General features: G+C 58.1%; 62 protein-coding genes and 1 pseudogene (1 of these 63 only partly in view). 28 read left to right on the top strand and 35 right to left on the bottom strand.

What is annotated here, in order from left to right; genetic code table 11:
• Positions 1-49: the end of a hypothetical protein gene (locus tag SLH47_RS17190; protein WP_320241107.1), read on the top strand. 113 nt of this gene lie to the left of the window's left edge; 49 of the gene's 162 nt are visible here — the last part of the coding sequence; its start codon lies off the left edge, out of view; the stop codon is at positions 47-49.
• A 170-nt stretch (positions 50-219) separates the two neighbouring features.
• On the opposite strand, the gene SLH47_RS17185 is transcribed toward SLH47_RS17190, so the two are convergent.
• Entirely contained in the window at positions 220-1146 is a 927-nt protein-coding gene (locus tag SLH47_RS17185; protein ID WP_320241106.1) for a hypothetical protein, read from the bottom strand.
• Between the two features lie 417 nt (positions 1147-1563).
• Positions 1564-2739 (bottom strand): elongation factor Tu, encoded by a 1176-nt coding sequence (gene tuf, locus SLH47_RS17180; protein WP_320241105.1) that lies wholly within the window; start codon positions 2737-2739, stop codon positions 1564-1566.
• Between the two features lie 188 nt (positions 2740-2927).
• Between tuf and SLH47_RS17175 the strand changes: the two genes are divergently transcribed.
• Positions 2928-3299, top strand: a complete 372-nt coding sequence (locus SLH47_RS17175) for a VOC family protein (protein ID WP_320241103.1) — start codon at positions 2928-2930, stop codon at positions 3297-3299.
• Here the strand turns inward: SLH47_RS17175 and SLH47_RS17170 are convergent.
• The gene (locus SLH47_RS17170; protein ID WP_320241102.1) at positions 3296-4234 is read right to left on the bottom strand and encodes a LysR family transcriptional regulator; all 939 of its coding nucleotides are present in this window, start codon (positions 4232-4234) and stop codon (positions 3296-3298) included. The two genes, SLH47_RS17175 and SLH47_RS17170, sit on opposite strands and share 4 nt — an antisense overlap.
• Positions 4235-4277: 43 nt before the next feature.
• Between SLH47_RS17170 and SLH47_RS17165 the strand changes: the two genes are divergently transcribed.
• Positions 4278-5267: an NAD(P)-dependent alcohol dehydrogenase gene (locus SLH47_RS17165; protein ID WP_320241101.1), complete on the top strand. Its 990-nt coding sequence runs from the start codon at positions 4278-4280 to the stop codon at positions 5265-5267.
• 65 nt (positions 5268-5332) lie between these two features.
• Here SLH47_RS17165 and SLH47_RS17160 read toward each other — a convergent pair whose 3' ends face one another.
• A complete protein-coding gene (locus SLH47_RS17160; RefSeq protein WP_320241099.1) occupies positions 5333-7669 on the bottom strand; it encodes a DNA topoisomerase IV subunit A in 2337 nt (778 codons plus the stop codon).
• A 131-nt stretch (positions 7670-7800) separates the two neighbouring features.
• Here SLH47_RS17160 and SLH47_RS17155 point away from each other — a divergent pair, with 131 nt between their 5' ends.
• The 4 genes from SLH47_RS17155 to SLH47_RS17140 are packed head-to-tail and all read left to right on the top strand — an operon-like array spanning position 7801 to position 9996.
• Complete coding sequence (locus tag SLH47_RS17155; RefSeq protein ID WP_320241097.1) at positions 7801-8283, top strand: SH3 domain-containing protein; 483 nt, start codon at positions 7801-7803, stop codon at positions 8281-8283.
• A 41-nt stretch (positions 8284-8324) separates the two neighbouring features.
• Complete coding sequence (locus tag SLH47_RS17150; protein ID WP_320241095.1) at positions 8325-9152, top strand: SDR family NAD(P)-dependent oxidoreductase; 828 nt, start codon at positions 8325-8327, stop codon at positions 9150-9152.
• Between the two features lie 60 nt (positions 9153-9212).
• On the top strand, positions 9213-9419 hold the full coding sequence (locus SLH47_RS17145; RefSeq protein WP_320241093.1) for a twin transmembrane helix small protein: 207 nt from the start codon (positions 9213-9215) through the stop codon (positions 9417-9419).
• A gap of 4 nt (positions 9420-9423) precedes the next feature.
• Positions 9424-9996 carry a cob(I)yrinic acid a,c-diamide adenosyltransferase gene (locus SLH47_RS17140; protein WP_320241090.1) on the top strand — a complete coding sequence of 191 codons (573 nt, stop codon included), beginning with the start codon at positions 9424-9426 and terminating at the stop codon, positions 9994-9996.
• A gap of 74 nt (positions 9997-10070) precedes the next feature.
• Here the strand turns inward: SLH47_RS17140 and SLH47_RS17135 are convergent, their stop codons facing one another.
• Positions 10071-10670, bottom strand: coding sequence for a DUF4453 domain-containing protein (locus SLH47_RS17135; protein WP_320241088.1), 600 nt, complete (start codon positions 10668-10670; stop codon positions 10071-10073).
• Positions 10671-11043: 373 nt separating this feature from the next.
• On the opposite strand from SLH47_RS17135, the gene SLH47_RS17130 reads away from it, so the two are divergent.
• A complete protein-coding gene (locus SLH47_RS17130; protein ID WP_320241086.1) occupies positions 11044-11802 on the top strand; it encodes an electron transfer flavoprotein subunit beta/FixA family protein in 759 nt (252 codons plus the stop codon).
• Positions 11802-12731, top strand: coding sequence for an electron transfer flavoprotein subunit alpha/FixB family protein (locus SLH47_RS17125; protein WP_320241084.1), 930 nt, complete (start codon positions 11802-11804; stop codon positions 12729-12731). Before SLH47_RS17130 ends, SLH47_RS17125 begins: the two co-directional genes overlap by 1 nt.
• A gap of 273 nt (positions 12732-13004) precedes the next feature.
• Here SLH47_RS17125 and SLH47_RS17120 read toward each other — a convergent pair whose 3' ends face one another.
• The 3 genes from SLH47_RS17120 to SLH47_RS17110 all read right to left on the bottom strand — a co-directional run bounded on the left by SLH47_RS17120 (position 13005) and on the right by SLH47_RS17110 (position 15750).
• On the bottom strand, positions 13005-13922 hold the full coding sequence (locus tag SLH47_RS17120; RefSeq protein ID WP_320241082.1) for a hypothetical protein: 918 nt from the start codon (positions 13920-13922) through the stop codon (positions 13005-13007).
• Positions 13923-14402: 480 nt separating this feature from the next.
• A complete protein-coding gene (locus SLH47_RS17115) occupies positions 14403-14837 on the bottom strand; it encodes a hypothetical protein (RefSeq protein WP_320241080.1) in 435 nt (144 codons plus the stop codon).
• Positions 14838-14904: 67 nt separating this feature from the next.
• Entirely contained in the window at positions 14905-15750 is an 846-nt protein-coding gene (locus SLH47_RS17110; RefSeq protein ID WP_320241077.1) for a DUF6473 family protein, read from the bottom strand.
• 158 nt (positions 15751-15908) lie between these two features.
• On the opposite strand from SLH47_RS17110, the gene SLH47_RS17105 reads away from it, so the two are divergent.
• Positions 15909-16784, top strand: coding sequence for a 3-hydroxybutyryl-CoA dehydrogenase (locus SLH47_RS17105; protein ID WP_320241076.1), 876 nt, complete (start codon positions 15909-15911; stop codon positions 16782-16784).
• Here SLH47_RS17105 and SLH47_RS17100 read toward each other — a convergent pair.
• On the bottom strand, positions 16781-17386 hold the full coding sequence (locus tag SLH47_RS17100) for a LysE/ArgO family amino acid transporter (RefSeq protein WP_320241074.1): 606 nt from the start codon (positions 17384-17386) through the stop codon (positions 16781-16783). The genes SLH47_RS17105 and SLH47_RS17100 overlap by 4 nt on opposite strands.
• 90 nt (positions 17387-17476) lie before the next feature.
• Between SLH47_RS17100 and SLH47_RS17095 the strand changes: the two genes are divergently transcribed.
• Entirely contained in the window at positions 17477-18352 is an 876-nt protein-coding gene (locus SLH47_RS17095) for a LysR family transcriptional regulator ArgP (protein ID WP_320241072.1), read from the top strand.
• Here SLH47_RS17095 and SLH47_RS17090 read toward each other — a convergent pair.
• Genes SLH47_RS17090 through SLH47_RS17060 form a run of 7 tightly spaced genes read right to left on the bottom strand, consistent with a single transcriptional unit; the run spans position 18349 to position 23702 of the window.
• Entirely contained in the window at positions 18349-19227 is an 879-nt protein-coding gene (locus SLH47_RS17090; protein WP_320241070.1) for a lysophospholipid acyltransferase family protein, read from the bottom strand. The two genes, SLH47_RS17095 and SLH47_RS17090, sit on opposite strands and share 4 nt — an antisense overlap.
• A 32-nt stretch (positions 19228-19259) precedes the next feature.
• On the bottom strand, positions 19260-19529 hold the full coding sequence (locus SLH47_RS17085; protein ID WP_320241068.1) for an HPr family phosphocarrier protein: 270 nt from the start codon (positions 19527-19529) through the stop codon (positions 19260-19262).
• Positions 19526-19921: a PTS fructose transporter subunit IIA gene (locus SLH47_RS17080; protein ID WP_320241066.1), complete on the bottom strand. Its 396-nt coding sequence runs from the start codon at positions 19919-19921 to the stop codon at positions 19526-19528. The genes SLH47_RS17085 and SLH47_RS17080 overlap by 4 nt, the downstream gene beginning before the upstream one ends.
• Entirely contained in the window at positions 19918-20823 is a 906-nt protein-coding gene (rapZ, locus tag SLH47_RS17075) for an RNase adapter RapZ (protein ID WP_320241064.1), read from the bottom strand. Before rapZ ends, SLH47_RS17080 begins: the two co-directional genes overlap by 4 nt.
• Positions 20823-21254, bottom strand: a complete 432-nt coding sequence (locus tag SLH47_RS17070; protein ID WP_320241062.1) for an HPr kinase/phosphatase C-terminal domain-containing protein — start codon at positions 21252-21254, stop codon at positions 20823-20825. Before SLH47_RS17070 ends, rapZ begins: the two co-directional genes overlap by 1 nt.
• Positions 21255-22997 carry a sensor histidine kinase gene (locus tag SLH47_RS17065; RefSeq protein WP_320241060.1) on the bottom strand — a complete coding sequence of 581 codons (1743 nt, stop codon included), beginning with the start codon at positions 22995-22997 and terminating at the stop codon, positions 21255-21257.
• Between the two features lie 3 nt (positions 22998-23000).
• Positions 23001-23702, bottom strand: coding sequence for a response regulator transcription factor (locus SLH47_RS17060; RefSeq protein ID WP_320241058.1), 702 nt, complete (start codon positions 23700-23702; stop codon positions 23001-23003).
• Between the two features lie 298 nt (positions 23703-24000).
• Between SLH47_RS17060 and SLH47_RS17055 the strand changes: the two genes are divergently transcribed.
• Positions 24001-25599, top strand: coding sequence for a phosphoenolpyruvate carboxykinase (locus SLH47_RS17055; RefSeq protein WP_320241056.1), 1599 nt, complete (start codon positions 24001-24003; stop codon positions 25597-25599).
• Between the two features lie 9 nt (positions 25600-25608).
• A complete protein-coding gene (locus SLH47_RS17050) occupies positions 25609-26160 on the top strand; it encodes a DUF3859 domain-containing protein (protein ID WP_320241055.1) in 552 nt (183 codons plus the stop codon).
• Here SLH47_RS17050 and SLH47_RS17045 read toward each other — a convergent pair.
• On the bottom strand, positions 26157-26927 hold the full coding sequence (locus tag SLH47_RS17045; protein WP_320241054.1) for a sulfite exporter TauE/SafE family protein: 771 nt from the start codon (positions 26925-26927) through the stop codon (positions 26157-26159). The two genes, SLH47_RS17050 and SLH47_RS17045, sit on opposite strands and share 4 nt — an antisense overlap.
• Before the next feature lie 146 nt (positions 26928-27073).
• On the opposite strand from SLH47_RS17045, the gene SLH47_RS17040 reads away from it, so the two are divergent.
• Positions 27074-28759: an acyl-CoA dehydrogenase family protein gene (locus tag SLH47_RS17040; protein WP_320241053.1), complete on the top strand. Its 1686-nt coding sequence runs from the start codon at positions 27074-27076 to the stop codon at positions 28757-28759.
• Between the two features lie 197 nt (positions 28760-28956).
• On the opposite strand, the gene recO is transcribed toward SLH47_RS17040, so the two are convergent.
• The 12 genes from recO to SLH47_RS16980 all read right to left on the bottom strand — a co-directional run bounded on the left by recO (position 28957) and on the right by SLH47_RS16980 (position 38237).
• Entirely contained in the window at positions 28957-29682 is a 726-nt protein-coding gene (gene recO, locus SLH47_RS17035) for a DNA repair protein RecO (RefSeq protein WP_320241052.1), read from the bottom strand.
• Positions 29683-29942: 260 nt separating this feature from the next.
• Positions 29943-30269: a DUF1491 family protein gene (locus SLH47_RS17030; protein ID WP_320241050.1), complete on the bottom strand. Its 327-nt coding sequence runs from the start codon at positions 30267-30269 to the stop codon at positions 29943-29945.
• Entirely contained in the window at positions 30266-31183 is a 918-nt protein-coding gene (gene era / locus SLH47_RS17025; RefSeq protein WP_320241048.1) for a GTPase Era, read from the bottom strand. The genes SLH47_RS17030 and era overlap by 4 nt, the downstream gene beginning before the upstream one ends.
• Complete coding sequence (gene rnc, locus SLH47_RS17020) at positions 31180-31860, bottom strand: ribonuclease III (protein WP_320241046.1); 681 nt, start codon at positions 31858-31860, stop codon at positions 31180-31182. The genes era and rnc overlap by 4 nt, the downstream gene beginning before the upstream one ends.
• Positions 31857-32708: a signal peptidase I gene (gene lepB, locus SLH47_RS17015; RefSeq protein WP_320241044.1), complete on the bottom strand. Its 852-nt coding sequence runs from the start codon at positions 32706-32708 to the stop codon at positions 31857-31859. Before lepB ends, rnc begins: the two co-directional genes overlap by 4 nt.
• A gap of 53 nt (positions 32709-32761) precedes the next feature.
• Positions 32762-33163, bottom strand: a complete 402-nt coding sequence (gene acpS / locus SLH47_RS17010; protein ID WP_320241043.1) for a holo-ACP synthase — start codon at positions 33161-33163, stop codon at positions 32762-32764.
• A complete protein-coding gene (locus SLH47_RS17005) occupies positions 33160-33474 on the bottom strand; it encodes a Dabb family protein (RefSeq protein WP_320241040.1) in 315 nt (104 codons plus the stop codon). Before SLH47_RS17005 ends, acpS begins: the two co-directional genes overlap by 4 nt.
• Positions 33475-33526: 52 nt before the next feature.
• Positions 33527-34276 (bottom strand): pyridoxine 5'-phosphate synthase, encoded by a 750-nt coding sequence (locus SLH47_RS17000; RefSeq protein WP_413785654.1) that lies wholly within the window; start codon positions 34274-34276, stop codon positions 33527-33529.
• A gap of 22 nt (positions 34277-34298) precedes the next feature.
• Complete coding sequence (locus SLH47_RS16995; RefSeq protein WP_320241035.1) at positions 34299-34985, bottom strand: DUF2062 domain-containing protein; 687 nt, start codon at positions 34983-34985, stop codon at positions 34299-34301.
• A gap of 24 nt (positions 34986-35009) precedes the next feature.
• Complete coding sequence (locus SLH47_RS16990) at positions 35010-37142, bottom strand: bifunctional (p)ppGpp synthetase/guanosine-3',5'-bis(diphosphate) 3'-pyrophosphohydrolase (protein ID WP_320241034.1); 2133 nt, start codon at positions 37140-37142, stop codon at positions 35010-35012.
• Between the two features lie 39 nt (positions 37143-37181).
• Positions 37182-37535, bottom strand: a complete 354-nt coding sequence (gene rpoZ / locus SLH47_RS16985) for a DNA-directed RNA polymerase subunit omega (RefSeq protein WP_320241031.1) — start codon at positions 37533-37535, stop codon at positions 37182-37184.
• A gap of 84 nt (positions 37536-37619) precedes the next feature.
• A complete protein-coding gene (locus SLH47_RS16980; RefSeq protein WP_320241026.1) occupies positions 37620-38237 on the bottom strand; it encodes a TetR/AcrR family transcriptional regulator in 618 nt (205 codons plus the stop codon).
• Between the two features lie 69 nt (positions 38238-38306).
• On the opposite strand from SLH47_RS16980, the gene SLH47_RS16975 reads away from it, so the two are divergent.
• The gene (locus SLH47_RS16975) at positions 38307-38735 is read left to right on the top strand and encodes a cupin domain-containing protein (RefSeq protein ID WP_320241025.1); all 429 of its coding nucleotides are present in this window, start codon (positions 38307-38309) and stop codon (positions 38733-38735) included.
• A gap of 32 nt (positions 38736-38767) precedes the next feature.
• Here the strand turns inward: SLH47_RS16975 and folK are convergent, their stop codons facing one another.
• Positions 38768-39322 (bottom strand): 2-amino-4-hydroxy-6-hydroxymethyldihydropteridine diphosphokinase, encoded by a 555-nt coding sequence (gene folK / locus SLH47_RS16970; protein WP_320241479.1) that lies wholly within the window; start codon positions 39320-39322, stop codon positions 38768-38770.
• 128 nt (positions 39323-39450) lie between these two features.
• Between folK and SLH47_RS16965 the strand changes: the two genes are divergently transcribed.
• From SLH47_RS16965 to SLH47_RS16920, 10 genes are all read left to right on the top strand, one after another.
• Complete coding sequence (locus SLH47_RS16965; RefSeq protein WP_320241023.1) at positions 39451-40023, top strand: NYN domain-containing protein; 573 nt, start codon at positions 39451-39453, stop codon at positions 40021-40023.
• A 105-nt stretch (positions 40024-40128) separates the two neighbouring features.
• Positions 40129-41079, top strand: a complete 951-nt coding sequence (ispH, locus tag SLH47_RS16960) for a 4-hydroxy-3-methylbut-2-enyl diphosphate reductase (protein WP_320241022.1) — start codon at positions 40129-40131, stop codon at positions 41077-41079.
• Complete coding sequence (locus tag SLH47_RS16955) at positions 41076-41465, top strand: RidA family protein (protein ID WP_320241020.1); 390 nt, start codon at positions 41076-41078, stop codon at positions 41463-41465. The genes ispH and SLH47_RS16955 overlap by 4 nt, the downstream gene beginning before the upstream one ends.
• A 110-nt stretch (positions 41466-41575) precedes the next feature.
• Positions 41576-42190, top strand: a complete 615-nt coding sequence (locus SLH47_RS16950) for a LysE family translocator (protein ID WP_320241018.1) — start codon at positions 41576-41578, stop codon at positions 42188-42190.
• On the top strand, positions 42187-42639 hold the full coding sequence (locus SLH47_RS16945) for a YdeI/OmpD-associated family protein (protein WP_320241017.1): 453 nt from the start codon (positions 42187-42189) through the stop codon (positions 42637-42639). The genes SLH47_RS16950 and SLH47_RS16945 overlap by 4 nt, the downstream gene beginning before the upstream one ends.
• Positions 42636-43085, top strand: coding sequence for a DUF3429 domain-containing protein (locus tag SLH47_RS16940; protein ID WP_320241016.1), 450 nt, complete (start codon positions 42636-42638; stop codon positions 43083-43085). Before SLH47_RS16945 ends, SLH47_RS16940 begins: the two co-directional genes overlap by 4 nt.
• Positions 43086-43682 (top strand): class I SAM-dependent DNA methyltransferase, encoded by a 597-nt coding sequence (locus tag SLH47_RS16935; protein ID WP_320241015.1) that lies wholly within the window; start codon positions 43086-43088, stop codon positions 43680-43682.
• Entirely contained in the window at positions 43675-44115 is a 441-nt protein-coding gene (gene rnhA / locus SLH47_RS16930; RefSeq protein ID WP_320241013.1) for a ribonuclease HI, read from the top strand. Before SLH47_RS16935 ends, rnhA begins: the two co-directional genes overlap by 8 nt.
• Positions 44112-44807 (top strand): alpha/beta fold hydrolase, encoded by a 696-nt coding sequence (locus tag SLH47_RS16925; protein WP_320241011.1) that lies wholly within the window; start codon positions 44112-44114, stop codon positions 44805-44807. Before rnhA ends, SLH47_RS16925 begins: the two co-directional genes overlap by 4 nt.
• Complete coding sequence (locus tag SLH47_RS16920) at positions 44792-45499, top strand: RraA family protein (protein WP_320241009.1); 708 nt, start codon at positions 44792-44794, stop codon at positions 45497-45499. Before SLH47_RS16925 ends, SLH47_RS16920 begins: the two co-directional genes overlap by 16 nt.
• Positions 45500-45557: 58 nt before the next feature.
• Here SLH47_RS16920 and SLH47_RS16915 read toward each other — a convergent pair whose 3' ends face one another.
• The 3 genes from SLH47_RS16915 to SLH47_RS16905 form a co-directional block, all read right to left on the bottom strand.
• A complete protein-coding gene (locus SLH47_RS16915) occupies positions 45558-46025 on the bottom strand; it encodes an NUDIX hydrolase (protein ID WP_320241008.1) in 468 nt (155 codons plus the stop codon).
• Complete coding sequence (locus SLH47_RS16910; protein WP_320241478.1) at positions 46018-47001, bottom strand: NAD(P)H-quinone oxidoreductase; 984 nt, start codon at positions 46999-47001, stop codon at positions 46018-46020. The genes SLH47_RS16915 and SLH47_RS16910 overlap by 8 nt, the downstream gene beginning before the upstream one ends.
• Positions 47002-47098: 97 nt before the next feature.
• Positions 47099-47785: a COQ9 family protein gene (locus SLH47_RS16905; protein WP_320241007.1), complete on the bottom strand. Its 687-nt coding sequence runs from the start codon at positions 47783-47785 to the stop codon at positions 47099-47101.
• Positions 47786-47891: 106 nt separating this feature from the next.
• Between SLH47_RS16905 and rpsU the strand changes: the two genes are divergently transcribed.
• Entirely contained in the window at positions 47892-48098 is a 207-nt protein-coding gene (gene rpsU / locus SLH47_RS16900) for a 30S ribosomal protein S21 (protein ID WP_008231221.1), read from the top strand.
• A 63-nt stretch (positions 48099-48161) separates the two neighbouring features.
• Here the strand turns inward: rpsU and SLH47_RS16895 are convergent, their stop codons facing one another.
• The gene (locus tag SLH47_RS16895) at positions 48162-50264 is read right to left on the bottom strand and encodes a methyl-accepting chemotaxis protein (protein WP_320241000.1); all 2103 of its coding nucleotides are present in this window, start codon (positions 50262-50264) and stop codon (positions 48162-48164) included.
• Between the two features lie 296 nt (positions 50265-50560).
• On the opposite strand from SLH47_RS16895, the gene SLH47_RS16890 reads away from it, so the two are divergent.
• Positions 50561-51166: an outer membrane protein gene (locus SLH47_RS16890; protein WP_320240999.1), complete on the top strand. Its 606-nt coding sequence runs from the start codon at positions 50561-50563 to the stop codon at positions 51164-51166.
• A gap of 62 nt (positions 51167-51228) precedes the next feature.
• Here SLH47_RS16890 and SLH47_RS16885 read toward each other — a convergent pair whose 3' ends face one another.
• The gene (locus SLH47_RS16885) at positions 51229-53187 is read right to left on the bottom strand and encodes a bifunctional 2',3'-cyclic-nucleotide 2'-phosphodiesterase/3'-nucleotidase (protein ID WP_320240997.1); all 1959 of its coding nucleotides are present in this window, start codon (positions 53185-53187) and stop codon (positions 51229-51231) included.
• 298 nt (positions 53188-53485) lie between these two features.
• Between SLH47_RS16885 and SLH47_RS16880 the strand changes: the two are divergent.
• A pseudogene (locus SLH47_RS16880) lies at positions 53486-53741 on the top strand (transposase); the annotation flags it as partial.
• Positions 53742-53952 lie beyond the last annotated feature (211 nt).

Below are 53952 nucleotides of genomic sequence, written 5' to 3'. Positions count from 1 at the left end.
GGAAGAGTACAAGTCCCACTTCCGTAGTGACCGTCGCAAGGATCGTTGATCGCTGAGGGTTGCCTGAGAAGATGATGCGGCGCTGCCGCCCGCAAAGCCGAATCCCCTATCGGCTCTTTGGCCCGCTTTATGGTGGACAGAGTGAGTCCCACACTATTGGATTGTGGCGCGGGGAAGCAGGGTGTGCTGCAAAGAAGCGGATTTGCTCCACGATCCAAGTCATCTCACAGAGAAATCCTGCAAAATGACAGGGTCAACGTCATGCGCAAGTTCGAAGGCGCCAACAAGAGTTGCAACAAGAAGGGCATACTCGCAGTGCTCGTTGCTCAGTTGCGGACCGCAAGCCTCTTCATGGCGCCTCACCATCTCAAGATTTTCTACTTGGAAGGCGTAGATTTCTTCGCCGGAGTCACCGGCTTCCATACGTGTCCGCAACAACCCAATCATCTCCGCTGCGGCAGCATGCATGCGAGCAAGATGACTTTGCAGACACTGCTGCTCATCGTCCGGGTTTCGGCATGCACGCGTTCCAAGTACCATGCACCGAGCAGCAAAGTGGAACCGGTATACGCCTGAAAGTGAAGCGATCACTGCCGCGCAAGCGATCGGATCGTGGTCGTTCCAATCTTCCCATTGATCCACCACCCGAACGGCCAATCGTGTATTAGGATAGAATCCTTCATCGATCCCCGCCAGCCTTGCCGCACGAAACCCATTCATTGTTGGGATTAGTAGGCCAAGGAACCTGCAGATTTCTGGACCGAGTTGATCACAATCGAATGTCGAGGGCGGCGCGGTCGCAATACCTTCAATGGCGCGCTGGTAATGGCGCGGCCAAGTACCCGTCATTGGAAGGTGCCTAGGCAGTTGTTGAGAGGCGGTTTCAATGAAGTTCTCAACACTGTTCGTTGCGGATCCAATGCAAGTGGCTGGCTCAGCGTCCTCAAGACAAAGATATGCCGGGACGGCGAAGCAATCCTCAACCAACGCACTTCGATAGAACGGGTCAAGCTGATTGAGGGCTCGATAGCATTCAATCGGATTAAGCTCGTGCGCAGATTTGGTCTGCCCCGCCACCTGCTGAACAGACGACACCCATAGCAACAACGCCAAAACGGCCGCTGCTGTAGAACCAATGTACCGCATGCGTTTTTCCCAAGTGAGCCTCCACCAATGATACGCCCATGGTCAATGGTTGCAATGAAGACCAAAAAGTCACTTCAAACGAAACGGCCCTGTTGTTTGCGCCTGAGAGATTTGATCCAGAAGCGCGTTGCGCCTTCATTTTTGGGCGCAAATTGGGTGCTCGTCCCACCCTTGCAGTTCGGGTGCCCGGCAGTTGTTAACAATATCTGACCAGACCGTGCGTTTTCCCCGCGGGGAAGGTTCGGTTGATCGTGACAACCACAACGCAAGAAGGCCGCCCCTGTTGGGAGCGGCCTTTGTTGTTCTTGGAGGTCCCGGATCAGGTCCGGGACGGTGTTGTGCCAGATTGGCTGCCGGGTGAGTTCTCGGCATTTGCGGTGCAAACGCCTGCCACTCACGGGTCTCGTTCAAAGATTGTTATTCAACAATCTTTGATACAACCCCAGCCCCCACAGTGCGGCCACCTTCGCGGATGGCGAAGCGCAGGCCGTCTTCCATCGCGATCGGCGCGATCAGTTCCACGTTGAACTTCAGGTTGTCGCCCGGCATCACCATCTCGGTGCCCGCAGGCAGCTCAACCGTGCCGGTCACGTCCGTGGTCCGGAAATAGAACTGTGGACGGTAGTTGGCAAAGAACGGCGTGTGGCGGCCGCCCTCTTCCTTCGTCAGGATGTAAGCCTCGGCCTCGAACTTCGTGTGTGGGGTCACGGAACCTGGCTTGCAGAGCACCTGACCACGCTCAACACCGTCACGGTCGATACCGCGCAGCAGGGCGCCGATGTTGTCACCCGCTTCACCGCTATCCAGCAGCTTGCGGAACATCTCGACCCCTGTGCAGGTCGTCTTCTGCGTGTCGCGGATGCCGACGATCTCGATCTCGTCACCCACATTGATCACGCCACGCTCAACACGACCGGTCACAACCGTACCCCGACCAGAGATCGAGAACACGTCCTCGACCGGCATCAGGAACGGCTGGTCCACCGCACGGGCCGGCGTTGGGATATACTCATCCACAGCCGCCATAAGCTCGGCGATCTTCTCAGACCCGATTGCATCATCACGGCCCTCGAGCGCGGCCAGAGCCGAGCCCGCGATGATTGGGATATCATCACCGGGATACTCGTAAGAGCTTAACAATTCGCGAATTTCCATCTCGACCAGTTCGAGCAGCTCTTCATCGTCGACCTGATCGACCTTGTTCATGAAGACAACCATATATGGGATGCCCACCTGGCGGCCCAACAAGATGTGCTCGCGCGTCTGGGGCATCGGGCCGTCAGCGGCGTTCACCACCAGGATCGCGCCGTCCATCTGCGCGGCACCGGTGATCATATTCTTGACGTAGTCAGCGTGGCCGGGGCAGTCGACGTGTGCATAGTGACGCGTGTCAGTCTCGTATTCCACGTGGGCGGTCGAGATGGTGATGCCGCGGGCCTTTTCCTCAGGCGCGCCGTCAATCTCGTCATACGCCTTGAAGTCACCAAACTGCTTGGTAATCGCCGCCGTCAGCGTCGTCTTCCCGTGGTCAACATGGCCAATCGTGCCAATGTTCACATGCGGCTTATTCCGTTCAAACTTTTCCTTAGCCATTTCACATGGGCCCTTGATTTTGAGGGGCCAGAGCGGCCCGGTCCTACATCGCGGGCGATGTATTTGGAATTGATGTGGAAATCAAGGGGTGTGTCCGCATTCGGCTGCACAGCCCAAGGGCCTGATTATTTTACACCAAATTGCGGCGCGATGCATTAGCCTGCCACCATGAATTTGGAGGATCACTCATGAGACTAGGTGCATTTTCAATCAGTCTGAACGTCAAGGATATCGCGGCGTCCAAGGCGTTTTACGGCAAGCTGGGATTTGAACCCTTTGGCGGTGATGAAAGCCAGGGTTGGCTGATGCTGCGCAATGGTGACACGGTGATCGGGCTGTTTGGCGGTTTTCTGCAGGCCAATACGCTGACCTTCAATCCCGGCTGGGATCAGAATGCGCAGAACCTCGATGATTTCGATGACGTGCGGGAGCTGCAAAAGCAGCTCAAGGCCGACGGTGTAGAGTTCTTCAGTGAGGCGGATGAAAGCACGACCGGCCCCGCAAGCTTTGTCGTGATGGATCCCGATGGCAACCCGATCCTGGTTGACCAGCACCGTTAGCGCAGGGACCGGCCCATCGCCACCAGTGCCTGGGCCAGAAAGTCGACAAAGATGCGGACCCGCCTGATGCGGCGCAAATCCTCGTGCATGACGACCCAAGTGTTGCGGCTTTCATCCACATCCGCGCCCGGCATCCGCTGGAGTTCGGGGAACTTCTGCGCGCACCAGAGCGGCAGGAAGGCCATGCCCGCCCCCGCGCGCGCCAGATGCAGGTGCATTTCAGGATCGGTGACCTGGTGCCGCAACCGTGCGGCGGGAAAAGGTGACCGCGCGACCCAATCCATGAGTTCCGGCACCGGTCCGTAGCTGATGAATGCAAGCCCCTCACCCTTCCTGCCAGCCTTGTCGAAATGCGTCTCAACATAATCGCGGCTGGCAAAGATGCTGAGTGACAAGGGCGCTAGCTTCCTTGCAACGACATCATCTTTGATCTCAGCCGCATGCCGGATGGCGATGTCCGTCTCCATCCGGCTAACGCTTTCGATGTCATAGGTCAGGCTGATCTCCAGATCGATCTGTGGGTAGATACGGCCAAATTCGGCAAAGACTGGTGCCAGCAGGAAATGCCCGGTCATGGGGTCAACCGACAGCCTGATCTTGCCTGACGCTTCGCGATCCAACCCTTGCAAACCATTACGCGCACGGGCGAGCAGGCGTTCAGCTTCTTGCGCCTCGGGCATCAATGTCTCGCCCGCCGCCGTCAAGGTCAGCCCCTTGCGGCTGCGCCGGAAAAGCTGGACGCCGTACGTGGCCTCAAGCGCCTCAACATGGCGGCGGACGGTGGCGTGGGTTGCGCCAAGCCGTTCGGCAGCACTGCGCAGGCTGCCGCCACGGGCAACCGCCAGAAAGAAGGGCATTTGTTCCCAATCGCGCAAAAAGGCCGCCACAAGTGGTTCATTTTCGATCCACTGTGGGCCTTTTCTGGATATATTCAAGGACAATTTTAATCCGTAAAAGGGCGGCAATTCCACGAAACAGATGAAGAAGAGTAAGATGAAAGCCGCAATCTATAACCGCTACGGACCCGCCGATGTCGTCAAACTGGCTGAGGTTCCACGCCCGGTCCCGAAACCCGAACAAATCTTTGTGGCCGTCCGCGCAAGTGCTGTGACGACCGCCGACAGCATGATCCGCCAAGGCATGCCGCGTTGGGGACGCTTGTTTCTGGGGCTGCGTCGGCCAAGGACCACCGCGATGGGCACGCAATTTGCAGGCGAAGTGATCGAGGTGGGCGCGGATGTGAAGGACTTTCGTATCGGTGACCGTGTGTTTGGCGAAACGGGCATGGCTTTCGGTGCTCATGCGGAGTTCATCAGCGTCAACGCCGACGAAATGGTCGCCCATATTCCCGAGGGCATGTCATTCGAGGAAGCCGCACCTTTATGTGACGGACCGCTGACGGATATGAATTTCCTCCGCAATCTGGCCGATCTGAAGCCGGGGCAGCATATCCTGATCAACGGCGCTGCCGGGTCGCTCGGCTCTGCTGCTGTGCAGCTGGCAAAAAGCCTAGGCGCGGAGGTGACCGGCGTCTGCAGTACGCGCAATGTCGACTTCGTGCGGTCGCTCGGCGCCGATCATGTCATCGACTATACAAAGGACGATTTCACAAAGCAGCCCGAAATGTATGACGTGATCTTCGACACCGTTGGGAAAAGCGATTTTCGCAGCAGCAAGCCTGCATTGAAGCGTGGTGGAGCCTATGTCTCGCCGGTCTTGTCCCTGCGTTTGCTGGGGCACATGTTGTGGAGCGGCTGGTTTGGCAGCAAGAAGGCCAAGTTTTCGGCGACCGGAATGCTTCCCGTGGACAAGCAAAAGCCGCTGCTTCGTGAGTTGTTGGATCGGATTGCGCAAGGTCATCTCAAGATGGTGATCGATAAGCGGTTTGGTCTGGATCAGATCGTTGAGGCGCATGCTTATGTCGATACCGGACATAAACGCGGCAACGTGATCCTGCAGGTAGGATAGACCTCAGGACCCGTTTGAAATAGTGGGCAAGTGTCCGCCCGGCGGCCAGCTATCGACTGCGTCAGTTAGCTGAACCGGTTGTTCTTGGGGAAACCATAAGGCGGGCGCTTGCCGACGCCTGCGCGGGCGGCTTTCCATTCGGTCATGTCCGGCTCTGTCCGGGTCTTGCCGCCGCCCATGGGCCAGGAGAGGCCGTCGGCCCAATTGAAGGTCGTCAGATCCGACAGGCCGCCGTCGAGTTCCAGCATGCCCTGTCGTCCGGTGGCCTTTTTGTATTTCTGGATACGGACACCTTTGCCCCGGTTCATCTCGGGCAATTCGGCGGTGGGGAAGACGAGGAACTTGGCATTCTCGGAGACCACAGCGATATGGTCGCCCGCGATGCGGTGGCAGATCTTGGCGATCGTGTCCTTGACGTTGAGCACCTGTTTGCCGGCGCGGGTTTGAGCCACGACTTCTTCTTCGGGTACGATGAAACCGTTCCCCTCTTCGGAGGCGACGATCAGTTTGGCGCCCGGTTTGTGGATCAGGAAATCCACGATCTCCACATCATTGGGCAGGTCGACCATCAGGCGCAAAGGTTCGCCCATGCCGCGTCCGCCAGGCAGATTTGCCGCGCCGACAGTGTAGAACCGCCCGTTGGCCCCGAAGACCAGCAGCTTATCGGTGGTTTCGGCGTGGAAGATGAAACGCGGGCCGTCGCCGTCCTTGAACTTCAGCTCGCGGGTCAGGTCGATATGGCCGGTCATGGCGCGGACCCAGCCCATTTTCGAACAGACGACCGTGATTGGTTCGCGTTCGATCATCGCTTCCAGTGGGACCTCGACCACCTCTTCGGCTTCGGCAAATTGCGTGCGGCGCGCGCCGCCTTCGCTGTCGCGACCGAAGGCCTTGCGCGTCTCGCGGAGCTGTTCGGCGATGCGTGCCCATTGCAGATCGTCGCTGTCCAAGAGGTCCTCAATCTCAGCCCGCTCTTTCATCAGCGCGTCGCGTTCGGCGATGAGTTCGAGTTCCTCCAACCGCCGCAAGGACCGCAGGCGCATGTTCAGGATCGCCTCGGCCTGGGTTTCGGTCAGCGCGATTTCGGGGTCGTCATCGACGGGTGAGACATAGTCTTTCTCGCTGGTCGCCCGAACGTGCTCCTTGGCCCAGTCTTCGACCATCAGCGCCTGTTTGGGGTCATCGTCGTAGCGGATGATGTCGATGACACGGTCGAGATGCAGGAAGGCGATGATGAAGCCTTCCAGCACCTCAAGCCGGTGGTCGATCTTTTCCAACCGGAATTTGCTGCGGCGGACCAGCACCTCGCGCCGGTGATCGAGGAAGGCGCGCAAAACCTCCTTGAGGCTGCAGACCTTGGGCGTCAGCCCGTCGATCAGGACGTTCATGTTCAGGCTGAACCGCGTTTCGAGGTCGGAATTGCGGAAGAGCATGCCCATCATGACCTCCGCATCCACCGTCTTCGCGCGCGGTTCGAGGACGACGCGGATGTCATCGGCGCTTTCGTCCCGCACGTCAGCGAGCAATGGCACCTTCTTGGTCTGGATGACCTCGGCCAATTTTTCGATCAGCTTGGATTTCTGGACCTGGTAAGGGATTTCGGTGACGACGACCTGCCATTGGCCGCGACCCAGATCCTCAACCTCCCATTTCGCACGGGTGCGGAAGCTGCCGCGCCCGGTGCGGTAGGCCTCAGCGATGCTCTCACGCGGTTCGACGATGACGCCACCGGTCGGGAAATCAGGGCCGGGGATGTAGTTCAAGAGCGTGTCGTCGCGGGCGTCCGGTGTCTTGATCAGATGCAGACAAGCGTCGATGAGTTCGTGCAGATTATGCGGCGGGATGTTGGTGGCCATGCCCACGGCAATGCCGCTGGAGCCATTGGCGAGCAGGTTCGGGAATGTGGCGGGCAGGACAGCGGGTTCGTCCAGACGGCCATCGTAATTGGGGCGGAAATCGACCGCGTTTTCGTTGAGGCCTTCTAGCAGCGCCTCGGCAAAGGCGGTCATCCGCGCCTCGGTATAGCGGCTGGCGGCGGGGTTATCCCCGTCGATATTGCCGAAATTCCCCTGCCCGTCGACGAGCGGGTAGCGGACGTTGAAATCCTGGGCGAGGCGCGCCATCGCGTCATAGATCGCGGCATCGCCGTGGGGGTGGAAATCCCCCATCGTGTCGCCGCTGATCTTGGCGGATTTGAGGAACCCCCCGGTGGGGGACAGACGCAGGCGCGACATCGCGTAAAGGATGCGGCGATGCACGGGCTTCAGCCCGTCGCGGGCATCGGGCAGTGCGCGGTGCATGATGGTGGAGAGCGCGTAGGTCAGATAGCGGTCACCGATCGCCTTGCGCAGGGTCTCGGTCACGTCGTTTGGATCATAATCGCTGTCGATATCGTCGCTCATCCCTTTGGTTTAGCGGCGCGAAAAACGGGCGTAAAGCGGCATTCGTTCCCGCTTTGCGTGTGTTGTTGTGGTGTCTTGATCGCCGAAAATGTGATATTATTGATTCCTAACAATCGGTTGGGGGGTAACCGATGCCAAAGTATATACCACTCACGGCCCTCTTTTTATTCTGGGCCTTTTACGAAATGTCAGGCGGTGCCGATTTTACGCCGCCTGTTCCCACCCCTGTCGCAGCAGAAGTCGCCGTGGTGATTGAGGAGACACCACAATTTGTGCCGGATGTTCCGCCAGAGCCGGAGCCCGCAGTCGAGGTCATGTTGGCGTCTTATGAGGACGAGCCGCTGTCCATCGCATCAATCGCGCCGAGTACGATGCTGGACACCGTGGCATCGCCTGCTTTTCTGGCGCCTGCACCGCTTGATATCCGCTTTGTTGCGGGGGATTGGGTGAATATGCGCGATGGGCCGAGCACGTCTTATCAGGTGCTTGATACGCTGCCGCGCGGGACAGAGGCCGAGGTGCTGGACGTCAATGGCGAAGGTTGGGCGCAAATCCGCCTGGTGGATACCGGGCAGACGGGGTGGATGGCCGAGCGGCTGCTCTCGGCGGACTAGCGCCGCTTGCCAGCCTGGCCCGGTCCGGGCACAAAGGCCCGATGACGCAGAAAAGCATATTGATTACCGGGTCGTCGTCGGGTCTGGGGCTGGATGCAGCTTATGGTTTGCGCGCGGCGGGATGGCGCGTGTTTGCGAGTTGCCGCAAGGCGAAGGATTGCGCGCGGCTGCAGGCGGAAGGTTTCGAAAGCCCGCGGATCGACTACGCGGACCCCGACAGCATCGTCACCGGCCTGGCCGAGACGCTGGAGGCGACGGGTGGCACGCTGGATGCGCTTTACAATAACGGGGCCTATGCCTGCCCGGGCGCGGTTGAGGATTTGCCGGTTGCGGGCCTGCGCGCGATTTTTGAGGCCAATGTGTTTGGCTGGCACGAATTGACGCGTTTGGTCATCCCGGTGATGCGCGCGCAAGGGCATGGGCGGATTGTCAATTGCTCTTCCGTGCTCGGTTTTGTGCCGATGAAGTGGCGCGGGGCCTATGTGTCGACCAAATATGCGCTGGAGGGGCTGACGGATGTGCTGCGCATCGAGATGGCGAACACGCCGATCAAAGTAGTATTGATCGAGCCGGGGCCGGTGACGTCGAAGATCCGCCAGAACGCGATCCCGCATTTTGAGAAGTGGATCGATTGGGAAAACTCTGCGCGGGCAGATGAGTACAAAGAGGTCATGGACCGGCTTTATAAAGAGAGCGGGCCGGACCGGTTCGAGCTGCCGCCATCGGCGGTGACCAAGAAGCTGCTTCATGCGCTGACCTCACCACGCCCGCGCCCGCGTTACTATGTGACGACGCCGACCTATCTGATGGGGTTTTTGCGGCGGGTTCTACCGACCCGGATGCTCGACGCACTCATTTTGCGGGCGTGAAGGGTTTCCTTCGCGGGCCTGCCTGCTACATCGCGGGGGACGTGAAGGAAGGACAACAAAATGACGGGTGACCCGCTTTTCTGGTTCATGGCGCTGTCGGTCGCGGCGGTGCTGATCATCCTGATGATGGGGATCGGCACATTCGGCAAAGGCGGCGATTTCAATAAGAAACACGCCAACAAGATCATGCGCTGGCGGATCGGCGCACAGCTCTTTGCGGTCGTGATGATCCTGCTTTTCGTATTTTTGCGCGGCGAGGGAGGCTGAGGCGATGGTCGTTCTGAACAAAATCTACACAAAGACCGGGGATGCGGGCGAGACGGCATTGGGCAATGGTAGCCGCGTGGCGAAGCATTCCTTGCGCGTGACGTCCTATGGCACCGTGGATGAGACGAATGCGACCGTTGGGCTGGCTCGGCTGCATGCGACGGGTGAGATGGACGCGCAACTCGCCATGATCCAGAATGATCTGTTTGATCTGGGTGCGGACCTGTGCCGTCCGGATATGGAGAAGGACGGCGAGGCCGAATACCCACCCTTGCGGATGTCAGATGCGCAGGTTGAACGGCTTGAAGGCGAGATTGACGCAATGACCAAGATGGTCGAACCCTTGCGTAGTTTCATCCTGCCGGGCGGGTCGGCGCTGGCCGCGCATTTGCACCTTTGCCGCACAGTGTCGCGCCGCGCGGAGCGTTTGACGGTGGAACTGGCCACAGTCGAGTCCGTGAACCCGGCGGCGGTAAAATATCTCAACCGTCTGTCCGACTGGTGTTTTCAGGCAGCGCGGATTGCCAATGACAAAGGCAAGGATGATGTTTTGTGGATTCCGGGTGCGAACCGCTGAAGGCGGTGGCTTGTCCAGTGGACAAGGCAGCACCCGGAAGGGCTAACCGCTGAAAGCGACGGCTTGTCCGTGGCTTAACTCGCGAAGAGCATACAGTTTTCACCAATATCCATGCGATACCAGCCCAAGGTCACGGGCTCTCCGACGATGTCGCTGCCCCAGACAATCGCAAAGTTCCAATCACCCCAAGGCAGATGCGACAGGCTAAAGCTATTGCCTGGTTCCACACGCCCGAGCACAGCCGAATTACTGTCAGGCGCCTCAAAAAGCAGAAAACTGTCGCCAGTATAGCCGATGCATCCGCCTGCTGTGCCGTCGGTCGCCGGCTGAAACGCAACGCGAAGCCGCATGCCGATATATGGGACCTCTTCCAGATTGGGCTGCGAGGTATCAATGCGGCAACGCGCTTGCGGCAGGGAAAAGGGTGGATCACGCTCAAGCTTTTGAATGAGCGTGATTTGTTCCGAGATGTCGCGATCCACAACCGGCTGTCGCGTCGTGCAATCGGTGTTGTCGAAAAGATTGCGGCCAAGCGGCGTCGAAAAGCAATAACCGGCATCGTTCAGCATGGCGTTGCGGGCAAACCAAAGCTCTTCACAGGCCTGATTGGCCTCTGCCATCACCGCAGTTGGCAGGAACAACATGAAAACAAGATAGCGAAGATCAAGCTGCATTTCGATTTCCCCAACACCATTGGCGCCGTTTTGCGGCGCGCAGGCTACACTGGTTCTGTGCCATATTTGAAGTCAAAGATAATGCAGAAATCTCCATTTTACCCATCACATTTTAGATGATGCGCCGAATGCGCGTGCGCTTTCTCGTCTTGCGAAACTCATCACCGCTTTGCACAACCAAAAAAGTACAGCTTGGCTTCCAGATTGGGCGCTGCGGTCTTAACAACAGCCGCACCGGGGCGACCAAGGCGCTGCTAGAAACGTGGCGTCTGTACGCTCTACCGCGTCGATTTTGCACTATTTTTGACCGGCTGCGCACGATAACAACAGCCCGAGAACAAAACTGATCAGATTCTTTGGGAGAGAAACGCAGATGAAGGTCCTCGTACCCGTCAAGCGCGTGATCGACTACAACGTGAAGGTCCGCGTGAAAGCGGATGGTTCCGGGGTTGATCTAGCCAACGTCAAGATGTCCATGAACCCGTTCGACGAAATTGCCGTCGAAGAGGCGATCCGCCTGCGCGAAGCGGGTAAGGTCGAGGAAGTCGTAGCGGTTTCGATTGGCGTCAAGCAGGCGCAGGAAACGCTGCGGACGGCGCTCGCCATGGGGGCCGACCGAGCGATTCTGGTTGTCGCAGCCGATGACGTGCACACCGATATCGAACCTTTGGCGGTGGCCAAGATTTTGGCGGCGGTCGTCAATGAAGAGGAGCCAGGTCTGGTCCTTTGCGGCAAGCAGGCGATTGACAATGACATGAACGCCACCGGTCAGATGCTGTCGGCGCTGCTGGGTTGGAGCCAGGCGACCTTTGCGTCTGAGGTCATCCTTGAGGGCGACGATGCGGTCGTGACCCGTGAGGTCGATGGCGGTTTGCAGACGATCAAGGTCAAGATGCCAACAATTGTGACCGTGGACCTGCGCCTCAACGAGCCGCGCTATGCCTCGCTGCCGAACATCATGAAGGCGAAGAAGAAGCCACTGGATGAAAAGACTCCCGCCGATTACGGCGTGGATGTCACCCCGCGCCTGACGGTCGTCAGCACGACAGAGCCTGAGGCACGCAAGGCCGGGATCATTGTCGGCTCGGTCGATGAGCTGGTTGAGAAACTCAAAGAAGCGGGGGCTGTGTGATGGCTGTTCTTCTGATTGGCGAAGTAACCGATGGTGCGCTGTCGGTAGATGCAACGGCCAAGGCTGTGTCTGCAGCGAAGGCGCTGGGTGATGTGACCGTGCTGTGCGCAGGCGCGTCGGCGGCAGATGCTGCGGCGGAAGCGGCGAAGATCGACGGCGTGGCCAAGGTGCTTTGTGCCGAGGATGCGGTTCTGGGCCACCGGTTGGCCGAACCGACTGCGGACCTGATCGTGTCGCTCGCAGGTGATTACAGCCATATCGCGGCGCCCGGCACGACGGATGCGAAAAACGTGATGCCACGTGTAGCGGCGTTGCTGGATGCGATGGTGATCTCGGAAGTGACGGCCATTGTGGATGCAGAAACCTTCGAGCGCCCGATCTACGCGGGCAATGCGATCCAGACGGTGAAATCGTCGGATGACAAGAAGGTCATGACGATCCGCACCGCAGGCTTTGATGCCGCGGGCATGGGAGGTTCGGCGGCTGTCGAAAACATCGATGCTGCCGGTGATCCGGGCCTTTCGGAATGGGTTGAAGACAAAGTGGCCGAGTCTGATCGGCCCGAACTGACCTCTGCCGGTGTTGTCGTCTCTGGCGGGCGCGGCGTGGGTTCGGAAGAGGATTTCGCGCTGATCGAAAAACTGGCCGACACGCTGAACGCAGCCGTTGGCGCCTCGCGCGCTGCCGTTGACAGCGGCTATGCCCCGAACGACTGGCAGGTTGGCCAGACGGGTAAGGTGGTCGCACCCGATCTTTATGTGGCCGTCGGCATCTCTGGCGCGATCCAGCACCTTGCGGGCATGAAAGACAGCAAGGTGATCGTGGCCATCAACAAGGATGAAGAGGCCCCGATCTTTCAGGTGGCCGACTTCGGCCTTGTCGCCGATTTGTTTGACGCGGTTCCTGCACTGACCGAAAAGTTGGGTTAGACTGCCACAACAGACTTTTGCTTTGGCCCGCCTGATCGCTCAGGCGGGCTTTTTTGCGCCTCCGCTCATTGGACACGCGGCGTTCTGGCTTTTGTCGTTGTTTCGCTGGTTGACCCGGTGTTGCAGGATCGAAATCTGCTGCTTTACGATGCTGAGCTGATCCAACTCTATCTTCCTCTCTTGCGCGGCGGCGCCCGATAGCGGCGGCGCTCAAAACATCCGGTTTCATATTGGAGGCAGTTTAGGATCAACATCATCCACTACGAGTGGCACCTACTCAGCAACGGTCGCTTTCGGAAGCTGAAGAAGGTCACGCAGCGCGCGCTCCATCTTCGCGCCATCATGCCGCGCTATGTCGTTGGGCACTTCGATCACGTTTTCGTTGGGCAGATACTCCATTTTGTCGCCCAAAAGAACTGTTCTGAAAACACCGCCATCATGAAGGAAAACTTGGATCGCCGCCTTGAGTTCGGGATCGTCCAGGATAGCGTTCAGGTAGTTGGAGCGCGGCGGAAGATCCGTACCAAACATGGCGGAATAGAAGAAGTCACTTTCAGTCAGAGGCTCGTCAAACTTCTGTCTTTCGCCAACCATTTCGATGATGGCATTCCCGTGTTTGCCTTGCAGATACACGTTTGGAACGTCGAATTTTTGGCCTGTAAGCGGTGTGCCGGTGATTGTCACCAATGGCCGTACCGCCTTGCTTACATCAATCTCCGGACGCTTGACCCGCGCAAGCTCAGCGGCGATTTGATCCTGCTCTGCCTTGTATGCCGCGATCCTGTCTTGACCAACGATGACTTTACTATCCTTGTCCAGCCCCAGATTGGCATCAAGCAGCGTCCGAAGTTGCGCACCATCCTTTTCAGTCAAGACCGACGAAGAAATCTGGATGACCTTCGTTTCGGGATCGTAGGCAAAGTGATCATGCGCGACATCATCAACGGTTTCAAAGGATCCAAACTCCAAAAGGAAATCCGAAAGCTTGTTGGAGACGTCCTTATTGGCCAGCGTTTCTGCCATCAATGCCTCGGCTAGATCGGGATCATTCCGGCCAAACATCAAGATAAAGTTGAGATCGCAGTCACGGGTCGTATCTTCCGTGCTCAGTTCGCCTTCATTCCAATCCGTCTTGATATTGTCGCTGATGTATTTCGAATGGAGCCGAGCATGCCTGTACGTATCTGCCATGATATCTGCATCGCTGTGCAGAATAGCGTCTTGCACAACGTCTCGGGGCGTTCCGGGTCTTTCACCAGATGTTCCGTTCGTAAAATGAGCCTGATATTGCCCCTTCACAAGGTCGCGTAGGCCGGAGAAGAAACTCGCGACACGATTTCTCAACTGCGTCGGAATGCTTGGTGGCCGTGCACCACCTGGATTGTCGGTGAATGATTGGCCCGCAACCCGCCGTGTGTCCGGAGCGTGGTCGCGATTTATTGGCACCTCGACAAATGTGGCCGTCTGTTTCGAGCTAATTTGCCGATTTGCGATGCTGTTAGGTGGCAATCCCATTGCTGCTCCAATGCATAAAGACTTCGATTTTGGAGAAAATAGGACAAAGGCCAAGACGGCGCTGTACCATACGGCATAGATTGATGGTTCGGCCAAATAATGAACTAGGAAGAGCCCAATAGAACATGTCCACGTGGCGCAAGGATATGCGATGGCTCAGGTCTCAGATATCGGTCTTGTTCCCGGATTGGCCTTGTCGTGCAACGTCAGTGCCAATGGTCCGTCTTTTGCCGCCAAGCGTGACCAACCCGGTTTGGCACCGACGATCAGGCGGGCAAACAACCGCTCCTGCACCAAGACTTCCACACCTTGATCGATCCATTCAAGACGGAGGTCACGATCAGTGTCGATTGGACCGAAACCATCCGCAGCCTCCGAAATGATGTATGCAGCTGAGTTCGCAAACGGCATGTTGTCAGGCGATGTCCATTCATCTTGCAGCGGCGCAGCGCTGCGATTGTAAAGCCAACAATCCCCGACAATCTTGCCTGCCGCATCAAGCAGATATGCATAGCCGGTCTTACCGTCATCATCCAATATCAATGAGTTGAAGCCATCCGGACTTTCAAATCGCAGTACTGCATTATCCATGCGCCAACGTTAGGCAGATTTTGACATTCAGAAAAGAGCACTGGCGGCACCTTGCGGCGCGGCAACGTCAAATCGCATAGAGCTGCTCTCTCAGCGAAGGCACAATCACGGCACTCGCATCAACATGGCAAGCCGCCCCAAGCATTTCGGATGCCGCGGCCTCTTGCGAGGGTGGGAAGAACATGCCTTCGGTGCCACGGGCCAGTGACGCCTCTGACGGGTTTGCGACAACGACGTCTTTGACCATGGGCCGCAACTCGTCAACCATGCTGGCGGTGATGAAAAGCGGATCGGCCTGCAGCTGATTTTTGCGTTCTGACCAATGCGCATCACTCAATTCTTCTTCCGAGAACCAAAGCAGGATCACACGCGGGCCAATCTGGCTGAGCAGGTTGCGCATGCGCGCCACCCACGCCTCGCGCAGTTCATGCACAACCGTGTCAAACCGTTCGAGTGATTTGGCGTGCAGTTCGCCCAGCATGTGGCGGGTGAACGAAAAGTCAGAGAAATCCACATCTTGATAGATTGCCTGTAGCACGGTCGAGGCTTTCAGGAATCGGTCATTGCGGCGGGGATGGACCGAGTAAAAGCGATTGGACAGGTGATTGGCCCCCATGATCTGCACCACTGTCATATCGGCCTCGCGACAAATCTCCATCACCGCGCGGTCGTTCACGAACACGTCGATGCCGCCGTTCACACAACCGAAATTCACACAAGTCTGGCGCATCGCCTTTTCGACAAGGACGGGAAACGGCTTTTCAATGAACTTGCCGTAGGTTTCGGTCCCACCGACAAAGGCAATGTAAGGCCGATCCAACCGCCGACGGGGGCCGCGAAACAGCATGCGCGATGCCCCGTACCGGCACGGCGCATAGGACAATTCACCGAATTCAATACGTTCCTGCTTCATTGATCCCACCTTTTTATCATTCACCCAGCGCGCAGATTCGCCGAAATGCTTTGCGAATTCGCTAATGATTGAATTTGTTTAAAATTTTCGCAGGTCCCGCGCCTTGAAGCTGCCCCCTGCACGGGCCTATGGTTCCCCCGATTGGCAAGGGGAACGGCATGACAATTGAACAAGTCGGCGTTGTGGGCGCGGGGCAGATGGGCAACGGCATTGCCCATGTCTTTGCGCTGGCAGGATATAACGTCTTGCTGAACGATATCAGCCAGGAGGCACTGCAGTCCGCCGTGGCGCTGATCGACAAGAACATGGACCGGCAGGTCGCCAAAAACCTGATCACGGACACCGAAAAGGCCGAGGCCATGCGCCGGATCGCGACGACCGGAACCCTCACCGATCTGGGCCAGACCGACCTGATCATCGAGGCGGCGACCGAGCGTGAGACGATCAAGACCGCCATTTTCGAAGATCTCGTGCCGCACCTAAAGCCCGATACGATTCTCACATCCAACACCTCATCCATTTCGATTACGCGTCTCGCGTCCCGGACGGACCGGCCGGAAAAGTTCATGGGCTTTCACTTCATGAACCCTGTCCCGATCATGCAGTTGGTCGAGCTGATCCGTGGGATCGCGACGGATGAGGCGACGTTCAGGGCCTGCCATGGTGTCGTGGAAAATCTTGGTAAAACCTCTGCCACTGCAGAGGATTTCCCAGCCTTCATCGTCAACCGCATTCTGATGCCGATGATCAATGAGGCCATTTATACGCTTTATGAAGGGGTTGGCTCGGTAGAGTCGATTGATACCTCATTGAAACTTGGAGCGAACCACCCGATGGGGCCGCTTGCGCTGGCGGACTTTATCGGGCTCGATACGTGTCTGGCGATTATGAATGTGCTGCATGACGGTCTCGCCGATACGAAATATCGCCCCTGCCCGCTTTTGACGAAATATGTTGAGGCCGGGTGGCTGGGCCGCAAATCCCAGCGCGGCTTCTACGACTATCGTGGCGAGGTGCCGGTGCCGACCCGCTAGGCACCCAAGGCAAGCTTAATCGCCAGCCCCAGCATCGTCACACCAACGATCCCGTCGAGCACAGCCCACGATTTTGGCTTGGCAAAGAACGGTGCCAGCACGCGCGCACCATAGCCGAGGATCAGGAAAAACACGCATGACGCGGCGAGTGCACCGGTGCCGAAGACCCAGCGCCCCGTGCCGTAAGTGGCCGAAACTGCGCCGATCAGGCCTACTGTGTCCAGATAAACATGCGGGTTGGCCCAGGTCAGGACCAGCGTGGTGAGCAATGCGGCCTGCAAGCTTTGCGTGGCCTGCCCTTCGGTACTCAGTGTTTCTTTTGCGGTCAGGGCTGCGTGCAAGGCCCGCATGCCATAGGCGATCAGGAAAGCGACGCCTGCCCAGCGCATGACTTCGAGCGCCCAGGGTGCCGATTGGGCGATGATGCCGAAGCCCGCAACGCCGCTGAAGATCAGCACAGCCTCGGACGCACAGCAGACGGCAACCACCGGCCCGACATGGGCGCGCCGCAGCCCCTGCCGCAGGACAAAAGCGTTCTGCGCGCCAATCGCAAGGATCAGGGAAAAGGACAGGGCGAAACCTGCCGCGAAAGTCGAGAACATCAGGGGACATCCGGTTTGTTGCCTGAGCGGGCTAACAGATGCTATTTCATGCGGCAAACGCATAATCTGAATGAAGTATAAGGCATCCTTATGTTTGATCGCACCGCCCTCGCCGCGCTTTCGGCGGTTCTGGATACCGGGTCCTTTGATGCAGCGGCGCAGAAATTGCATATGTCGCAATCGGCGATTTCGCAGCGGATCAAGAAGCTGGAGGATGATGTGGGTGCCATTCTGGTGCGCCGTATCCGGCCAGCGACGGCGACCGAGGCGGGGCGGAAGCTGCAGGCGCATGCCGAGACGATCAACCTGTTGGAGCGTGACGTGGCGCAAGCGATGGGGCGCACGCCAAAGGCGCTGGACCGACCGCTCCGCATTGTCGTGACGGCGGATTCATTGGCAAGCTGGGTCTTGCCCGCTTTGCCACGGGAAGCGCAGCTTTTCTATGATCTGGTGATTGATGATCAGGACCATTCAGCAGCATTGCTGATGCGCGGAGAGGTGGCAGCCGCGATCACATCCCGCGCGGTGGCTTTGACCAGTTGCGATGTGATCGCGCTTGGTCCGCTTCGCTATGCGGCCTTTGCGGCGCCCGAATTCGTGGCGACCCATTTCCCGGACGGTGTGACGGCTGAGGCGTTGGGGACGGCACCGGCGCTGACCTTCAACCGTAAAGACGCGCTGCAACTGAATTGGGCGTCCAAAGTGGCGGGGCGGAAGATCACCGTGTTGCCGACGCATTTTCTGCCCTCAACCCACGGAATTACCGAGGCTGCACGGGTGGGGCTCGGCTGGGCGGTGAACCCGTTGCCGTTGGTGCAACCGCTGTTTGACAACGGCGATCTCATCCGACTGCGCCCGGATATTGCGCTTGATACGCCGCTCTACTGGCAGGTCCCCCGGCAGAACAAGCAGGCGCTTGCGAAACTGACAAAAAGCCTAGTCAGCTATACGCGCAGGCTGGTTTAGCCCTTTAGGCTCAATGTCTCTTCGCGCAGCCAGGCCATGAAGCGGCGGGGGTCGGAGAGGCGGTCTTTCACCTCGTCCTGGTCAAAGACGTGGCCCACAACGGGCTTTTGCGGCCTGCCGCAGGCATTGACGATTTCGTGGATCAACAGGCTTTGCCGCAAGGTGGGGGAAAGCTGGTTGGCGATCTGATACCAGCGCGAATTGGCACCGGGGAAGAAGAGCGGGACAACCCGCGCACCCGAGGTGCGGATCATCTTGGCGGTGAAGACGTTCCATTCGTCCTCGATCACCGGACCAAACATTGAATTGGATGAGGCCACAACGCCTGAGGGGAACAGCGCGATCAGGCCATCGTTCTTCAGATGCGCCATCGCGTTTTTGCGCATCTCGACCATTTTCGCCTGCGCATCCTCGTCATGGGGAAACGGCACCGGGATCATGTATTCACCGGCGCTCTTGTCGATATTGGTCAGAAAAGCACGGGTGAGAATTTTGTAGTCCTGCCGCGCCCGCCCGATCAGATCAGCGAGGATCATGCCGTCCACCATCCCATGCGGATGGTTTGCAACCAGCACAACGGGACCGGTTTTCGGGATGCGTGCGATCTGCTCAGCAGGGGTGATCAGATCAATCCCCATCACATCCAGCGCACCGCGCCAGAACGCTGGCCCATGCAGTTTTCCCTTTTTTTCAAATTGGCGGATCATGCGGACGACATGGATTTTGCCGGTCATCCATTCGATGGTCTTGATGATCCTGCGTTTGACGGGGCTGTCGAACGTGTTTGAATAGGTCAGGCTGCCGCGATCATAAACGCGAGGGGCTTGGTCACTGCCGACAGGTGGCGTGTGTACTTTTGGCGTTGTATCGGTCAATCAACTGATCCTGTCCACAGACCCCGCGGCCCCTAGTTACCTTCGCCGAACTTGTCCGCTACCAGATCGCCGATTGCATCCAAAAGCGCCTGAGCGTCCGGGCCGCTTGTTTCAACGTCAATAAAGGTTCCAATCGACGCTGCCAACATTAAAAGCCCCATGATGCTGTCGCCGCTTGCGCACTCGCCGTCTTTGCTGATCGTGGCTTCGGCGTCAAACTCTTCGACCAGTTCCACCAGCTTGGCCGAGGCTCTTGCGTGTAGCCCCTTGATATTCTCGATCTTCATGCGGCGGGATGTCATGGGTCAGGGCTGCCATTGTGGCTGTTGATGTATTTGTGGGCGGCGGCAATGGCCGCCTCAACCGCGTCCGGCACGCTGCGTTTGCGCGATTTGGCAAGTTTGATCAGCATCGGAAGATTGGCACCATAGAGAATGCGCCTGTTCGCGGGGCTGCAAGCCCGCAATGACAGGTTCGAAGGCGAGCCGCCGAACATGTCGGTGACGATTACCACGCCATCGCCAGTGTCGACCGCATCGGCTGCGTCACAAATCTCTGTCTGCTTGGCCGCGCGGTCATCGTCGGGTCCGATTGCAATACTGATCATCCCGTCCTGATGACCAACAACGTGTTCAACTGCGGCGAGGTATTCCTGGGCCAAACCACCATGCGCAACAATCACAATACCAATCAAACCTGCGGTCCCTTGTTTCCTTGTGCTTCGCGGCGCTCGATCTCGCGGTGGCGTTTCGAAACCTGCCATCCCTCATCGGCAAGTGCCGCTGCCATGCGCTCGGTCAGAGCGACTGAGCGGTGTTGCCCCCCGGTGCACCCGAACCCGATAGAGAGGTGTGTTTTGCCCTCATCCTTATGCGCTGGCAACAGAAGATCGATGAGCGATTTGACGCGCTCAAAAAACGCGGCAAACCGTGTGTCTCCTGCCACATATGACGCGACATCGGGGTCGCGGCCGTCCCGCGCGCGCAGGTCAGGCTCCCAATGGGGATTGCGCAGAAAGCGGCAGTCGATCACGATATCAAGGCCACGTGGCAGCCCGCGTTTGTAGGAGAATGAATGCAAGGTGACGCCCAGATGCCGCCCCTCACCGGTGGCAAACCAGCGGTCGATTTCGGCGCGCAGATCATGTGGGGAAAGACCGGTTGTGTTGATAAGGACGTCGGCCCGCCCCTGCAAGGGCACAAGCAGTTCTTTTTCCTTTGCAATACCCGCCAAGGGCGGCCCTGCCGGGGCTAAAGGGTGCCGCCGCCGCGTCTCAGAGTAGCGCCGGACAAGCTCTTCCTCATCAGCATCAACATAGAGCACTTGTGGCTCATGGTCAGGTTCCGCGGAAAGCTGATCAATGATCTCAATCAGCGCATTCACCCCGAAATCCCGGTTTCGGACATCTAGGCCCAGCGCTAGCGGCCGGTTTGGCGGCGGCCCCTCAAGAAGCCGTGGCAAGAGCGACAGGGGCAGGTTGTCGATCACCTCGTAACCCAGATCCTCAAGCGCGTTGATCGCTGTGGAGCGTCCAGCCCCTGACGGGCCGGTAACAAGCACGACGCTGGGTGCTTTTGCTTGTTGTGGTTCTGGCATCACTCGCTCCGTCCTGCCTTGAGCATCTGCAGGATCGCTGGTGCGAAATGTGCACCCGCAATGCGGCTAATCAAGGGCAGATCACATCCCAGTTGTGTGATTTTGCGGTGAGGTGGCAAACGTGCCGCTTCAGTCTGATCAAGGTCAACGACCAGTCTGACTGCTGTCGGCCCCTTAGGCTCAACGTTCAGAATGCCGATCCCACGCGCCTCGATCAGCCCTTGGATTGTTGCTGGGCAGCTTGCAATCACGCGGTTTGCATCGCGGGTGAGCAGAACCCGATCATCAGCAACCAATCCGCAGCCCAACGCCATCAGTTCGAGCCCAAGCGCCGACTTCCCGCTACCTGACTTGCCAATGATGAGCACCGCGCGGTCACCCCATGCGACACAGGTCGCGTGGACCGTTTCACGGTCAGCAAGGGGTGTCATTTAAAGCGGCAAACCCACGACAAAACGCGCACCGAGCGGTTCCGAAGTCGGGTCAGCATCAGTGGGCCGGATGTTTTCGGCCCAGATCACGCCGCCATGCGCCTCCACAATCTGTTTCGAGATGGCAAGACCCAGCCCCGAATTGTTGCCGAACTGTCCTTCAGGGCGTTCGGAATAGAAACGTTGGAAAATCTTCGACAAGGCGTCCTCGGGAATCCCTGGCCCGGTATCCTCGACCACGACAAGCACCCGGTTTTCGCGTGTGCGCGCCCAGACCCGGATCGCGTCCCCCTCTTCACAGAACGAGATCGCATTGGTGATCAGGTTGACAAAGACCTGCGCCAGCCGCCCTTCAAGGCCCAGAACCTGGATCGGGGTGTCTGGCACGTCAGCGACGAAATCAATGCCGCGCGACTTCGCATCCTTGCCCAGGAATTCAAGGATGTTATCCAGCATAGTCAGCAGGTCAAAGGCCTGCTCTTCCTCTTTGACCAGTTCGCTGTCGAGGCGCGAGGCGTTTGAGATATCACTAACCAGGCGGTCCAGCCGTTTAACGTCATGCTCGATCACCTCAAGCAGCTTCTGGCGCTGGTCATCGCGTTTGGCTACACGCATTGTGCCAACGGCTGAGCGTAGCGACGCAAGCGGGTTCTTGATCTCGTGCGAGACATCCGCCGCGAATTGTTCGTTGCCTTCAATCCGCTCGTAAAGGGCGGCCACCATGGATCGTAGCGCACCGGACAATCGCCCGATTTCATCCGGCCGCGCCGTTAGATCGGGAATGCGCACCTTGACCGGCGACATTTTACGCGCGTTCTTGTCCTGACTGATTTCCGCTGCCGTGGCGAGATCAGCCAGGGGGTTAGCGATAGTCGAGGCAAGCACGAGGCTGAGACCAACGCTGACCAATATGCCCACGAAAAACAGCCGCAAGACTTGCTCACGCTCACGGCGTACAAGGCTGTCCACTTCACCCGCAGCGGTGCGCACGGCGACAACGCCCATCGCAACATCATCGCGCATGATTGGTGTGGTGACGATAAAGCTGGTAATGCCGCCAATATCTGCGACCTCCAGCTGTGTGCCATGATCGATGGCCGCCTGCACATTTTGTTGCGATAACGCGATGAGTTCTTGTTCGGGCGTCAAGCGCTCCGAATTCAGTGAGACAATGCCCACAAGCCCGTCCCAGACACGAACCAGAAAATCAGTGACCTGAGTGCCACCCGTTTGTAGTTCGAGGTCAGCCAATTGTTCAGCGTTGAGCGCACCCGTCGCCCGCGCAACAAGTGTCGTATCAGGCGCAAAAACAGAGACCTCGACCCCGCCACGCAAGCTCATGCCACGCATGGTCCGCGCGACATTGATGCCGTCCGAGGTGACAAGGTTTACTGGCGCCACGCTAGGCAACTTGGCCTCAAACACGTCGGCGATCAGTTGCGCCTCGTTGACCAGCCCGTTCGCACGCTGATAAGCGAGGCTGTCGCGCGATGGGCTGAGGTACAGCACACCTGCGATCAGCAGGATCATCGCGATGAGGTTGAAGGTGACGATCTTTCGCGCGATGGGTGAGGTGCGCAGTGCGAAAAGACCGCGACGGCGCGTGTCTGAATCATCCAGCCGGTCACTGACAACATCCGGCTCAACCCAGTCGTCGCCCAGCACAAGATCAGGCGAACGCGAACGGGCCGCTGCCCGCACCGACTTAAGGTCGCGTACGTCGATCTTGGGGGCGGCAGTCATGCCTTATTCTTCGTTGTAGCGGTACCCGATGCCATACAAAGTCTCGATCGCGGAAAACTCATTATCAGTATTGCGCATCTTCTTGCGCAAACGCTTAATGTGGCTGTCGATGGTTCGATCATCCACGTAGACTTGGTCATCATACGCGACATCCATCAGTTGGTCACGGCTTTTGACAAAGCCGGGCCGCTGGGCAAGCGCCTGCAAGAGTAGAAATTCCGTGACCGTCAGGGAAACGTCCTGTCCTTTCCACTTCACCGCATGGCGCAGCGGGTCCATCACAAGGTCGCCGCGCACCATCACCTTGGTCTCTTCGGTCTCTTCGATCTCTTCGCCGGAGATCGCATCCTGCCGGCGCAGCAACGCGCGGATCCGCTCGACCAAAAGTCGCTGCGAGAACGGCTTTTTGACGTAGTCGTCGGCGCCCATCCGGAGGCCCAGCACTTCGTCAATCTCGTCGTCTTTGGAGGTCAGAAAGATCACCGGCATCGACGTTTTCTGCCGCAGCCGCTGCAGGAGATCCATGCCATCCATCCGCGGCATCTTGATATCCAGCACCGCCATGTCGGGCATCCGCTTGTTGAACGCCTCTAAGGCCGATTGGCCATCGTTATACGTCTCAACCTCGAAACCCTCCGCCTCAAGCGTCATGGCTACGGAAGTGAGGATATTTCGATCATCGTCAACCAATGCAATTCTGGACATGCTTTTCTTCCCTCAAACGACGTCGTTGTGTTTTTTCGCCCTGCTGCTTGAGTTTTCATCGTTTTATTCAAACGAATCAATCCCTAACTGGGTCCCTGCCACATTATTGCCTTATTTGGTTCATTTTTGCCGAAACCGCGACGGTTTTGGGCATTGGCGCAGACCGCCTTGAACTTGGTTGCGCTAACATCGAAATGGTTGCGCTAACTGTGATCAGACGCACTATCGGCCCTTCAAAACTTGATGTTATGGATGTTCATCGCTGGCCATCCCGGCCGTCTCAAAAAGGAGCGAACCCATGGACCACGGCGCGGTCAACCCAAAGATGAAGCTTGAGGATCAAGGCATCACAGGGCTGGGTTATGTCTATTACAACCGCTCTGAAAAGGAACTGCACGAAGCTGCCGTTGCGGCTGGTGAGGGCGTGACGGGCAAGGGTGGCACGTTCCTTGTCACCACCGGCAAGCATACGGGCCGGTCGCCCAAGGACAAATTTGTCGTTGCCACGCCATCGGTGCAGGACACGATCTGGTGGGACAACAACCCGCCTATGGAGCCTGCGAAATTTGATGTGCTTCATGCCGATATGCTGGCCCACATGAAAGGTGGCACCTACAATGTGCAGGATTTGTTCGGCGGCGCCGACCCGGCCCACAGACTGGATGTGCGTGTCGTGACCGAACTTGCCTGGCACGGGCTCTTCATCCGCCACATGCTGCGCCGTCCGGAGGCGTCTGAGCTTGCGACCTTCACACCCGATTTCACGATCATCAACTGCCCCAGCTTCAAGGCCGATCCTGAAAAGCATGGCTGCCGTTCTGAGACGGTGATTGCGCTCAACTTCGACAAAAAGCTCATCCTGATCGGCGGCACGGAATATGCGGGCGAGAACAAGAAGTCTGTCTTCACATTGCTCAACTACCTGCTGCCCGACAAAGGCATCATGCCGATGCACTGCTCGGCCAACCATGCGCCAGGCAATCCGGTGGATACCGCCGTTTTCTTTGGCCTGTCGGGTACGGGGAAAACCACCCTATCTGCCGATCCTTCCCGTGTGCTCATCGGGGATGATGAACACGGTTGGTCCGATCGCGGCACCTTCAATTTCGAAGGCGGCTGCTATGCCAAGACCATCAACCTGAGCGCGGAGGCGGAACCTGAGATATACGCCACCTGCGAGATGCCGCATACCGTGATCGAAAACATGGTCTACGACAAAGAGACCATGGAGCTGGATTTTGAGGACGACAGCCTGACCGCCAATATGCGCTGTGCTTACCCGCTGAATTACATCTCGAACGCGTCTGAGACGGCTTTAGGCGGGCATCCAAAGAACATCATCATGCTGACATGCGATGCATTTGGCGTGCTGCCCCCGATTGCGCGGCTGACACCGGCGCAGGCGATGTATCACTTCCTGTCGGGCTTTACGTCCAAGGTGGCAGGCACTGAGCGTGGCGTGACCGAGCCTGAACCCACATTCTCCACCTGCTTCGGCGCGCCCTTCATGCCGCGCCGACCCGAGGTCTACGGCAACCTCTTGCGCAACAAAATCGCGAGCCACGGGGCCACATGCTGGCTTGTCAATACCGGCTGGACCGGCGGGGCCTATGGCACCGGGTCGCGCATGCCGATCAAGGCGACACGCGCGCTATTGGCCGCAGCCCTTGATGGTACGCTGATCGAAGGGACCTTCCGCAAGGACCCGCATTTTGGCTTTGAGGTGCCGATCTCGGTGGATGGCGTTGATGACGGCCTCTTGAACCCGCGCGACACCTGGGCCGACAAGGACGCTTATGACGCACAGGCCAGCAAATTGGTCACGATGTTCAGCGACAATTTCGAAAAATACGTCCCCTTCATCGATGATGATGTCAAAGCCGCTGCAATCGGATAAAGAGGGCGTATGATACGCCATATTATTGGCGTCGCTGCACTGAGCGTGTCAGCGGCGCTCGCCTTCGCAGATGCCACAATGTCGTCGGTACCGGTCAGCCCCGATATCTCGATCATTGAGGCCGGGGTGATCTGCCCGCCTGAGACCGTGGGAAGCAGTCCTGCGCCCGATACAATCGCTGGCACAACCCATCTGATTGAAGAAGAGCCGGAGTTTGTATCGAACACCCGCGTCGTCCCCGCGGTTCTTGGTCTTGGATTTGGCGTAAAGGCGCAAACACCCATTGTGGGTGGGATCAATCAGGTGACGATGCTTGTCACACACCCCGCCATGGGCGGGCAGGCGGTGGAAAGCCAAAGTTTCCTGACCCGGATCAGCGACCTGTCACCATCCCTGACCTTCTATCAGTTCGACTACAGCTATGAATTGTTGCCGGGTACGTGGACGATGACGGCGATGCGGGTGGATCAGGTGCTTTATCAAGTCGAATTTGAAGTCGTGCCGCCGGAAATGGTGCCAGAGCTTGCGGGTGTTTGTGGATATCTGGATCTCTTGTCCTAACCCATCACGCCGCGCCGGATCAGGTTCACACCGGCAATCACCAGTACCCACAGCGTCACGCGGCGAAACCGCTCCTGATCGAAACGATCACCCAGCTTGAACCCCAGCCACATGCCGAACATCGCCGGTATGACCAGTGCTGCCGACGCGGGCCATGTTTGCGCGTTGAGCACACCCGATTGCAGATGCCCCAGAAACAGCATGACGGAGCCAAGCCCGTAAATGACGCCCTGCACCGCCATCTGCCGGTCGCGCGGTGTGTTCAGCGCCAAGAGATACAGTACCGTCGGCGGCCCCCATGTGCCCGCCAGACCACCCAATGTGCCAGAGAGCGTGCCCGCACCCCACTCAAATGGCCGCCGCCAGCGGTCGCTGATCGCCGGACGCCATCCGGCGATCTGGATCGCGCAAAGCACGACAACCGGCACGCCCAGCACGATGAACATCGCGTTTGTCGGAATGCTTCTCAGAAACTGTGCCGAGATCAGGATCATCACACAGACCAGCGTGATGTAACGCCAGTGGTCGCGCACCGCATCCCGCGCGGCGCCGAAGCCTGCCCGTGCCACCTGCAATCCGTTTCCGAAAACGATGGGAATAATGATGCAAGCCACCACGATCTGCGGATCAATCAGGATGCCCATCCCCGAAATCATCACAAGCGGCATCGCAAAGCCGACAGCACCTTTGACAAATCCGCCCAGCAATGTGACCGCGCAGGCAAAGGCGAACAAGGCCGGAGGCAGGGTCGAAAATATTGCGTCCATATGCCCTCTTACGCCGATCCGCGCGGGGCTGCATCATGAAATGGTTGCGACACTTTTATTCATTCTTGACGCCTTGAGTGAATTATTATTGCGCTGCAACTGCAAAAGGCTTATCTCTGCGCCTGCAAATTGAAAGGATTCTCGTGATGCCGCATGATGGTCAGGATATGACGTTGAAAACCAATCCGATTCTGGCGGATCTTTTGGATCTGACAGCGGCATCCTTGCCCGCGGTGGACGATGTTTTGGCCCGCGCGAAAGCATCTGTGCGTGCATTGGTCGAGGATCAGGGGCGGGTTTCCGGCAAACTCATTGAGGATCATCAAACAGCGGCCCATGGTCTCGCCTGGCTCGCCACTTACGCGCAATCGCTGCACCAGATGCAGGATTGGGCGACGCGCTTGCAGGCGGCGGGCAAGTTTGGCGAGGTGGAGCAACTGATCCACCAGATCGCCTTTGGTGAATACCTTTGGCAGATCTATGGCGGCATCCAGATGAACCAGGGCGAAATGGTGCGCCTGCAGGATATGGGGCTGAACCAGGACGATATGCGCGCGCTGATGCTCCCTGCGGTGATGACGCTGACCCAATCGGGCAACACGCAGGCCGCGCGGATGCGGTTGGTGGAACTGATGGAAGAGCAATCGGCGAACATCACCGTTGGTGCATCGGGCCTGGATGAAGAGCTTGAGATGATCCGCGAACAATTCCGCCGTTTCAGCGTGGAAAAGGTGGAGCCCTATGCGCATGACTGGCACCTGAAGGACGAGCTGATCCCGATGGAGATCATCACCGAAATGGCCGAAATGGGCGTGTTCGGGCTGACGATCCCCGAGGAATATGGCGGTTTCGGCCTGTCGAAAGCGTCGATGTGCGTCGTGTCAGAGGAACTCTCGCGCGGCTATATCGGTGTGGGCTCTCTCGGCACACGGTCCGAGATTGCAGCCGAACTGATCATCTGCGGCGGCACCGATGCGCAAAAGGAAAAGTGGCTGCCGGGGCTGGCGTCAGCCGAGATTTTGCCGACGGCGGTCTTTACAGAGCCCAATACCGGGTCCGATCTTGGGTCGCTGCGAACCCGCGCCCGGAAAGAGGGCGATGACTGGATCATCACCGGCAACAAGACGTGGATTACCCATGCCGCCCGCACCCATGTGATGACCGTGCTCGCCCGGACCATCCCCGACACCGACAATTACAAAGGTCTGTCGATGTTTCTGGCCGAGAAGACGCCGGGTACGGATGAGGAACCGTGGCAGGATCCCGGTATTTCAGGTGGCGAGATCGAGGTGCTCGGCTATCGCGGCATGAAGGAATACACGCTCAATTTCGATGATTTTAAAGTGAAGGGTGAGAACCTTTTGGGCGAAACCGAGGGCCAAGGGTTCAAGCAACTCATGCAGACGTTTGAGTCCGCCCGCATCCAGACGGCCGCCCGTGCAGTGGGTGTGGCCCAATCGGCGCTTGATGAGGGGATGCGTTACGCCCAAGACCGCAAGCAGTTTAGCAAAGCGCTGATCAACTTCCCCCGTGTGGCTGGCAAGCTGGCGATGATGGCGGTTGAGATCATGGTGGCGCGGCAACTGACCTATTTCAGCGCGCATGAAAAGGACAATGACCGGCGCTGCGATCTGGAGGCCGGGATGGCGAAACTGCTAGGCGCCCGCGTGGCCTGGGCCTGCGCCGACAACGCGCTGCAGATCCATGGCGGCAACGGCTTTGCACTGGAATACAAGATCAGCCGGATCCTGTGTGATGCGCGCATCCTGAACATCTTCGAGGGCGCGGCGGAAATTCAGGCGCAAGTGATTGCGCGGCGATTGTTGGATTAGACGAGATAATTGCGCCGATCCGTCAACAGGCCGCGGGATGTCGATATGCCACCGCTTCCCGGGCACTTTGATGGTCCAAGGATATCAAGACGCCAACCTGCCGCACCAAACTTTGCCAAATCGACAGACCGGTGGAGCGGCCTGTCGATGGATCGGCGCGCTACGCGCTTGTCCCGATCCACATCCAAACCCCGACGCTACCTCAGACGCCCTATTGCGTCGACCAAACGGGCACGCGCACTGGGTATGGGTTTATCACCAAGGCTTTTGATCAGGCGATGTTCGATGAAATAGCCCGTCGTGCCCAACGCCGTGACAATCTCGGCATTCGTCGCCTCCCCCTGCCCGGCGAGTACTGGCGGCAATGGGAGCATCCGATCCGCCCATTCCCCGGCCCCGTCACGGCTGACCGCACGCCCCGACTTGGGTGACACATAGATCAGATCGTTATTCACACCGCGCACCGCGCAGGCAGAGAGATCAAGGCCAAAGCCCATCTCTTCCAGCAGCGCCTGCTCCCACCGCAGATAGGCGAGCGGCCAGATATCGGTCTGGCCAAGCAAATCCAGCAGATTGATCGTGCGGGCATAAAGCGTGGGGTGGCTTTCGCGTTCGGGCAAGACCAACGCCAAAAGCGCGCAGACTGCATTCAACCCCGCAAGCGCAAGCCTGTCCCCCATCGCCGCCGTGCGGCTGCGCACGGGTTCAACGGTAAACGACCCCAGATGGCTGTCGAGGCGCGCTTTCCACGTCACGGAGAGTTGCGCGCCCGGCTGCAGGATTGGCGCCACCTTTCGGCTGGTGCCACCGCGGACAACACCCGCATGGCGGCCATGGTTTTCGCTAAAAACCTCGATAATGACCGAGGTCTCTCCGAAGGGGCGCGTGACGAGCAAGACGCCCTCATCCGACCACTCAATCATATCTGTTGACCTGAGACATTATCACAGCTTCTGCCGCGGCATCGAAAGATGCAAGCGGCAGCGCGCGCGGAGAATCTCGGATGCCTCCGGCGGGAGTATTTGGGGCGAGATGATAAGGGGTTGTTAACCACGCGGGATCAGAGTGAGATCACGGCACAGGCTGGAGAGCCGATGGCCGCGCGAGGTGATAAGCGCGAGTTTGTCACTGGGGTGAGGTGATCATCATCTCGCCCCAAATACTCCCGCCGGAGGCATAAAAGTTATTCAAGCCCCGGTTCATCTAAAAGATGCCTGCCCTGCCTGTCCTCGACCTCAATCACCCACAGATCCGGATCGAAACCCCGTTGTTTGGTGATTGAGGCATCCACCTCCGCCTCGTCCCCTTCGGTCAGGACGACCCATTGCCGTGCGCCGGTCATCAGATCGAAACTGCGCTGGAAACAACAGGCCCGCCCGTCAAGCGTGTTGAGTTTGACCAGCACCGCCCCCGCCGTGCCGTCGCCGCGCTTGACGATGAAGGCCGGGATGTCCTTCAGGCGCAAGCGCGTGAGGTACGCTGAGACCCAGATCTCGGCGGTCAGTCTCAAGCGTTGCCATCTTTGAAATCAAGGCCCATTTCGGAATACCGTTCCGCCTCTTCCAGCCAGTTCGGACGGACCTTGACCTTGACGAAAAGATGCACGCGACGGCCCAGGAATTCTTCGAGTTCGAGACGCGCGGCCTGGCTGACGGCCTTGACCGTTTCGCCCCCTTTACCCAGCACGATCCCCTTATGCCCGTCGCGGGCCACGTAGATCAGCTGATCAATCCGGGCCGAGCCGTCCTTGCGCTCTTCCCAGTTTTCGGTCTCGACAGTCAGTTCGTAGGGCAGTTCCTGATGCAGACGCAGGGTCAGCTTTTCGCGCGTGACCTCTGCCGCGATCATGCGCATGGGCAGATCGGCGATCTGATCTTCGGGGTAGAGGAACGGTCCTTCCGGTACCTGCGCGGCGAGCCAATCCTTGAGCGTGTCGCATCCATGCCCCTTCTCGGCGGAGATCATGAATGTCTCGGCAAAGGGGTAAGCGTCGTTCATTTCCTTCGTCAGTGCGAGCAGGCTCTCCGATTTCACCTTGTCGATCTTGTTGATCGCGAGTGCCACAGGTGCATCCCCCGCCCGTTCAGCCAATGCTTCGACAATTGCTTTTACCCCGTCGGTCATACCGCGATGCGCCTCGATCATCAGCACCACCACATCGGCATCCGCCGCTCCGCCCCAGGCGGCGGCCACCATCGCGCGGTCGAGCCTGCGGCGCGGTTTGAAGAGGCCTGGCGTGTCGACAAAGATCAACTGCGCATCGCCCGCCATCGCAACCCCGCGAATGCGCGCGCGCGTGGTCTGCACCTTGTGCGTGACGATGGAAACCTTTGCACCGACCATATGGTTCAGAAGCGTGGATTTGCCTGCATTTGGCTCTCCGATCAGGGCCACAAAGCCTGCCTTGGTTGTCCCTTCTTTCATGTATCCACTTTCTTGAGCATCGCATCGGCAGCGGCCTGTTCGGCCTGCCGTTTTGAACCGGCACTTGCCTGTTCAGTGGGGCCGGAGGCCAGCCGCACCTCAATCGTAAACATCGGCTGGTGGTCCGGTCCAGTGCGGGCGATCTCGACATATTGCGGCGGCACCTCGCCACGGGCCTGCGCCCATTCCTGGAGTGCTGTTTTGGCGTCGCGGGCGTCGTCCGCCACATTGTGGATGCGTTTGCCCCATAATTTCAGCACGACCTTCCGCGCGGTGTCGAACCCAGCGTCCTGATAGATTGCGGCGATCACGGCCTCCATTGCATCAGCCAGCAGCGCCTCTTTGCGGCGACCACCTGATTTCATCTCGGACCGGCCAAGTTTCAGGACCGCGCCGAGGTCAATCTGGCGGGCGACATCCGCGCAGGTTTCCCGTCGCACTAAGGCGTTGTAGCGCGGGGCGAGTAGACCTTCGGGCGCGTTTGGATCGGCGTCGAGCAAAGCCTCGGCCATCACGAGGCCCAGCACGCGGTCCCCCAGAAATTCCTGTCGCTGATTATCGTCACGATGGGGGCTGGTGATCGAGGAATGGGTGACCGCGCGCACCAGAAGATCAGGCCGTGCAAATCGATAACCCAGCCGGTCAGAAAAGGCGGATAGGTCGGCGGAGAGCTTCACTCGAGAGCCTTGAAGAAGCGATCACCACGCCATGTCCAGAAGGCGAACATGGACCGGCCTGCGGATGAGAACATCACGCGATCAGCCCGACCGACGAGGTCCTTGCGCTCCACAAAACCAAGACCATTGCGGGTTTGCGGCACGCGGCTGTCGTTGGAGTTGTCGCGGTTGTCGCCCATGAAAAAGAACTGGCCTTCCGGCACGGTGAAGACGCCAGTGTCATCGGTCGACAGGCGGCTCGCGGGTTGGTCGATGATGTTGAGGATATTGTGTGTGGTGCCGCCGGGCAGCGTTTCGATCTGGCGGCTTTTGATACATTCCGCACCCGCGCCAACGGGGCTGTTTTCGCAGCGCGGCCGGAGACGGAGCGGGCCCTGCGGCTGCATGATTTCGGTGAAGACACCGGCATCCGCCACCTCAACAGGCGCATCATTGATGTAAAGCCGCCCGCCTTGCATCTGAACACGGTCACCAGGCAAGCCCACAAGCCTTTTGATGAAATCCATGCCGGTGACAGGGTGACGGAATACCACGATATCACCGCGTTCCGGGTCAGAGCCAAAGAGCCGATCCTCCCGGTTTTCGAACCAGCCACAGAAGTCATCAGCGCCCAGGTCGAGACCTAATTGCGGGATGCGGATCGACGGGCATGACGCGTAGGAATAGCCGTAAGCCATCTTGTTGACGAACAGGAAGTCACCGATCAGCAAGGTGTCTTTCATCGAGCCCGACGGAATCCAGAACGGCTGAAAGAAAACGGTCCGAAAGATGCCCGCAATCACAAGCGCCCAAAAGATAGTTTTGACCGTTTCGACAATGCCGCCGATAAACCCAGATTTTTCGGCCATTGCCTGATCCTTTAGTGGTTTTCAAGGGTACATGCGGTGGTGGACTGCGCCTGTCAAGCGATGGGGCGCGCCTCAATCACTACAAAGGCCTGTGCCCAGGGGTGATCATCGGTCAACGTTACGTGAATGATGGCTTCGTGCCCTTCGGGTGTCATCTGATCCAGCCTGTCCTTTGCCCAACCGGTGACGGCCATGACGGGTTGACCGGTGCGCAGATTAGACACGGCCATATCCTTCCACGAAATGCCCATGCGCAGGCCGGTGCCCAAAGCTTTGGAACAGGCCTCTTTCGCGGCCCAGCGCTTGGCATAGGTTCCGGCCACATCCTTCCGTCGTTCTGCCTTGCGCTGTTCAACCTCGGTGAAGACCCGATTGCGGAAACGGTCACCAAACCTCTCAAGCGTGCCCGCGATCCGTTCGATATTGGCAAGGTCGGTGCCAACGCCGAGGATCATCCGGGCACCTCAAGGTCGATGACCATGATGCCATCCGCCCCGCCGACACACAAATCGACCAAGCGCGCGCCAAGCGCGCTGTGGCGCGCATCGCCGGCGTAAGTCTGCAAGGCATCGGTGTCTTCAAATGTCCCAATAAAGCCGTAGGGGTAGTTTTGCGACTTTGCCTCAAGATCCCGGTTCGGCCCGTGTTCAAACGCCGAAAAACCGGGCAGGACACCGACCAATGCGGCGAGTTGGTCAAGGATGGCCTCGAGCTCCGCTGCATCGTGGTCATCCTTAAGGTTCAGCAGGACAATATGACGGATCATGGTGCACCTTTCCGATAGAACGGTTGATTTCTATGAGCGACACGCGCCTCATCTAACCACGCGCTTCATCCATTATGGTGCGCATCTCTGCGATGGCGGGGCCGAGGCCGCGGAAGATGGCTTCACCAATCAGGAAATGGCCGATGTTCAACTCAACCACTTGCGGCAGAGCGGCGACGGGACCAACACAGCCATAGGTCAGGCCGTGCCCGGCATGGACCTCAAGCCCGAGATCATCAGCAAAGGCGGCCATGTCGGTGAGTTTTTTCAACTCCTCATCGCGCTCTTCGAAGCGCTCTTCGGCGTGGGCGTCGCAATAGGCGCCTGTGTGCAGTTCTATCACCTCGGCCCCGATCCGGTGGGCCGCTTCGATCTGGCGCTGGTCGGCAGCGATAAAGATCGACACGCGACAGCCCGCATCCCGCAAGGGGGCGATGTAATGCGCAAGCGCGTTTTCCTCGCGCGCGACCTCCAGCCCGCCTTCGGTTGTGCGCTCCTCGCGCTTTTCGGGCACAATGCAGACGGCATGCGGTTTGTGGCGCAAGGCGATCTTTTGCATCTCGGCAGTGGCAGCCATCTCAAAATTGAGCGGCCCTTCCAGCGCCTCCATCAGCTTTTCGATGTCGGTATCCGTGATGTGGCGCCGGTCTTCGCGCAGATGCGCGGTGATGCCATCAGCCCCCGCTTCTTCGGCCATGATCGCGGCACGCACCGGGTCAGGCACCGCCCCGCCGCGCGCGTTCCGCACGGTGGCGACATGGTCAATATTCACACCGAGACGCAGTTTCTTTGTGGTCATCATCCGTCCCCCTTCGCAAGCGAACCTAGGACGTTGATGCGCCGTCGTCATCCACTGAAATGGTTTTTTTGGTGAGCTGTTCGAGCTTGGCCTGCAACGCCTTTTTGCGCCGCATCTGATAGGCCGAGATCACCGGCACCGAGAGGTAATAGCAGACGCCACCACAAATCACGCCGGGTATCAGACCGCCGATCAGATAGGGGTAAAACACCTCGTGATAAAACTCTGCCAGCCCATGCCAATCAGCGACGCGCGGCGTAAAGATGGCCAGGAAGTTGTGCCAGATATCCGAGAACGCGTTTCCAAATCGGCATCCCAACGAGCAATAGCCCGGTTCAAGGTCGCGCCCAACGCCGAATAATGCAGCGTTGAACGGCCGCCCCAAGAGCCAGTAGCCCGTACCAAGCGACGCGACTCCGATGGGAATGTACGTCAACGGGTTGCCAAAGAACGTGCCGAGAAGTGCGGCAAGGATATTCCCGCCCATCAGCCGCGCGATAATCGCAGCGCAGATAAAGTGAAGCCCGTAAAAGGGCGTGAAGGCTGTGAAGACACCCGCCGCGATCCCGCGCGAGATCTTTTCCGGTGTGTCGGGCAGCCGCCGCAGCCTGTGTTTGACATATTGCGCAGCCCGCGCCCAGCCGCCGCGAGGATAGAAGAAGTCGAAGACGACCCGCCAGATCGCCCGTCTATCCCTGCGTTTGAACACCACTGCGCGTTATCCTTACCTGCGCGACTAACCGCGCCCTGCACTCGCCAAACCTGGATCGCGATAACGCACGATGGACGACACGTTGTCTTCCGCCTCAAGTGCGGTCATCACCCGGTGCAAATGTTCCGCATCCCGTAAATCCACGTCGATCAAAAGCCTAAAGTAATCAGGTTTCCGATCGATAAACCTCAGGTCAGAGATATTGGCGTTCTGCTCGCCGATCAATGTGCAAATACGTCCCAACACGCCGGATGCGTTGACGATTGTGACATCGAAGGTGACGGTGTTGACCGCGCTATGCGTGCCTTCCTGCCAATGCAAGTCGAGCCAGCGGTCGGGCTGGTCTTCGTAATCGGCCAGGGCGGCGCAATCGATAGAGTGAACCACGACGCCGTGGCCGCGAAAGGTGATGCCCACAATCCGCTCACCCGGCACGGGCTGACAGCAGGCGCCGCGATGCTGCACCTGATCGGGTGAGAGGCCGATGACCGCGCGGCCCTGATCGATCTCGTCCCCATGCTGCTGTTCAAGTTCAGGATAGATGGCGCGGACAACCTCACGCCCCGTGATCTCAGCACTGCCCAGCCGGGCCAGCAACTCCTCTAAACCGTCGACGGCGAGGGCTTTGGCCGCAAGGCGCAGGGCCTTGTCGGTGCTTTTCTTACCGACATTCTCAAACGCCACACGCGCCAATTCGCGACCCAGGCGGATGAAGCGTTCGCGGTCTTCTTCGCGCAAGGACCGGCGGATCGCCGTCTTGGCGCGCCCCGTGACGGCGATGTCGATCCATGTGACCTGAGGTGTCTGACCCTCCGCGGTAATGATCTCAACCGATTGGCCGTTTTTCAGACGGGTCCAGAGCGGTACGCGCAACCCGTCCACCTTTGCCCCCACACAGGCTGATCCGATCCGCGTGTGGATGGCATAGGCAAAATCAATCGGGGTCGCCCCGCGCGGCAGCTTGATCACATCACCCTTGGGCGTGAAGCAAAAGACCTGGTCGGTATACATCTCAAGCTTTACGGCTTCGAGGAAATCCTCGTGATCCTGATCGTCGTCAAGCCGTTCTGTCAGCGATGAAATCCAGTGGACTGGGTCAACGGCAAAGCGGTTTTCGACCCGTTCGCCGTTTTTGTAAGACCAATGGGCGGCCACGCCGGTTTCGGCGACTTCATGCATTTCGCGGGTGCGGATCTGCACCTCTACCCGTTTGCCGTCACGACCAGAGACCGTGGTGTGGATTGAGCGGTAGCCGTTGGATTTCGGCTGGCTGATATAGTCCTTGAATCGACCGGGTACCGCCCGCCAACGCTGGTGGATGGCGCCAAGAGCGCGATAACAATCCGCCTCGGTCGCGGTGATGATCCGAAAGCCGTATATGTCAGAGAGGCGCGAAAAACCCTGATCCTTTTCCTGCATCTTGCGCCAGATCGAGTAGGGCTTTTTGGCACGACCCTGCACGTCGGCCTCGATATCCGCCTTTTCCAGTTCGACCCGCATGTCGGCGGTGATCTTCTGCACCACATCGCCTGTTTCGCGTTGCAAGGTGATGTAACGGCGCAAGATCGAGTTGCGGCCTTCGGGGTTGAGCACCCGAAAGGACAGGTCTTCGAGCTCATCACGCATCCATTGCATGCCCATACGGCCCGCAAGTGGTGCGAAAATATCCATCGTCTCGCGTGCCTTTTGCGCCTGCTTTTCAGGGCGCATCGACTTGATCGTGCGCATATTGTGCAGACGGTCCGCGAGTTTGACGAGCGTTACCCGCAAATCGCGGCTGGTCGCCATGAAGAGCTTACGAAAGTTCTCGGCTTGCTTGGTCTGTGTCGAGGTCAGCTGCAGGTTTGTCAGCTTCGTGACGCCGTCCACAAGATCAGCAATTTCGCGTCCGAAGCGCTTTTCGACCTGTGCGTAGGAAGCCTTGGTATCCTCAATCGTATCATGCAGCAGGGCGGTTACGATGGTGGCGTCATCCATCTGTTGACCGGCGAGAATTTCGGCAACGGCCACCGGATGGGTAAAATAGGGCTCACCCGAATGGCGGAACTGTCCGTCATGCATTTCCGCGCCGAAGAGGAAAGCATCGTTCAGGAGCGGTTGGTTGGTGTTGGGATTGTAGGTGCGGACCGTCGCGATCAGATCATCAGCCGTCGTCATGGGGTCCGCGCCTATCCATATCAGGCCGGGGTTGCGGCCTTATCGCTGTCCTTGCGCATCCATCAGCGCGCGCAGCAGTTTTTCCTCGGACATATCGTCTTCGACGGGTTTGTCCGTTTCGGCACCCATCAGAAGCGACATGCTGTCCTCTTCCGGTTCGTCAACCTCGATCTGGGTCTGGTTCGCCTCAATCATGCGCTCGCGCAGATCGTCGGCCTGCTGGGTCTCTTCTGCGATCTCGCGCAGGGACACGACAGGGTTCTTGTCGTTGTCGCGGTTCACCGTGATTGGGGCGCCTGCGGAAATCTCACGCGCACGATGTGCAGCAAGCATCACAAGCTCAAACCGGTTGGGAACTTTATCGACGCAATCTTCGACAGTGACGCGGGCCATGGACGTACTCCAACATGCAAATGGGGTCAGAAGCCGCTTATTTAGAGCGTTGTCAGGGCATTGACAAGCCCTGTATTCGTGGGGTCAAGCGGTCGTAATCGCCCCAATCGTCGTGTCCACAATCGCATAGAGCGTGGCGCGATCTGTCCCTGCTGCGGCAGACACGACCATGCCATTCACAATTGCCGTCAGAAAAGCCGCATGCTGGGCCAGAGGCCGTGGCGGCTCAGCCAAGTCTGCGTCCATAGCCAGAAGACGGGCCATGTTCAACGTAAAGGCGTGATTGGCACGGGCGATTGCCGCATCGATGCGCGGGTCCACCTGAGACATTTCGAGTGTCGTCCGACAGCGCAAACATCCGGGCGGGGCTGCTGTGTCTGTCAGCCTTTCCGCACTGGCCCGCAAAACCTGGTGCAAGGCTTCGCGTGCGGTCTCATTTTCTGCGATCGCCGCCTGCACGCGTAAATCAAAGCGTTCAGCATAATGGTCAAGCGCCACGACAAGCAGATCGGCCTTGTCACCATAAAACTTGTAAAGGCTCGCGCGGGCAGCACCTGTCGCCTGGCTCAGATCATCCAAGGACGCATCCGCAAACCCCTTGCGCCAGAACGTGTCCGTGAGGCCATCAAGAACGGTCTTTTCTTCAAAACCACGCGGTCTGCCACGCTCGGGTTTCGTTTGATCTCTTATTTGTGAACTCATCAGTATTTTATTCTAGCATCGATTTATGTATTGCTGAGTTCACAAATAGTCCGAAAGGGAAAAATTACCATGCTTCGCCAATGGAAAACCGCTGTCGTAGTGGCCGTGCTCGCTGGCTCTGCCTATGCGCAAGACATCGAAAAAATGACGCTCACCGACATGACACTCAACCCGCATCCGCAATTCGAGGATGTTTCGGCGGCATTTCTAACCGGGCGTTTTGATCAAGAGGGGCTCTACGCCGCAAACTCCGTCTTGGGCGCAGGCGCGGTCTTTCCGCCGCATCATCACAATGATGACAGGCTGTCCGTCGTCATAGAAGGGACCATGTATCTTGGTACGGGCGACACGGTTAACCCCGCCAATGAACAAGAGTTTCCCGCAGGCAGTGTCGCGCTTACGCCCGCGGGCACGGTACACTACATGGTCGCGCGAAGCGGTGATGTTCGCATCCTCGAAATCGGCTCCGGCCCCTCGGCAACGGACTTCTCCGAATAATGACAGCAAGGCGGTCCCGTTCGAGGGGCCACCTATGTCATGGCGACGACAGATGCGATATCGTGCGCATCGCGTTCGGCAAGAATCTCTTTGACCGTCTTATCCAGCAAGGGATGGCGCCAGTCAGCGGCAATATCGGCCAGCGGCACAAGGACAAAGGACCGATCCTGCAGACGGGGATGCGGCAGGATCAATTCATCAGGCGCCTGATCCTGCTGTTCCGTCAACGACAGGTTGCGCCAATACGCATGTGTTTTGGGGTCCGGCAAAACCCTGTCGCCCAGTGCGATCAGATCAAGATCAAGGGTCCGTTCTGTCCAACGAGCATTGCGAATGCGCCCGGCCTGCCCTTCGATCTGATGCAGGAGCTGCAGGATGTCTTGCGCGGTCCGGGTCGTCTTCATCGCAACCGCTGCATTTACAAAGTCGGGGCCTGCATCGGCGGGAAATGCCGGTGTGACATAGAGTTGACTTCTCATTAGGGGAGCTTGGGTCGACAATTCGAGCAATTCCACGGCTCGATTTACCGTTTCCGTCGGGTCACCCCATGGCGATTTCTCGTTGCTTCCCAATGCTATGAGCGCCATATCGCCGAACTGAGTCATATTCGCTACTTGCCAGTTTTGGGGAAAAAGCTAAGGTAACGAATGTTTTGCATGATGCAAGCCACTCAGCATGTCAGAAATGCAGGACGGGATTTGGAAGGATACATTGCATGTTTTATCGGGACGAGCGCTTAGCGCTCTTCATCGATGGTTCGAACCTCTATGCCGCTGCAAAGTCACTCGGGTTTGACATCGACTACAAACTGTTGCGTCAAGAGTTTATGCGTCGTGGCAAGATGTTGCGAGCTTTTTACTACACGGCACTGCTGGAAAATGATGAGTATTCGCCGATCCGGCCACTCGTGGATTGGTTGCACTACAACGGTTTCACAATGGTCACGAAACCGGCCAAGGAATACACCGACAGCATGGGCCGCCGGAAGGTCAAAGGTAACATGGATATCGAGCTTGCCGTCGATGCGATGGAGCTTGCGCCATATGTCGATCACGTCGTGCTGTTTTCCGGCGACGGTGATTTCCGCCCGCTGATCGAGGCATTGCAGCGCAAAGGCGTGCGTGTCTCTGTCGTTTCGACCATTCGCAGCCAGCCGCCAATGATTGCAGACGAGCTGCGCAGGCAGGCTGACAACTTCATCGAACTTGATGAATTGCGCGACGTGGTCGGTCGCCCGGCGCGCGAGCCACGGGTCAACACGCAAGAAGAAGTAACCGAGGAAAGCTAGGGCGCGGCCCTTATCGTGGTGCCTGTGCCAAGGCGCCACGGGCACGCGTGCTGGACCTTGGCGCAGCGACTCCTTAACTCTAGACTGAGTTGACCGGAGGCTGACATGCACAAACCACCGCTGACCCTCTATCTTGCGGCACCACGCGGGTTCTGTGCCGGTGTTGATCGTGCGATCAAGATCGTTGAAATGGCGCTCGAAAAATGGGGTGCGCCGGTTTTTGTGCGGCACGAGATTGTTCACAACAAATACGTGGTCGACGACTTGCGCGGCAAAGGTGCTGTGTTTGTCGAGGAACTTGACGAATGCCCTGACGATAGGCCGGTGATCTTCTCAGCCCATGGCGTGCCCAAATCCGTTCCCGCTGCAGCACAAGCGCGACAGATGGTCTATGTCGACGCCACCTGCCCACTTGTCAGCAAAGTCCATATCGAGGCGCAGCGCCACGCCGATAACGGTTTGCAAATGATCATGATCGGTCACGCAGGCCATCCCGAAACCGTTGGCACGATGGGACAATTGCCCGAAGGTGAGGTGCTGCTGGTTGAGACAGTTGAAGACGTGGCCACGGTCGCTGTGCGCGACCCTGAAAGGCTGGCTTTTGTGACGCAGACCACCCTCTCGGTTGATGACACGGCAGACATCGTTGCAGCACTGCAGGCACGCTTCCCGGCAATCGTGGGACCACATAAAGAAGATATCTGCTATGCCACCACCAATCGGCAGGAGGCGGTCAAGGCCATGGCGCCAAAATGCGACGCGATGCTGGTCGTGGGTGCACCGAATTCGTCAAACTCCAAACGGCTGGTTGAGGTCGGCGCGCGCGCGGGCTGCGCTTACGCACAATTGGTGCAGCGCGCCAGCGATATCGACTGGCGCGCACTTGACGGCATCGGGTCGGTCGGCATCACGGCGGGCGCATCCGCCCCTGAAGTACTGATCAATGAGGTGATTGAGGCATTTCGTGCGCGCTATGACGTCACAGTTGAAATGGTCGTCACTGCGGAAGAGAATGTGGAATTCAAAGTGCCGCGGGTCTTGCGAGAGCCCGCGTGACCCAGCGCGCCATTTATCCTCAAGGGGTGTCAGCCGCCGATATTCCGCTCAAGCTGTCGCCCGGGATCATCTCGAACGGACATCTTTTCCTGACAGGCATGACGGGCAGCGGCCCCGACCAGACCATACCGGACGACCCCGAGGCGCAATTTCACGCTGCCTTTCAAAAGATTACCGACTTGCTCCTAGCGGCAGATTTGGACTTTGGCGCCGTCGTCGAGATGACGAGTTACCATGTTGATCTTGAAGCGCATTTTGATGCGTTTAGCGCTGTGCATGCGCAATATGTCAAGCCGCCCCACCCCGCCTGGACTGCTGTCGAGGTTGCAGGATTACGCCGCAATGGCGCTTTGGTCGAAATCCGGGTGATCGCACGCGTGGATTGAGCCACGCAGTTTTTTCAGAAAAATCTGTGCCAAATCCTTTCACAAAGGATTTGAACCCAATTCTTATGATAAGAATTGCGCCCCGCCGAAACCACGCTAGGCTGTCGCCTATGATATCTTTGCAATTCCTTCTGACCGCGATTGTGGTCTGTATCGCCCCCGGGACGGGTGTGATTTACACGCTTGCGCTGGGACTTGGCCAAGGGCGCCGCGCGGCCATTGCTGCCGCCGTCGGCTGCACATTCGGGATCGTTCCGCATCTGGCGGCAGCAACGCTTGGCCTGGCCGCACTTCTCCATACCAGCGCTTTGCTCTTTCAGATCGTCAAGTTTGCGGGTGTCGCATATCTGCTTTACCTCGCATGGCAAGCGCTGAAGGCCGACGGCGCGCTTGCCGTTCGCGGTGAGACGACATCCACCCCAATGGTCAAAATCGCGATACGCGGCGCACTCATCAATATCCTGAACCCCAAGCTGTCGATCTTCTTTCTGGCATTGTTGCCACCATTCCTGTCGGGCAACCCCGCAACGGTCACCGCCGAAATGGTCTTGCTTGGTGCGATCTTCATGGCGCTGACTTTTGTGATCTTCGTGCTTTACGGCGTCTTCGCAGCATTTGCTCGTGACTGGCTCTTGCGCAGTGAGGCGGTGATGCGTTGGCTCAATCGCTCCTTTGCTGCAATATTTGCGGCACTTGGCCTTCGGCTTGCTTTTGAAAAGGCATGAGCGACTATCACACGTTTGAAGGCGAGGTCGTTCCAATGCCGTGGGGCAAGTCGACCTACACCGTCCTGCCTTTGCCAGATGAGATCGCCGCCGCGCTCCAATCCGAACGGGCAAAGCGTGTGGAGGGAGAGATCAACGATCATCCGGTTAATCTGGCGCTGACCAAGGCGCCCGTTATTGATCAGGTCTTTCTTTGGGCCGGGAAGTCGCTTTTGGACGAAATCGGCATCACACCCGGCGACCGGCTTGAGGTGCGGCTGCGCAAGGCAGACGATAGCGTTGACACGCCCGAGGACGTAATGCGCGCCCTCAGAGAGGCAGATATGACAGCAACCTGGGAGGCCTTCACCCCGGGCAAAAAGCGCGGCCTCTTGCACCAGATCAAGACGGCCAAACGAGCCGAAACCCGCGCCAAACGCATCGCCAAACTGATTTCTGATCTGACATGAACACAATCCCCCGCTCCGCACTGATACTTGGCCTCGCCGGGCTGATCCCGTTTCTGTGGGGTGCTGCAACGGTTCTATCGCCGGCATTGAATCAATGGGGCCTGATGAACCTAGGACCACGATTTTCCGGCTATTTTGTCGGTTTGCAATACGGAGTGATCATACTTGCATTCATGTCTGGCGTATTGTGGGGTTTTGCGACCAAAGCAACCGGACGGGCTGCGACGGCAGGGTACGTTCTATCGGTCATTCCGGCGCTATGGGCATTTTTTATGGTTGGTGCCGGTCCCGCTTCGAGCGCAGTCAACCTGATTGTCGGATTTCTGGCCTTGTTGCTGCTGGATTGGCATTTCTGGAAACTGGAACTCGCTCCACCATGGTGGATGCATTTGCGGGTCTTGCTTACGGCGATTGTCGTTGCCTCATTCCTGCCGTTGGTGATCTGAATGGTCGATGAACGGACAATCGCCTGGTATGACAATGCCGCCGCAGAATACGAAGAACTGGTGCGTACCGGTTCCGCAAGTGATCGGTTGCAGGAGTTTATGGCGCTTCTGCCAAAAGGCGCTTCGGTGCTAGACCTTGGATGCGGGCCTGCCATCGCCTCGGTTCACATGCGGGCGGCGGGATTTCGGCCTGACCCTGTTGATGCCTCGCAAGGGCTGATTGATCTTGCCAATCAGGCGCATGATATCAGTGCCCGCTATTTGACCTTCGACGATCTGGATATGGTTGCGGCCTATGACGGGGTCTGGGCGAACTTCTCGCTCTTGCACGCACCGCGCGCTGATCTGCCCCGACATCTGGCCGCCATCGCAACCGCACTGCGCGATCGGGGCGTGTTTCATATCGGTATGAAGGTCGGGACAGGGGAAGAACGCGACAGGATTGATCGTAAGTACACCTATGTGACGATCCCTGAATTACACGGTTTGCTGGAAGGCGCCGGGTTTGACGTTATCGCGGTTGAAGAAGGCGAAGAGCGTGGTTCTGCGGGCACCGTCGATCCCTTTGTGATCATGCGGGCGCGCAAGCGTGGCTGAGCTTTTTGCCTATACCGACGGCGCCTGTTCCGGCAACCCCGGCCCCGGTGGCTGGGGCGCGTTGCTGATCGCACGCGATGGTGACCGGGTGTTGAAAGAGCGGGAATTGAAAGGCGGTGCGGCTGAGACCACCAACAACCGTATGGAACTGATGGCCGCGATCACCGTACTTGAGACACTGGAGCGTCCGACAAAGCTCACTGTCGTGACGGACAGCAAGTATGTGATGGATGGCATCACAAAGTGGATCCATGGCTGGAAGGCAAAGAACTGGACGAAGAAGGGGCTCAAGAATGTTGAGCTCTGGCAGCGCCTGGATACGGCCGCAGCCCGTCACGATGTGACATGGGAATGGGTGAAAGGGCATGCGGGCCATCCGGAAAATGAGCGCGCGGATGAGCTTGCGCGCGCAGGCATGGCGCCCTTCAAATGAGTGCGCCGCTGCTTTTCCTGCCGGGCATGATGTGCGACGCACGACTTTACGGCCCGCAATTGGCCGTATTTTCGGCCACTCGTCCGGTCATGGTGGCGCCGTTTGGACTGCATGAAACAGTGGAAGAGATCGCGGCAGGGGTGCTGGCCCACGCGCCGCCACACTTTGCGCTTGCAGGCCTGTCCATGGGCGGCATCGTCGCGATGGAGGTGATCCGCCAGGCGCCGGAACGGGTCACCCGTCTGGCGCTGCTGGACACAAACCCCAAAGCCGAAGACCCAGCCATTGCCGCGCGGCGCGAGCCGCAGATTGCAAAGGTTCGCGAAGGGGGATTGCGCACTGTGATGCGTGACGAGATGAAGCCCAACTACCTGACCGATGGTCCGAACACAGGCGCGATCCTCGATCTCTGCATGGCCATGGCGGAAACACTCGGCCCAAAGGCGTTCATTTCCCAATCTCGCGCCTTGCAGTCCCGCCCCGATCAGCAAGACACGTTACGCCGCATCACCGTGCCAACCTTGGTCCTGTGTGGTAAGGATGATGCGCTCTGCCCACTGCATCGCCATACGCTGATGCACGAACTTGTTCCCGGCTCTACGCTGACGGTGATCAAGGGCGCAGGGCATCTTCCGACGCTGGAACAACCTGATGCAACGAACGAGGCGATTGGCGCATGGCTGACCCGATAATCCCCGACGACCTTCTTGCACTCTTACAACGGGTTGATACGCCAACCGTCTGCAACGCGATCGAAGTGGCGCAGGGCAAACGTGGGTTTGATGCCTTCACCAAGGGCACCATGCAATGCTCGGCACCCGGTGAGGTCATGGTGGGCTTTGCTCGAACGGCCAAGATCGCAGGACGCGAACCGCCGAATGATGCCCCCGATGTGATCCGCGCGCGCCGTTTGGATTACTTTCGCGCCATGGCCGCGGGGCCCCGTCCAACCATAGCGGTGATCGAAGATGTGGACTTTCCCCATTGTGTCAGCGCCTGGTGGGGCGAGGTTCATACAAATGTGCATAAGGGCCTCGGCCTGAACGGCGCGCTGACGAATGGCGTGATGCGCGATCTGGGTGATCTGGCCGCAGGGTTCCCGGTGGTCGCTGGATCAATAGGGCCGTCTCATGCCTTCGTACATGTTCGCGAGCTGGGTACACCTGTGACAGTGTTCGGATTGCAGGTACAACAAGGCGATCTCGTCCATGCCGACCGACACGGCGCTTTGATCATCCCGCCGGACGTCATCCCTGATCTGAAAGCCGCAATTGAAAAGATGTGGGCGGGGGAGCAGATCATCCTCGGCCCGGCAAAAGAACCGGGATTTGATCTTGAAAAGCTGTTGGCCGCCTGGGCAGACTTTGAAAGGGCGCGGACCTGAGGCGCCAAGCCCCATTGCTGCAGATGTTGGGCAAGCTGGTTGGGCAGGAACCGCGAAACTACGAAGGCAGCTGAATTCGCAGTGCTTCATTGGCGTCGCGCACAACAAATTCCTGTTTTACGTGCCGCAGTACACGTCGTTGGCCGCCGAAGGCCACCATGTCCTCGGCCCAGTCAAGGCTCACCCATTTGTAGCCGCTGTGTTCCGGGTTCAAGACAATCTCGACGTCGTAATCCACAAAGGCTACGAAAACCGGCACAAGTGTAATCGCGTCGCGATGCGGCTCGTAAAACTGCTCGCAGATATCGGCAGAGTAGAGCCGCAGCGGGCTCAGCCCCGTTTCCTCGCGCATCTCACGCAATGCGGCTTGCCAGGCTGTTTCCTCTGCTTCAATCGTGCCGGTGACCTGGCACCATTCCCCCATAAGTGTGGCGCTGCGCTGCAAAAGCAGCACCTCGGCCTCTCCCGCCACTTCCCGCAAAATGACCAACGAGACCGAGAAGGACTGGATCGGAAGGTCAGCCATCGTCCTCGCTGACCTTGAGCACGATCTTTCCGATATGCGCGCTGCTTTCCATCCGTGCATGCGCTGCGGATGCATCGGCCAGCGCGAATTCCTGATCCATGACCGGCGCGATCTGACCATTGGCGAGCAATGGCCAGACATGCGCGCGCAGCTCATCCGCGATACGCGCCTTGGCCAGGTCAGTTTGCGGGCGCAAGGTTGATCCGGTGAAGGTCAACCGCCGCGTCATGAGTTGGACCATGTTCAGTTCGGCTTTCATCCCTTGCAGAAATGCGATCTGGACCAGTCTGCCATCGTCAGCGAGTGCTTTGAGGTTGCGCTGCATATAGGGGCCGCCGACCATGTCAAGGATGACATCTGCACCGCCTTCGGCTTTCACTTTTTCAACAAAGTCGTCCTCTCTGTAGTTGATGGTGATCTCAGCCCCCAAATCGCGGCAAGCGGCACATTTTTCGTCCGATCCGGCGGTGGTGAAGACCCGCGCCCCCTTTGCGCGCGCCAATTGGATCGCTGTGGTGCCAATCCCTGATGAACCGCCATGGACGAGAAACCGCTCTCCCGCGTTCAGACCACCGCGCATGAAGACATTGGACCAGACCGTAAAGAAAGTCTCGGGAAGGCACGCCGCCCGCTTTGACGACATGCCACCCGGCGCCGGGAGGCAGTGCACGGCAGGTGTCGCCACATATTCCGCATAACCGCCACCGGGAAGAAGTGCGCAGACCCGATCACCGGCCTTCGGTGAGGTCACACCGGCGCCAACCGCCACGACCTCGCCTGCAGCCTCAAGCCCGGGCAGGTCACTCGCACCCTTGGGTGGGTCATAAAGCCCCGCGCGTTGCAGCGCATCGGGGCGATTGACGCCAGCATAATGGACCTTGAGAACGACCTGATCATACGCGGGTTCGGGCATGGGCCTATCCGTCAGTTTCAGGACTTCGGGCCCGCCGGGACGCGTAATCTCAATCGCTTTCATCATAATAACCTTCTCGTCTTCAGCCATCTATGCGGCAGGACGCAGGCAAACACAAATTGCATCGGGCAAATGATCAAGATGGACGGGGCATATCGGCTTACTGTTCGCGCCAGATTCCCGGCAAATCACCCCGCGGGGTGCCGCTGGGTGCTTTGATGCCTGCCATGATCCGCGCGAGCGGAGTAGTGAAAGGTTTCAGAATAGTACTGTCATTAACGCGGGCCTTCACTTTCTCGAACTGCATGACGTCAGCGATGCGCCGGTCAATAAATGCGTTCGTCGCCTGCCCGTCGAGACTGTCATCGCCCAACCAATAAAGCACGACGGAGGCATAGACACCGGACAATGTCAGGCGTTTTGTATACCAGTTGCCATCGGTGGACGTGTCGCCAAGCGCAGTCCAGATCTGATCTGCCGTGCCCCAGATCAACTGCGTGCCCAAAGGCGCCATATGGGGGAGCGCAAACAGCGTCATGCCGCGCCGGACCGCCTCTTTATCATCAATCGCTGCAAGGCGCAGACGGATGGCGTGCGCGACGCGATCGCGGAACCGCATTGTTGTCAGGTCTTCCTCACCAAGCGCAGCCACCATTTGCGTATCCCCACGTTCGTGAAATGCAACCGCAAGGTCCACCGCCCCGCGCGGACAGGCCGCCTCGGCAGCGGCGCGGCCGAGGCCGGTGTCCTGGATGGCTGCAGAGAAAGCTGCCGGTGACCAGCCATCAAATGCCACATGCGGCAGGATTGCGTCGAGAAGTTGCTCTTTGATCGGATCGCTTGGCATGACATCCTCTCTCGTCCAATGGCACTGGACAAAATAGCCCGTGTTTGCTATCTGCCCACTTCCTGCAATTTTTGCAAATCCAACTTAGAAAGGTGGTGTCAACCACATGCAGGTAAGTGTTCGTGATAACAACGTCGATCAGGCGTTGCGTGCTCTGAAGAAAAAGCTTCAGCGTGAAGGCGTGTTTCGTGAAATGAAGCTAAAGCAGCATTTCGAAAAGCCGTCGGTGCGCAAAGCACGCGAAAAGGCCGAAGCGATCCGCCGTCAGCGTAAGCTGGCGCGGAAAAAGCTGCAGCGCGAAGGTTTGCTGTAAAGCGGCTCACGCGATTGGCGCGACGATCATACCCCCGGCTGAGCGATCAGGCGGGGGTTTATTTTATGCCGCGCGGGTGACTGGGGCACCCTCTTGCAACTTGAAATCGTCAATCAGCGCGGCAAGCTGCTCGGCATGTTGGGCGATATCTTCCGACGCGGTACTGGTATCGTCGGCCATCACCATGTTCTTTCCGGCCAGATCGTTGATCAGATTCATCGCTGATGAAAGGCTCCGCAGGCTACCAATCTGGCTTTCAGAGCGTGTTGCGACACTCCCCAGCACATCGTCCACTTGCATGATTTCTTGCACAATCTCTTGCAGCGCTGCACCCGCTTCGTCCACGAGCGTGCCGCCTTCCTGAACGTGGACCCGGCTTTCGTCGACCAGTGTCTTGATCTCAAGCGAGGCGTCACTGGCCCGCTGCGCCAATGCGCGCACCTCAGAGGCAACAACGGCAAACCCGCGTCCTGCAGCGCCCGCGCGTGCCGCCTCGACACCGGCATTCAGCGCAAGAAGATTCGTTTGGAATGAGATATCCTCAATCATTTCGATAATCGCGCCGATCTGATCAGATGAGGAACGAATGCGCCCCATCGCCTCAACAGCGCTTTGTGTCAGATCAGCCGATTTCGTGGCTGCGGTGCGCGCATTGCCGGCGAGTGAGGTTGCTGACTGGATTTCCTGACCGAACACCTCAACCTCGGACGACAAGTCTGTCACCTTGTTGGTCGTGTCCTGAATCGTCTCCAGTTGTTCGGTGGAGCGCTTTGTCAGATCAACGGCTGACGACTTCATGCTGTGGGAAGAGGCATCAAGCTGCCGAATGGTCGTTGCAATAGCGCGCAAAACCGAACGCAACCGATCCGAGGCGGCATTAAAGTCGCTGCGAATGGTGTCATATTCCGTATCAAGCGGCTGTTCGAAATGACAGGTCAGGTCAGCCTGTGCAAGCGCGGCAAGCCCTTCGGTAACGAGTTCCACGACCTTACCATGTTTTGCATTGAGTTCGGCCTCATCACTCGCCTTCATCTCTTCGGCTTCGCGCCGCATGGCCAGCGTTTCCTGCTTGAAATGATAAATAGCGCGGGCCATGCGGCTGATTTCATCCTTGCGATCAATGCTGGGAACCCATTTCGAAAAGTCGCCCTCAACAAAACCATAGACAATCACGGTGAGCCGTTTGATCCGCCAGATCATCCATTCAAAGCTGCCGATCGCAAATGCCCCAACACACAGGATCGATGCGATGCCGAACCAAATAAGGAATCGCTCGTCCTTTGCTGTTTCCGCTTGCAAACCTGCCGCGATCACGTCGATTTGCTGTGCCTTCGCGATCTCGGCGTTGCGCAAAACTTCAATCCATGCGGTTGACAACTGAAACCATTGCGGCGCCGTGAGGTCGCCGAAGTCACCTGTGGTGTGCCCGCGTGAGATGATGTCACGCGCGTTCTGTAGGGCCGTGAAAGCAGGGGTCTGATAGAGCGCGTCGAGCTCAGCCATGCTGCGGCGTCTTTTTGCGGTTTCAAGCAAAAGCGCCGTCTGCGCACCAGCATGCTGTTGAAATGCCCGGTAAACCTCGGTTGAGAAACCGCCGCCAATGCCCGTAGCGCCCATTGCACGTTCAAGACCTGCACGCTCTTTCGCGGCGGCAAGCAAGGACCTTGAGGCCTTCAGCGCCTCTAGTGAACCATCCACGCCTTCGCCGCTAAGCGGATAGGCAACAAGCAAAAGATCATTGATAATCGCAGTGTAGTAACCCGCCATTTCCGGAACTGTTACGCGCAGTTCAAGCACTTGCCTGCGCATATTGCGCAACCTGTCAAGCGCTGCGGATGCTTGAGAGAATTCGGTACTCCGCTCTTCCACCAGGAGCGGCGTATCGTTCAGCGCCATGGGTAGAACCGCTAACGTCGCCTGATGCTGTTCAACCAGTGAACCGCGAAAATTCGCGCCCGATGACGCAATGAAACCAGCGGAGTAGCCGCGTTCCTTCTGAAGTTCATGGATCAGATCGTTAATGTGACTCTGCTGCGCGGCCTGTTCCGCCGCAAGCACTGCGTTTTGTGTCTGACTGTTTGCATCGTCCAATACGCGGGACGCAAAGTAGGCAGACAATGCCAAAAGCGGCACGATGATAAAAACCATTACCAAACGAAGTTTCATGGGTTTGCCCGAATAAATTGTATCACTCTTGTGATTTCACAAAGCCCCTAAGGCTTCGTGAACAGCCCAAGGACCGTCACGCTGTCAGGGGCAGGAAGACGTGAAAATACCACGCAAATTCAACATTACCTGAAACGCTGGCATCCACGGCTGCTCCCTATATCGGCGCGTACAAGAGCGAATCGAGCACCTTGCGCGGGTTTTCTCCCTTTCCGCGTCGCACCTTTCGAATTTTGTCACGACCAAACTTGGGCGCGTTGCGCGCCATTGCAACAAAGGAACCACGGATGCATTTCATGAACAAATCAGCCATTTTTGCGCTGATGGGGCTTATTCCAACTGCCGGCCTGGCCGACTTTTCGGGCGCCTATGGTGGCTTGAGCATCAACAGCGTTAGCGGCACAACAACATTTGGAGACGAGCTGCTCGTTTTTGGTGATACAGAGCTTGGATTGGGCATAAAAGAAGATACCGCTTTCGGCGGTTTCGGCGGGTATCAAATTCAAAGCGGGAATTTTGTCTATGGCGGCGAGATCGCGTTGACCAGTGCTGCCGATGGTGGCCTTGCCGGTATTCAGATCGAAGGGCTTGATACGCTGACCACTGATATCAAGGGTCGCGTCGGTTATGTCCTGAATGATCGTGTGATGGCCTATGGCACAGCGGGCTTTAGCCGGGTTGACGTGGATCTTGGTTCACTCGACGCGCAAGAAGACCTTGAGGCTGACGGTTTTATCATTGGTGTCGGGCTAGACTATCTGGCAACAGACAGCATTGTTTTGGGTGCCGAGTTCACCAACCGGCAAGTTGACGGTTCGGTCGCAGATACAATCTTTGCCGAAGAACTTGACGTTGAGCTTGACGTGCAGTCTTTGGCGTTGCGCGCAGCATTCAAATTCTAACTCCCAAGGCCACTCACGGCCGAAACCGCGCGGCTGTCCCTCGCAGCCGCGCGGTTTTTTGTTCAAAGCGTGATGCGGAACTGTGCAAAGCCGGTTTCGCTTTGCCCCGCTTCTTCGATTGTTACACCCGGCACGCTGTCGGCATAGGCCGCACCGGCGGGGCCAGTTTCGAAGATCACGGTCGTACCCTCCATTGGCGCGAAGGACCAGTTGCCGTCGGCGCGTGGGCTCACCGTGCCCTGCTCGACAATATACCGGACGATGACGTCGCGGTTCGTATCAGGCCCTTCGAAGATGACCGTTGAACCATCAGCGCCGGGGAAAGACCCACCGCCCGAGGCGCGGTAGTTGTTGGTCGCCAGGATAAACTCTTGATCGGGTGCGATGGGTGCGCCATCAAATTGCAGATCGATGATCCGGTTCGCGTCCGGGTTCACCACGGCCCCGTCCCGGTCGAACTTTGCTGGCTGCGACAAGTCGATCTGATATGTCACGCCATCAATCACGTCGAAGTTGTAGCTGGGGAAGTCCGGATTCAAGAGGACGGCATCGCTTGCCCCCGCTTCGACCTGATTGAACATACCCGCGCTACGCTCCAGCCAGTCCTTGATCTGGGCACCGGTGACTTTCACAGCGCGGACGGTATTGGGGTAAAGATAGAGGTCGGCGACATTCTTGATTGCGACGTCACCCACCGGTACGTCTGTGAAGTATTCCGGTCCGCCGCGCCCACCGGCCTTGAACGGTGCCGCCGCAGACAGGATGGGCAGCCCTTCATATTCCGTGCCAACCATCTGATCCTTGATGTACCACATCTGCGCGTTGGAGACGATCTGGACCGATGGGTCATCGGCGACCAGCGCGAAGTAACTGTGCAGCGCGGCATCCGTTTTGCCCACGGCAGTCCGGACATAGGCAAGCGTTGCGTCGTGTATATCCTGCACTGAGTCGAGCACCGGCTGGTAGTCACCCACAAGCGGCGTGATGCTCCGGTCTTCTTCCCGCCGCGAAATCGGGCGCGCCTCGGATGTATGAGACAGAATGCGCCAGCCATTGCCGTCACGCTCCAGAAGCAGATCGACCAGGCCCATATGGCTGCCCCAGAAACCGGCCATGACGCCAGGTTTGCCACCGATTGTGCCAGCGGCGGGGTCGACGCCCGCCCAATCGTCGTAGTTCGACGATGGGAAGACGAGATGGCTGTGCCCTGTGAGGATCGCATCAATCCCGTCCACTGCGGCAAGCGGGATCGCAGCATTCTCCATCCCGTCTTCATGGTCGGCCGCACCGATCCCCGAATGGGCCAAGGCAACGATGATATCAGCCCCTTCCTCTTTCATTCGCGGGACATAGGCGCGGGCGCTTTCGATGATGTCGCGCGCCTGTACGTTGCCTTCCAGATGCTTCCGATCCCAGTTCATGATCTGCGGCGGGACAAAGCCAACGAGGCCGATCTTGATCGGATGCGCGGTGCCATCACCATCGACAATCTCGCGGTCGAGGATCGTATAGGGCGGCACAAGGGTTGTATCCGCCGTGGGGGAGGCACCCATTTCCTTGACCACATTGGACGAGATAACGGGGAAAGCCGCTCCCGCGACGGACTTCATCAGGAACGAAATCCCGTAGTTGAATTCGTGATTGCCGAGCGTCGAGGCATCAAAGCCCAGCGTATTCATGGCCGTGATGACCGGGTGCATGTCGCCTTCGGCCATGCCACGCTCATAAGCGATATAGTCGCCCATCGGGTTCCCTTGCAGGAAGTCCCCGTTGTCGAGTAGCAGCGAATTGGTTGATTCAGCGCGCACATCCTGAATGATGCTGGCCGTACGCGACAGGCCCACAGTATCGACCGCGCGGTCGGCGTAGTAGTCATAAGGAAAGACGTGAACATGCAGGTCCGTGGTTTCCATCAGCCGCAGATGCGCCTGGTTGGGCGCGGCATTGGCCGAAAACGGATGCAACGCGATCAGGCCCGCAGACCCAGCGATGAAATGACGTCGGTTCAGTTGAATTGGCATTGTGAAGCTCCCTCTCCAGTACGGACAGGTTAGACCCTTGCTGCGTGATGTCACAAGTTGATGATGATGGACTTGCCCGATGAGAGCCTGGTGTTGACTTGCAAAGCAGCATTGCCAGAGGTTCATGTCCGCGAAACTGGCCTTCTGCAGTGATACCGCTGCATTCAAGAGAAGCTGAGTGTTCAGAACCGGAGGGTTAACGACTTTAAATGTCCACTTTGCGGGTATTCGGTTGAAAAGCTTTAGTTGATCGGGAGGTAAGTCGCTGCTTCAATTTCTCTTGTAGGGAGGGGTGGCGATGATGGGACCGAAGCAGGAAGCACAGGCAGCGTTGTTCTACGAGTTCTCGCTGAAGGACCATCTTCCACAAGATCACCTTCTGCGCTCGATTAATCGGTCCGTCGATCTAGGTAGCATCCGGGCACATCTATCAGGTTTCTGAAGCCACACTGGCCGTAGATCCAGAACTTCTGATCCGGATGTTGCTGGTTGGGTACTGCTTTGGCATCCGGTCAGAGCGGCGGCTCCGCGAAGTGGTGCATCGGAAACTCGCGTAGCGCTGGTTTCTTTAGGTGGGCATGTTTCGTCAATTCCTTTTCTTGGGCCTTCTTAGGATCAGCGACGCTCGAAAGGGTTCAGGCTTCTTTTCGTGCTCGACACCCGGCGATGTCGGCGGACATGATGGGGTGTGAAGGGTCGGACTGGCCTGCTGCCGGTTTCGTGGACGCCGAGATACGGTGTTTATGAAACTGGAGAATCTACATG

Source organism: Cognatiyoonia sp. IB215182 (genome assembly GCF_033963905.1).
Classification (GTDB): domain Bacteria; phylum Pseudomonadota; class Alphaproteobacteria; order Rhodobacterales; family Rhodobacteraceae; genus Yoonia.
The sequence above is the reverse complement of the archived record's forward strand: the minus strand, read 5'-3'. Positions and strand labels throughout refer to the sequence as shown.

Bases quoted from the DNA above. Each gene is read 5' to 3' on its own strand.
- SLH47_RS17185 (WP_320241106.1), bottom strand. From the start codon at position 1,146: ATGCGGTACATTGGTTCTACAGCAGCGGCCGTTTTGGCGTTGTTGCTA.
- tuf (WP_320241105.1), bottom strand. From the start codon at position 2,739: ATGGCTAAGGAAAAGTTTGAACGGAATAAGCCGCATGTGAACATTGGC.
- SLH47_RS17175 (WP_320241103.1), top strand. From the start codon at position 2,928: ATGAGACTAGGTGCATTTTCAATCAGTCTGAACGTCAAGGATATCGCG.
- SLH47_RS17165 (WP_320241101.1), top strand. From the start codon at position 4,278: ATGAAGAAGAGTAAGATGAAAGCCGCAATCTATAACCGCTACGGACCC.
- SLH47_RS17160 (WP_320241099.1), bottom strand. From the start codon at position 7,669: ATGAGCGACGATATCGACAGCGATTATGATCCAAACGACGTGACCGAG.
- SLH47_RS17155 (WP_320241097.1), top strand. From the start codon at position 7,801: ATGCCAAAGTATATACCACTCACGGCCCTCTTTTTATTCTGGGCCTTT.
- SLH47_RS17150 (WP_320241095.1), top strand. From the start codon at position 8,325: ATGACGCAGAAAAGCATATTGATTACCGGGTCGTCGTCGGGTCTGGGG.
- SLH47_RS17145 (WP_320241093.1), top strand. From the start codon at position 9,213: ATGACGGGTGACCCGCTTTTCTGGTTCATGGCGCTGTCGGTCGCGGCG.
- SLH47_RS17140 (WP_320241090.1), top strand. From the start codon at position 9,424: ATGGTCGTTCTGAACAAAATCTACACAAAGACCGGGGATGCGGGCGAG.
- SLH47_RS17135 (WP_320241088.1), bottom strand. From the start codon at position 10,670: ATGCAGCTTGATCTTCGCTATCTTGTTTTCATGTTGTTCCTGCCAACT.
- SLH47_RS17130 (WP_320241086.1), top strand. From the start codon at position 11,044: ATGAAGGTCCTCGTACCCGTCAAGCGCGTGATCGACTACAACGTGAAG.
- SLH47_RS17125 (WP_320241084.1), top strand. From the start codon at position 11,802: ATGGCTGTTCTTCTGATTGGCGAAGTAACCGATGGTGCGCTGTCGGTA.
- SLH47_RS17120 (WP_320241082.1), bottom strand. From the start codon at position 13,922: ATGGCAGATACGTACAGGCATGCTCGGCTCCATTCGAAATACATCAGC.
- SLH47_RS17115 (WP_320241080.1), bottom strand. From the start codon at position 14,837: ATGGATAATGCAGTACTGCGATTTGAAAGTCCGGATGGCTTCAACTCA.
- SLH47_RS17110 (WP_320241077.1), bottom strand. From the start codon at position 15,750: ATGAAGCAGGAACGTATTGAATTCGGTGAATTGTCCTATGCGCCGTGC.
- SLH47_RS17105 (WP_320241076.1), top strand. From the start codon at position 15,909: ATGACAATTGAACAAGTCGGCGTTGTGGGCGCGGGGCAGATGGGCAAC.
- SLH47_RS17100 (WP_320241074.1), bottom strand. From the start codon at position 17,386: ATGTTCTCGACTTTCGCGGCAGGTTTCGCCCTGTCCTTTTCCCTGATC.
- SLH47_RS17095 (WP_320241072.1), top strand. From the start codon at position 17,477: ATGTTTGATCGCACCGCCCTCGCCGCGCTTTCGGCGGTTCTGGATACC.
- SLH47_RS17085 (WP_320241068.1), bottom strand. From the start codon at position 19,529: ATGACATCCCGCCGCATGAAGATCGAGAATATCAAGGGGCTACACGCA.
- rapZ (WP_320241064.1), bottom strand. From the start codon at position 20,823: ATGCCAGAACCACAACAAGCAAAAGCACCCAGCGTCGTGCTTGTTACC.
- SLH47_RS17070 (WP_320241062.1), bottom strand. From the start codon at position 21,254: ATGACACCCCTTGCTGACCGTGAAACGGTCCACGCGACCTGTGTCGCA.
- SLH47_RS17065 (WP_320241060.1), bottom strand. From the start codon at position 22,997: ATGACTGCCGCCCCCAAGATCGACGTACGCGACCTTAAGTCGGTGCGG.
- SLH47_RS17060 (WP_320241058.1), bottom strand. From the start codon at position 23,702: ATGTCCAGAATTGCATTGGTTGACGATGATCGAAATATCCTCACTTCC.
- SLH47_RS17055 (WP_320241056.1), top strand. From the start codon at position 24,001: ATGGACCACGGCGCGGTCAACCCAAAGATGAAGCTTGAGGATCAAGGC.
- SLH47_RS17050 (WP_320241055.1), top strand. From the start codon at position 25,609: ATGATACGCCATATTATTGGCGTCGCTGCACTGAGCGTGTCAGCGGCG.
- SLH47_RS17045 (WP_320241054.1), bottom strand. From the start codon at position 26,927: ATGGACGCAATATTTTCGACCCTGCCTCCGGCCTTGTTCGCCTTTGCC.
- SLH47_RS17040 (WP_320241053.1), top strand. From the start codon at position 27,074: ATGCCGCATGATGGTCAGGATATGACGTTGAAAACCAATCCGATTCTG.
- recO (WP_320241052.1), bottom strand. From the start codon at position 29,682: ATGATTGAGTGGTCGGATGAGGGCGTCTTGCTCGTCACGCGCCCCTTC.
- era (WP_320241048.1), bottom strand. From the start codon at position 31,183: ATGAAAGAAGGGACAACCAAGGCAGGCTTTGTGGCCCTGATCGGAGAG.
- lepB (WP_320241044.1), bottom strand. From the start codon at position 32,708: ATGGCCGAAAAATCTGGGTTTATCGGCGGCATTGTCGAAACGGTCAAA.
- acpS (WP_320241043.1), bottom strand. From the start codon at position 33,163: ATGATCCTCGGCGTTGGCACCGACCTTGCCAATATCGAACGGATCGCG.
- SLH47_RS17005 (WP_320241040.1), bottom strand. From the start codon at position 33,474: ATGATCCGTCATATTGTCCTGCTGAACCTTAAGGATGACCACGATGCA.
- SLH47_RS17000 (WP_413785654.1), bottom strand. From the start codon at position 34,276: ATGATGACCACAAAGAAACTGCGTCTCGGTGTGAATATTGACCATGTC.
- SLH47_RS16990 (WP_320241034.1), bottom strand. From the start codon at position 37,142: ATGACGACGGCTGATGATCTGATCGCGACGGTCCGCACCTACAATCCC.
- rpoZ (WP_320241031.1), bottom strand. From the start codon at position 37,535: ATGGCCCGCGTCACTGTCGAAGATTGCGTCGATAAAGTTCCCAACCGG.
- SLH47_RS16980 (WP_320241026.1), bottom strand. From the start codon at position 38,237: ATGAGTTCACAAATAAGAGATCAAACGAAACCCGAGCGTGGCAGACCG.
- SLH47_RS16975 (WP_320241025.1), top strand. From the start codon at position 38,307: ATGCTTCGCCAATGGAAAACCGCTGTCGTAGTGGCCGTGCTCGCTGGC.
- folK (WP_320241479.1), bottom strand. From the start codon at position 39,322: ATGGCGCTCATAGCATTGGGAAGCAACGAGAAATCGCCATGGGGTGAC.
- SLH47_RS16965 (WP_320241023.1), top strand. From the start codon at position 39,451: ATGTTTTATCGGGACGAGCGCTTAGCGCTCTTCATCGATGGTTCGAAC.
- ispH (WP_320241022.1), top strand. From the start codon at position 40,129: ATGCACAAACCACCGCTGACCCTCTATCTTGCGGCACCACGCGGGTTC.
- SLH47_RS16950 (WP_320241018.1), top strand. From the start codon at position 41,576: ATGATATCTTTGCAATTCCTTCTGACCGCGATTGTGGTCTGTATCGCC.
- SLH47_RS16945 (WP_320241017.1), top strand. From the start codon at position 42,187: ATGAGCGACTATCACACGTTTGAAGGCGAGGTCGTTCCAATGCCGTGG.
- SLH47_RS16940 (WP_320241016.1), top strand. From the start codon at position 42,636: ATGAACACAATCCCCCGCTCCGCACTGATACTTGGCCTCGCCGGGCTG.
- SLH47_RS16935 (WP_320241015.1), top strand. From the start codon at position 43,086: ATGGTCGATGAACGGACAATCGCCTGGTATGACAATGCCGCCGCAGAA.
- SLH47_RS16925 (WP_320241011.1), top strand. From the start codon at position 44,112: ATGAGTGCGCCGCTGCTTTTCCTGCCGGGCATGATGTGCGACGCACGA.
- SLH47_RS16920 (WP_320241009.1), top strand. From the start codon at position 44,792: ATGGCTGACCCGATAATCCCCGACGACCTTCTTGCACTCTTACAACGG.
- SLH47_RS16915 (WP_320241008.1), bottom strand. From the start codon at position 46,025: ATGGCTGACCTTCCGATCCAGTCCTTCTCGGTCTCGTTGGTCATTTTG.
- SLH47_RS16910 (WP_320241478.1), bottom strand. From the start codon at position 47,001: ATGAAAGCGATTGAGATTACGCGTCCCGGCGGGCCCGAAGTCCTGAAA.
- SLH47_RS16905 (WP_320241007.1), bottom strand. From the start codon at position 47,785: ATGCCAAGCGATCCGATCAAAGAGCAACTTCTCGACGCAATCCTGCCG.
- rpsU (WP_008231221.1), top strand. From the start codon at position 47,892: ATGCAGGTAAGTGTTCGTGATAACAACGTCGATCAGGCGTTGCGTGCT.
- SLH47_RS16895 (WP_320241000.1), bottom strand. From the start codon at position 50,264: ATGAAACTTCGTTTGGTAATGGTTTTTATCATCGTGCCGCTTTTGGCA.
- SLH47_RS16890 (WP_320240999.1), top strand. From the start codon at position 50,561: ATGAACAAATCAGCCATTTTTGCGCTGATGGGGCTTATTCCAACTGCC.
- SLH47_RS16885 (WP_320240997.1), bottom strand. From the start codon at position 53,187: ATGCCAATTCAACTGAACCGACGTCATTTCATCGCTGGGTCTGCGGGC.